The organism is Enterobacter cloacae complex sp. SHL021 (assembly GCF_049237765.1).
Lineage (GTDB): Bacteria > Pseudomonadota > Gammaproteobacteria > Enterobacterales > Enterobacteriaceae > Enterobacter > Enterobacter cloacae.
In genome coordinates this window covers 57339-114284 of sequence record NZ_JBMKJG010000014.1, presented here as the reverse complement: position 1 = coordinate 114284, position 56946 = coordinate 57339, and the positions used below count along the sequence as shown (strand labels likewise).

The 56946-nt window shown below is 54.3% G+C and carries 55 protein-coding genes and 1 other RNA gene (2 of these 56 running past the window's edge); 25 read left to right on the top strand and 31 right to left on the bottom strand.

Going from position 1 to position 56946, the window contains the following annotated elements; translation table 11 throughout:
• A protein-coding gene (gene acrR / locus ACOTZF_RS15590; RefSeq protein WP_129317919.1) for a multidrug efflux transporter transcriptional repressor AcrR crosses the window boundary here: on the bottom strand, positions 1-456 show its 5' portion. It extends 198 nt beyond the left edge of the window; the window shows 456 of its 654 coding nt (coding positions 1-456); its start codon is at positions 454-456; its stop codon lies off the left edge, out of view.
• 141 nt (positions 457-597) lie between these two features.
• Here acrR and acrA point away from each other — a divergent pair, with 141 nt between their 5' ends.
• The 6 genes from acrA to ACOTZF_RS15560 all read left to right on the top strand — a co-directional run bounded on the left by acrA (position 598) and on the right by ACOTZF_RS15560 (position 7437).
• Entirely contained in the window at positions 598-1791 is a 1194-nt protein-coding gene (gene acrA, locus ACOTZF_RS15585; protein WP_023620093.1) for a multidrug efflux RND transporter periplasmic adaptor subunit AcrA, read from the top strand.
• Positions 1792-1813: 22 nt separating this feature from the next.
• On the top strand, positions 1814-4960 hold the full coding sequence (gene acrB / locus ACOTZF_RS15580; RefSeq protein WP_013095890.1) for a multidrug efflux RND transporter permease subunit AcrB: 3147 nt from the start codon (positions 1814-1816) through the stop codon (positions 4958-4960).
• A 512-nt stretch (positions 4961-5472) separates the two neighbouring features.
• Positions 5473-5847 carry an Hha toxicity modulator TomB gene (gene tomB / locus ACOTZF_RS15575; protein ID WP_008499288.1) on the top strand — a complete coding sequence of 125 codons (375 nt, stop codon included), beginning with the start codon at positions 5473-5475 and terminating at the stop codon, positions 5845-5847.
• A gap of 27 nt (positions 5848-5874) precedes the next feature.
• Positions 5875-6093 carry an HHA domain-containing protein gene (locus ACOTZF_RS15570; RefSeq protein ID WP_013095889.1) on the top strand — a complete coding sequence of 73 codons (219 nt, stop codon included), beginning with the start codon at positions 5875-5877 and terminating at the stop codon, positions 6091-6093.
• Positions 6094-6302: 209 nt separating this feature from the next.
• On the top strand, positions 6303-6854 hold the full coding sequence (maa, locus tag ACOTZF_RS15565) for a maltose O-acetyltransferase (protein WP_013095888.1): 552 nt from the start codon (positions 6303-6305) through the stop codon (positions 6852-6854).
• Between the two features lie 115 nt (positions 6855-6969).
• Positions 6970-7437 (top strand): YlaC family protein, encoded by a 468-nt coding sequence (locus ACOTZF_RS15560; protein ID WP_013095887.1) that lies wholly within the window; start codon positions 6970-6972, stop codon positions 7435-7437.
• Here ACOTZF_RS15560 and ACOTZF_RS15555 read toward each other — a convergent pair.
• The gene (locus ACOTZF_RS15555) at positions 7409-8869 is read right to left on the bottom strand and encodes a PLP-dependent aminotransferase family protein (RefSeq protein ID WP_048970693.1); all 1461 of its coding nucleotides are present in this window, start codon (positions 8867-8869) and stop codon (positions 7409-7411) included. The two genes, ACOTZF_RS15560 and ACOTZF_RS15555, sit on opposite strands and share 29 nt — an antisense overlap.
• A gap of 101 nt (positions 8870-8970) precedes the next feature.
• On the opposite strand from ACOTZF_RS15555, the gene ACOTZF_RS15550 reads away from it, so the two are divergent.
• On the top strand, positions 8971-9681 hold the full coding sequence (locus ACOTZF_RS15550; RefSeq protein WP_129252901.1) for a GNAT family N-acetyltransferase: 711 nt from the start codon (positions 8971-8973) through the stop codon (positions 9679-9681).
• Here ACOTZF_RS15550 and ykgO read toward each other — a convergent pair.
• Positions 9678-9818 carry a type B 50S ribosomal protein L36 gene (gene ykgO, locus ACOTZF_RS15545; protein ID WP_003859006.1) on the bottom strand — a complete coding sequence of 47 codons (141 nt, stop codon included), beginning with the start codon at positions 9816-9818 and terminating at the stop codon, positions 9678-9680. The genes ACOTZF_RS15550 and ykgO overlap by 4 nt on opposite strands.
• A gap of 2 nt (positions 9819-9820) precedes the next feature.
• Positions 9821-10081 (bottom strand): type B 50S ribosomal protein L31, encoded by a 261-nt coding sequence (locus ACOTZF_RS15540; RefSeq protein WP_006176933.1) that lies wholly within the window; start codon positions 10079-10081, stop codon positions 9821-9823.
• 231 nt (positions 10082-10312) lie between these two features.
• On the opposite strand from ACOTZF_RS15540, the gene ACOTZF_RS15535 reads away from it, so the two are divergent.
• Positions 10313-11890 carry an EAL domain-containing protein gene (locus ACOTZF_RS15535; protein ID WP_421636117.1) on the top strand — a complete coding sequence of 526 codons (1578 nt, stop codon included), beginning with the start codon at positions 10313-10315 and terminating at the stop codon, positions 11888-11890.
• On the opposite strand, the gene ACOTZF_RS15530 is transcribed toward ACOTZF_RS15535, so the two are convergent.
• The gene (locus ACOTZF_RS15530; protein ID WP_014830896.1) at positions 11871-12146 is read right to left on the bottom strand and encodes a metal/formaldehyde-sensitive transcriptional repressor; all 276 of its coding nucleotides are present in this window, start codon (positions 12144-12146) and stop codon (positions 11871-11873) included. The genes ACOTZF_RS15535 and ACOTZF_RS15530 overlap by 20 nt on opposite strands.
• 134 nt (positions 12147-12280) lie before the next feature.
• Here ACOTZF_RS15530 and ACOTZF_RS15525 point away from each other — a divergent pair, with 134 nt between their 5' ends.
• Positions 12281-13096: a nickel/cobalt efflux protein RcnA gene (locus ACOTZF_RS15525; RefSeq protein ID WP_040021522.1), complete on the top strand. Its 816-nt coding sequence runs from the start codon at positions 12281-12283 to the stop codon at positions 13094-13096.
• Between the two features lie 33 nt (positions 13097-13129).
• Here ACOTZF_RS15525 and ACOTZF_RS15520 read toward each other — a convergent pair whose 3' ends face one another.
• From ACOTZF_RS15520 to ACOTZF_RS15510, 3 genes are all read right to left on the bottom strand, one after another.
• On the bottom strand, positions 13130-16222 hold the full coding sequence (locus ACOTZF_RS15520) for a beta-galactosidase (RefSeq protein ID WP_129317918.1): 3093 nt from the start codon (positions 16220-16222) through the stop codon (positions 13130-13132).
• A 103-nt stretch (positions 16223-16325) separates the two neighbouring features.
• On the bottom strand, positions 16326-17396 hold the full coding sequence (locus tag ACOTZF_RS15515) for a LacI family DNA-binding transcriptional regulator (RefSeq protein WP_020686140.1): 1071 nt from the start codon (positions 17394-17396) through the stop codon (positions 16326-16328).
• A 77-nt stretch (positions 17397-17473) separates the two neighbouring features.
• Entirely contained in the window at positions 17474-18085 is a 612-nt protein-coding gene (locus tag ACOTZF_RS15510; protein WP_038982777.1) for a YczE/YyaS/YitT family protein, read from the bottom strand.
• 85 nt (positions 18086-18170) lie between these two features.
• Between ACOTZF_RS15510 and ACOTZF_RS15505 the strand changes: the two genes are divergently transcribed.
• Positions 18171-19592, top strand: coding sequence for a PLP-dependent aminotransferase family protein (locus tag ACOTZF_RS15505; protein WP_038982775.1), 1422 nt, complete (start codon positions 18171-18173; stop codon positions 19590-19592).
• Between the two features lie 78 nt (positions 19593-19670).
• On the opposite strand, the gene ACOTZF_RS15500 is transcribed toward ACOTZF_RS15505, so the two are convergent.
• The 3 genes from ACOTZF_RS15500 to ffs all read right to left on the bottom strand — a co-directional run bounded on the left by ACOTZF_RS15500 (position 19671) and on the right by ffs (position 20496).
• Complete coding sequence (locus tag ACOTZF_RS15500; RefSeq protein WP_013095877.1) at positions 19671-19886, bottom strand: hypothetical protein; 216 nt, start codon at positions 19884-19886, stop codon at positions 19671-19673.
• On the bottom strand, positions 19883-20134 hold the full coding sequence (locus ACOTZF_RS15495) for a hypothetical protein (protein WP_020686138.1): 252 nt from the start codon (positions 20132-20134) through the stop codon (positions 19883-19885). The genes ACOTZF_RS15500 and ACOTZF_RS15495 overlap by 4 nt, the downstream gene beginning before the upstream one ends.
• A gap of 265 nt (positions 20135-20399) precedes the next feature.
• Positions 20400-20496, bottom strand: an RNA gene (gene ffs / locus ACOTZF_RS15490) — signal recognition particle sRNA small type.
• Between the two features lie 169 nt (positions 20497-20665).
• Between ffs and ACOTZF_RS15485 the strand changes: the two genes are divergently transcribed.
• Positions 20666-20977 (top strand): MGMT family protein, encoded by a 312-nt coding sequence (locus tag ACOTZF_RS15485; protein ID WP_038982772.1) that lies wholly within the window; start codon positions 20666-20668, stop codon positions 20975-20977.
• 29 nt (positions 20978-21006) lie between these two features.
• Here the strand turns inward: ACOTZF_RS15485 and ACOTZF_RS15480 are convergent, their stop codons facing one another.
• Positions 21007-21534 carry a YbaY family lipoprotein gene (locus tag ACOTZF_RS15480; RefSeq protein ID WP_013095874.1) on the bottom strand — a complete coding sequence of 176 codons (528 nt, stop codon included), beginning with the start codon at positions 21532-21534 and terminating at the stop codon, positions 21007-21009.
• A 203-nt stretch (positions 21535-21737) separates the two neighbouring features.
• Between ACOTZF_RS15480 and tesB the strand changes: the two genes are divergently transcribed.
• Positions 21738-22598: an acyl-CoA thioesterase II gene (tesB, locus tag ACOTZF_RS15475; protein WP_013095873.1), complete on the top strand. Its 861-nt coding sequence runs from the start codon at positions 21738-21740 to the stop codon at positions 22596-22598.
• A 598-nt stretch (positions 22599-23196) separates the two neighbouring features.
• Here tesB and amtB read toward each other — a convergent pair.
• From amtB to ACOTZF_RS15450, 5 genes are all read right to left on the bottom strand, one after another.
• Positions 23197-24483, bottom strand: coding sequence for an ammonium transporter AmtB (amtB, locus tag ACOTZF_RS15470; RefSeq protein ID WP_013095872.1), 1287 nt, complete (start codon positions 24481-24483; stop codon positions 23197-23199).
• Positions 24484-24518: 35 nt separating this feature from the next.
• The gene (gene glnK, locus ACOTZF_RS15465) at positions 24519-24857 is read right to left on the bottom strand and encodes a P-II family nitrogen regulator (protein WP_008503304.1); all 339 of its coding nucleotides are present in this window, start codon (positions 24855-24857) and stop codon (positions 24519-24521) included.
• A gap of 222 nt (positions 24858-25079) precedes the next feature.
• Entirely contained in the window at positions 25080-26861 is a 1782-nt protein-coding gene (locus tag ACOTZF_RS15460; RefSeq protein ID WP_013095870.1) for a SmdB family multidrug efflux ABC transporter permease/ATP-binding protein, read from the bottom strand.
• Complete coding sequence (locus ACOTZF_RS15455; RefSeq protein ID WP_023621395.1) at positions 26854-28626, bottom strand: SmdA family multidrug ABC transporter permease/ATP-binding protein; 1773 nt, start codon at positions 28624-28626, stop codon at positions 26854-26856. The genes ACOTZF_RS15460 and ACOTZF_RS15455 overlap by 8 nt, the downstream gene beginning before the upstream one ends.
• 30 nt (positions 28627-28656) lie before the next feature.
• Positions 28657-29115: an Lrp/AsnC family transcriptional regulator gene (locus ACOTZF_RS15450; RefSeq protein ID WP_061772130.1), complete on the bottom strand. Its 459-nt coding sequence runs from the start codon at positions 29113-29115 to the stop codon at positions 28657-28659.
• Between the two features lie 115 nt (positions 29116-29230).
• On the opposite strand from ACOTZF_RS15450, the gene ACOTZF_RS15445 reads away from it, so the two are divergent.
• Positions 29231-30277 carry a PLP-dependent cysteine synthase family protein gene (locus ACOTZF_RS15445; protein ID WP_029883398.1) on the top strand — a complete coding sequence of 349 codons (1047 nt, stop codon included), beginning with the start codon at positions 29231-29233 and terminating at the stop codon, positions 30275-30277.
• 41 nt (positions 30278-30318) lie between these two features.
• Here ACOTZF_RS15445 and cof read toward each other — a convergent pair whose 3' ends face one another.
• Positions 30319-31137, bottom strand: a complete 819-nt coding sequence (gene cof, locus ACOTZF_RS15440; protein ID WP_038418803.1) for an HMP-PP phosphatase — start codon at positions 31135-31137, stop codon at positions 30319-30321.
• A 101-nt stretch (positions 31138-31238) separates the two neighbouring features.
• Between cof and ACOTZF_RS15435 the strand changes: the two genes are divergently transcribed.
• Both ACOTZF_RS15435 and queC read left to right on the top strand, forming a co-directional pair.
• Entirely contained in the window at positions 31239-32939 is a 1701-nt protein-coding gene (locus ACOTZF_RS15435) for an SgrR family transcriptional regulator (RefSeq protein ID WP_129252895.1), read from the top strand.
• Between the two features lie 66 nt (positions 32940-33005).
• Positions 33006-33701 carry a 7-cyano-7-deazaguanine synthase QueC gene (queC, locus tag ACOTZF_RS15430; RefSeq protein ID WP_023621392.1) on the top strand — a complete coding sequence of 232 codons (696 nt, stop codon included), beginning with the start codon at positions 33006-33008 and terminating at the stop codon, positions 33699-33701.
• A 2-nt stretch (positions 33702-33703) separates the two neighbouring features.
• Here the strand turns inward: queC and ACOTZF_RS15425 are convergent, their stop codons facing one another.
• The 11 genes from ACOTZF_RS15425 to bolA form a co-directional block, all read right to left on the bottom strand.
• Positions 33704-34033, bottom strand: a complete 330-nt coding sequence (locus tag ACOTZF_RS15425; protein WP_013095863.1) for an addiction module antidote protein — start codon at positions 34031-34033, stop codon at positions 33704-33706.
• Positions 34020-34373: a type II toxin-antitoxin system RelE/ParE family toxin gene (locus tag ACOTZF_RS15420; protein WP_020686128.1), complete on the bottom strand. Its 354-nt coding sequence runs from the start codon at positions 34371-34373 to the stop codon at positions 34020-34022. The genes ACOTZF_RS15425 and ACOTZF_RS15420 overlap by 14 nt, the downstream gene beginning before the upstream one ends.
• 47 nt (positions 34374-34420) lie before the next feature.
• A complete protein-coding gene (locus ACOTZF_RS15415; protein WP_014830880.1) occupies positions 34421-34819 on the bottom strand; it encodes a YbgC/FadM family acyl-CoA thioesterase in 399 nt (132 codons plus the stop codon).
• A 99-nt stretch (positions 34820-34918) separates the two neighbouring features.
• Positions 34919-35299, bottom strand: a complete 381-nt coding sequence (locus ACOTZF_RS15410) for a helix-hairpin-helix domain-containing protein (protein ID WP_038985353.1) — start codon at positions 35297-35299, stop codon at positions 34919-34921.
• A 148-nt stretch (positions 35300-35447) separates the two neighbouring features.
• The gene (gene ppiD / locus ACOTZF_RS15405) at positions 35448-37319 is read right to left on the bottom strand and encodes a peptidylprolyl isomerase (RefSeq protein ID WP_038418799.1); all 1872 of its coding nucleotides are present in this window, start codon (positions 37317-37319) and stop codon (positions 35448-35450) included.
• A gap of 212 nt (positions 37320-37531) precedes the next feature.
• Positions 37532-37804 (bottom strand): nucleoid-associated protein HU-beta, encoded by a 273-nt coding sequence (gene hupB, locus ACOTZF_RS15400; protein WP_002444653.1) that lies wholly within the window; start codon positions 37802-37804, stop codon positions 37532-37534.
• Between the two features lie 210 nt (positions 37805-38014).
• Positions 38015-40369: an endopeptidase La gene (gene lon / locus ACOTZF_RS15395; RefSeq protein ID WP_013095859.1), complete on the bottom strand. Its 2355-nt coding sequence runs from the start codon at positions 40367-40369 to the stop codon at positions 38015-38017.
• A 184-nt stretch (positions 40370-40553) separates the two neighbouring features.
• Positions 40554-41828 (bottom strand): ATP-dependent protease ATP-binding subunit ClpX, encoded by a 1275-nt coding sequence (gene clpX, locus ACOTZF_RS15390; RefSeq protein WP_013095858.1) that lies wholly within the window; start codon positions 41826-41828, stop codon positions 40554-40556.
• A 127-nt stretch (positions 41829-41955) separates the two neighbouring features.
• A complete protein-coding gene (clpP, locus tag ACOTZF_RS15385; protein ID WP_013095857.1) occupies positions 41956-42579 on the bottom strand; it encodes an ATP-dependent Clp endopeptidase proteolytic subunit ClpP in 624 nt (207 codons plus the stop codon).
• A gap of 258 nt (positions 42580-42837) precedes the next feature.
• Positions 42838-44136: a trigger factor gene (tig, locus tag ACOTZF_RS15380; protein WP_013095856.1), complete on the bottom strand. Its 1299-nt coding sequence runs from the start codon at positions 44134-44136 to the stop codon at positions 42838-42840.
• Positions 44137-44466: 330 nt separating this feature from the next.
• Positions 44467-44784: a transcriptional regulator BolA gene (bolA, locus tag ACOTZF_RS15375; protein ID WP_013095855.1), complete on the bottom strand. Its 318-nt coding sequence runs from the start codon at positions 44782-44784 to the stop codon at positions 44467-44469.
• A gap of 305 nt (positions 44785-45089) precedes the next feature.
• Between bolA and ACOTZF_RS15370 the strand changes: the two genes are divergently transcribed.
• The 8 genes from ACOTZF_RS15370 to ACOTZF_RS15335 all read left to right on the top strand — a co-directional run bounded on the left by ACOTZF_RS15370 (position 45090) and on the right by ACOTZF_RS15335 (position 53964).
• A complete protein-coding gene (locus tag ACOTZF_RS15370; RefSeq protein ID WP_013095854.1) occupies positions 45090-45668 on the top strand; it encodes a lipoprotein in 579 nt (192 codons plus the stop codon).
• A 45-nt stretch (positions 45669-45713) separates the two neighbouring features.
• Positions 45714-47189: a muropeptide MFS transporter AmpG gene (gene ampG, locus ACOTZF_RS15365; RefSeq protein WP_038985373.1), complete on the top strand. Its 1476-nt coding sequence runs from the start codon at positions 45714-45716 to the stop codon at positions 47187-47189.
• Positions 47190-47668: 479 nt separating this feature from the next.
• The gene (gene cyoA / locus ACOTZF_RS15360) at positions 47669-48616 is read left to right on the top strand and encodes a cytochrome o ubiquinol oxidase subunit II (protein WP_013095851.1); all 948 of its coding nucleotides are present in this window, start codon (positions 47669-47671) and stop codon (positions 48614-48616) included.
• 16 nt (positions 48617-48632) lie between these two features.
• Positions 48633-50624: a cytochrome o ubiquinol oxidase subunit I gene (gene cyoB, locus ACOTZF_RS15355; RefSeq protein WP_013095850.1), complete on the top strand. Its 1992-nt coding sequence runs from the start codon at positions 48633-48635 to the stop codon at positions 50622-50624.
• Entirely contained in the window at positions 50614-51228 is a 615-nt protein-coding gene (locus ACOTZF_RS15350; protein WP_003859057.1) for a cytochrome o ubiquinol oxidase subunit III, read from the top strand. Before cyoB ends, ACOTZF_RS15350 begins: the two co-directional genes overlap by 11 nt.
• Positions 51228-51554, top strand: a complete 327-nt coding sequence (locus ACOTZF_RS15345; RefSeq protein ID WP_006176899.1) for a cytochrome o ubiquinol oxidase subunit IV — start codon at positions 51228-51230, stop codon at positions 51552-51554. Before ACOTZF_RS15350 ends, ACOTZF_RS15345 begins: the two co-directional genes overlap by 1 nt.
• 11 nt (positions 51555-51565) lie before the next feature.
• Complete coding sequence (gene cyoE, locus ACOTZF_RS15340; protein WP_013095848.1) at positions 51566-52453, top strand: heme o synthase; 888 nt, start codon at positions 51566-51568, stop codon at positions 52451-52453.
• A gap of 149 nt (positions 52454-52602) precedes the next feature.
• A complete protein-coding gene (locus tag ACOTZF_RS15335) occupies positions 52603-53964 on the top strand; it encodes an MFS transporter (protein WP_129318131.1) in 1362 nt (453 codons plus the stop codon).
• Between the two features lie 32 nt (positions 53965-53996).
• On the opposite strand, the gene ACOTZF_RS15330 is transcribed toward ACOTZF_RS15335, so the two are convergent.
• Positions 53997-54488, bottom strand: coding sequence for a YajQ family cyclic di-GMP-binding protein (locus ACOTZF_RS15330; RefSeq protein WP_008503327.1), 492 nt, complete (start codon positions 54486-54488; stop codon positions 53997-53999).
• A 128-nt stretch (positions 54489-54616) separates the two neighbouring features.
• Between ACOTZF_RS15330 and panE the strand changes: the two genes are divergently transcribed.
• Both panE and yajL read left to right on the top strand, forming a co-directional pair.
• Positions 54617-55528 (top strand): 2-dehydropantoate 2-reductase, encoded by a 912-nt coding sequence (gene panE / locus ACOTZF_RS15325; protein WP_102752433.1) that lies wholly within the window; start codon positions 54617-54619, stop codon positions 55526-55528.
• Complete coding sequence (yajL, locus tag ACOTZF_RS15320) at positions 55491-56084, top strand: protein deglycase YajL (protein WP_013095845.1); 594 nt, start codon at positions 55491-55493, stop codon at positions 56082-56084. Before panE ends, yajL begins: the two co-directional genes overlap by 38 nt.
• Positions 56085-56215: 131 nt before the next feature.
• On the opposite strand, the gene thiI is transcribed toward yajL, so the two are convergent.
• Positions 56216-56946 carry the 3' portion of a tRNA uracil 4-sulfurtransferase ThiI gene (gene thiI / locus ACOTZF_RS15315; RefSeq protein ID WP_013095844.1) on the bottom strand. 718 nt of this gene lie beyond the right edge of the window, so only the last 731 of its 1449 coding nucleotides appear in the window; the start codon falls outside the window, past its right edge — the gene reads right to left on this strand; the stop codon is at positions 56216-56218.

The window sequence follows — 56946 nt, the reverse complement described above, 5'->3', positions numbered from 1 at the left end:
TTTAGCCTGCATGCACTGGTTCAGGTTCTGTTCAATGCGGTCATAGCTTTCCAGGCTAAGGCTGCGCTGCGCCTGCTGCACAACAGCCATCTCTCCCACAAACTCACATTTATGGAAAATAATTTCCATCATTAACCGACGGCGCTCTTCAACTACCGTCGCTTCAAGGATATATACTAATATTTCTCTTAATACTGAGAGTGGATCGTCAGGGAATTTTGCCCGATACTCACTCTCGAGATCGCTAATGCTGGACTCTGAAAGCTCCCAGATTTCACTGAACAGATCTGACTTGTCTTTAAAATGCCAGTAAATCGCTCCCCGCGTAACGCCAGCGGCCTGAGCAATCTGTGCCAGCGAGGTTGACGAAACACCTTGCTGAGAAAATAAGCGGATTGCCACATTCAGAATGTGTTGTCGGGTTTCAAGCGCTTGTTGTTTGGTTTTTCGTGCCATAAGTGGGTGAATTTACAGGCGTCAGATTTACATACATTTGTGAATGTATGTACCATAGCATGACGATAATATAAACGCAGCAATGGGTTTTTGGACTCAGGACCATTGATCAATTTGAAATCGGACACTCGAGGTTTACATATGAACAAAAACAGAGGGTTAACGCCTCTGGCGGTCGTTCTGATGCTCTCAGGCAGCTTAGCGCTTACAGGATGTGACGACAAACAGGCTCAACAAGGAGCGCAGCAGATGCCAGAAGTTGGCGTTGTGACGCTCAAATCCGAACCTCTTCAGATCACCACCGAATTGCCTGGCCGCACAAGTGCTTATCGCATTGCAGAAGTTCGTCCTCAGGTGAGCGGCATTATCCTGAAACGTAACTTTACCGAAGGCGGCGATGTGCAAGCCGGTGAGTCTCTTTATCAGATTGATCCCGCAACGTATCAGGCGTCGTATGAAAGCGCGAAAGGCGACCTGGCGAAAGCGGAAGCGGCGGCCAAAATCTCTCAGCTGACGTTGAATCGTTACAAAAAACTGCTCGGTACGCAGTACATCAGCCAACAGGACTACGACACAGCCCTGGCGGATGCACAGCAGGCTAACGCGGCCGTTGTGGCAGCAAAAGCAGCTGTCGAAACCGCGCGCATCAACCTGGCCTATACCAAAGTGACCTCCCCTATCAGCGGTCGTATTGGTAAGTCCTCCGTGACCGAAGGGGCGCTGGTACAAAACGGTCAGGCCACAGCGATGGCAACCGTGCAGCAGCTTGATCCGATCTACGTTGACGTGACGCAGTCCAGCAACGATTTCCTGCGACTGAAACAAGAGCTGGCAAACGGCACCCTGAAGCAGGAGAACGGTAAAGCCAAAGTGGAGCTGGTCACTAACGACGGCATCAAATATCCACAGGCGGGCACGCTGGAATTCTCTGATGTGACGGTCGACCAGACCACCGGTTCCATCACCTTACGTGCGATCTTCCCGAACCCTGACCACACCCTGTTGCCAGGTATGTTCGTTCGCGCACGTCTGGAAGAAGGCACTAACCCAACCGCACTTCTGGTTCCACAGCAGGGTGTGACCCGTACGCCACGCGGCGATGCGAGCGCACTGGTTGTTGGCGCTGGTGACAAAGTCGAAATGCGCAATATCACTGCTACGCAGGCGATTGGCGATAAATGGCTGGTGACGGACGGTCTGAAAGATGGCGATCGCGTGATTGTTACTGGTTTGCAAAAAGTTCGTCCTGGCGCGCAGGTTAAAGCACAGGAAGTGAAGTCTGACGATAAACAACAAGCTTCGGCCGCTGGCCAGTCAGAACAAACCAAGTCTTAACTTAAACAGGAGCCGTTAAGACATGCCTAATTTCTTTATCGATCGCCCCATATTCGCATGGGTGATCGCCATTATTATCATGCTGGCCGGGGGACTTGCGATCCTGAAGCTGCCTGTTGCGCAATATCCGACCATTGCGCCACCGGCGGTGACGATCTCCGCAACCTACCCGGGGGCGGATGCGAAAACGGTGCAGGATACCGTTACGCAGGTTATCGAACAGAACATGAACGGTATCGATAACCTGATGTACATGTCCTCAAACAGTGACTCCACCGGTACGGTTCAGATCACCCTGACCTTCGAGTCTGGTACTGATGCTGACATCGCGCAGGTTCAGGTGCAGAACAAACTGCAGCTGGCGATGCCGCTGCTGCCGCAGGAAGTACAACAGCAGGGTGTGAGCGTCGAGAAATCGTCCAGTAGCTTCCTGATGGTTGTTGGCGTTATCAACACCAACGGCACCATGACGCAGGAGGATATTTCCGACTACGTGGGCGCCAACATGAAGGACGCCATCAGCCGTACTTCAGGTGTGGGTGACGTTCAGCTGTTTGGTTCCCAGTACGCGATGCGTATCTGGATGGACCCGAACAAACTGAACAACTTCCAGCTGACGCCGGTTGACGTCATCAACGCCATTAAAGCTCAGAACGCCCAGGTTGCAGCCGGTCAGTTAGGCGGTACGCCGCCGGTGAAAGGCCAGCAGCTTAACGCGTCTATCATCGCGCAAACCCGTCTGACCTCCGCCGATGAATTCAGCAAAATTCTGCTGAAAGTGAATCAGGACGGTTCGCAGGTTCGCCTGCGTGACGTGGCAAAAGTGGAGTTGGGTGGCGAAAACTACGACATCATTGCGAAGTTTAACGGTAAACCGGCTTCCGGTCTGGGTATCAAACTGGCGACCGGTGCTAACGCCCTGGACACCGCAACGGCTATCCGTGCAGAACTGAAGAAGATGGAACCGTTCTTCCCGTCAGGTCTGAAGATCGTTTATCCGTATGACACCACGCCATTCGTTAAAATTTCGATTCACGAAGTGGTTAAAACCCTGGTAGAAGCGATCATCCTGGTCTTCCTGGTGATGTATCTGTTCCTGCAGAACTTCCGCGCGACGCTGATTCCAACCATCGCCGTACCGGTCGTCTTGCTCGGAACCTTCGCCATACTGGCAATATTTGGCTACTCGATAAACACCCTGACGATGTTCGGGATGGTGCTCGCCATCGGCTTGCTGGTGGATGACGCCATCGTGGTGGTAGAAAACGTCGAGCGCGTCATGGCGGAAGAAGGTCTGCCGCCGAAGGAAGCAACCCGTAAATCCATGGGCCAGATCCAGGGCGCGCTGGTCGGTATCGCGATGGTGCTGTCCGCCGTATTTATTCCGATGGCCTTCTTCGGGGGCTCTACCGGTGCGATTTACCGTCAGTTCTCCATCACTATCGTTTCTGCGATGGCGCTGTCGGTGCTGGTGGCGTTGATCCTGACGCCTGCGCTGTGTGCAACCATGCTGAAACCGATTCAGAAAGGCGGTCACGGCGAGCACAAAGGGTTCTTCGGCTGGTTTAACCGCATGTTTGATAAGAGTACGCACCACTATACCGACAGCGTAGGGAACATTCTGCGCAGCACCGGTCGTTATCTGCTGCTCTATATCATCATCGTGGTGGGCATGGCCTATCTGTTCGTTCGTCTGCCAAGCTCGTTCCTGCCAGATGAAGACCAGGGCGTATTCCTGACGATGGCGCAGCTTCCGGCGGGTGCATCGCAAGAACGTACCCAGAAAGTGCTGGATGAAGTGACGGACTACTACCTCACCAAAGAAAAAGCGAACGTTGAATCCGTGTTCGCGGTTAACGGCTTTGGCTTTGCGGGTCGTGGCCAAAACACCGGTATCGCCTTCGTTTCACTGAAAGACTGGTCCGAACGTCCGGGCGAAGAGAACAAGGTTGAAGCGATCACCGGCCGTGCAATGGGCACCTTCTCGCAGATTAAAGATGCGATGGTCTTCGCCTTTAACCTGCCAGCGATCGTTGAACTGGGTACGGCGACCGGTTTCGACTTCCAGCTGATTGACCAGGGCGGTCTGGGCCACGAGAAACTGACTCAGGCGCGTAACCAGCTGTTTGGCGAAGTGGCTAAACACCCTGACCTGCTGGTCGGCGTGCGTCCTAACGGCCTGGAAGATACGCCGCAGTACAAGATCGACATCGACCAGGAGAAAGCGCAGGCGCTGGGTGTATCCATCAGCGACATCAATACCACACTGGGCGCAGCCTGGGGCGGTAGCTACGTTAACGACTTCATCGACCGCGGTCGTGTGAAGAAAGTGTACGTGATGTCTGAAGCGCAATACCGTATGTTGCCGAACGATATCAACAACTGGTACGTTCGCGGCAGCGATGGCCAGATGGTGCCGTTCTCAGCCTTCTCGACGTCGCGCTGGGAATACGGTTCACCGCGTCTGGAACGTTATAACGGGCTGCCATCCATGGAAATTCTGGGGCAAGCCGCGCCGGGTCGAAGCACCGGTGAAGCCATGAACCTGATGGAAGAGTTAGCCAGCAAACTGCCTGCGGGTATTGGCTATGACTGGACCGGTATGTCCTATCAGGAACGTCTGTCCGGTAACCAGGCCCCTGCTCTGTACGCCATTTCACTGATTGTGGTGTTCCTGTGTCTGGCGGCACTGTATGAGAGCTGGTCAATTCCGTTCTCCGTTATGCTGGTCGTGCCATTGGGGGTTATCGGTGCGCTGCTGGCTGCAACGTTCCGTGGGCTGACCAACGACGTGTACTTCCAGGTAGGCCTGCTGACAACCATTGGCTTGTCGGCGAAGAACGCGATACTTATCGTCGAATTCGCCAAAGATCTGATGGAGAAAGAAGGTAAAGGCCTGATCGAAGCCACGCTTGAAGCTGTTCGTATGCGTCTGCGCCCTATTCTGATGACCTCACTGGCATTTATCCTCGGGGTACTGCCGCTGGTTATCAGCTCTGGTGCGGGTTCCGGTGCACAGAACGCGGTAGGTACCGGGGTAATGGGCGGTATGATCACCGCGACCGTACTGGCTATCTTCTTCGTACCGGTGTTCTTTGTGGTGGTTCGCCGCCGCTTCAGCCGGAAGAATGAAGATATTGAACACAGTCATTCGGTAGAACCTCACTGATACCGGTTTCACATGATAAAAAGGCCGCATTAGCGGCCTTTTTCATTTCTGAAAAAAATCATAAAATACGCTTATTGTCGTTTTATTTATTTTATGCCATGTTTAAAAGGCATATCATAATTAGCAGAAAACTTAATGGGCGAACTCAGGATTGTTTTAATTCCATTTCGCCGCTTAACTTATTAGGAATATTCCTAATAACAAGTCCATACAAAGAAAATTCTGAATCCGGACTTTTTCCGCGTGTTTACGCTAAATCAATGAAACGTAAGGAAGCGAAAAAAAACCAGCGTTAATTTGGATAAAAGTGTTCATCTTAGGATGTACTATTGCGTAAACGCTCGCAGACTCTGATTTTAATTGTAATTTTTCGTAATAGCGCGGTGAAATCCTGATCAGAGTGGCTTATAGTTAGAGTGAACAGGAGCACAGCACCCGTAGAGCTAAGTAGGTTGTATCCATCCCGACAATGATGTTCGGTGAGTAAGAAATCACTCAGAAGGGGATGCGCTATGGACGAGTACTCGCCAAAAAGGCATGATATCGCGCAGTTGAAATTTCTCTGCGAATCCTTGTACCATGACTGCCTTGCCAATCTTGATGAAAGTAATCATGGCTGGGTGAACGATCCAACATCGGCCATCAATTTGCAATTGAATGAGTTGATAGAGCATATCGCGACCTTCGCACTTAATTATAAAATTAAGTACAATGAAGATAATAAACTGATTGAGCAAATTGACGAATACCTGGATGACACCTTTATGTTGTTCAGCAGCTACGGCATTAACGCGCAGGATTTGCAGAAATGGCGTAAATCTGGAAACCGGCTATTCCGCTGTTTCGTCAACGTGAGCAGAGCTAACCCGGTTAGCCTTTCCTGTTAAAATTATTACAATGACTAAGGTGAATTTATGTCTGATAAACCACTCACAAAAACCGATTATTTGATGCGCTTACGACGTTGTCAGTCAATTGACACACTCGAACGCGTGATTGAAAAAAATAAATACGAGCTTTCTGATAATGAACTGACCGTATTTTATTCAGCCGCTGACCATCGCCTTGCCGAGCTGACCATGAATAAACTGTATGACAAAATCCCGCCTTCCGTGTGGAAATTTGTCCGTTAGTTGTTGAAGTGTGTCTGTAGAGGTTCTACGCCACTCTCTTAGTTGTTTATACCTTTCGAATTACGATCCCGGTGTTAAAGCCAGGTCTCCGTGTAAAACGTGATCATTAGCAACAATGTTGTGACTTTAGTCACACGCGCTTTTCGGGAACGTTCCCTTCCTGGCTTATCCCGATTACCCTGCGGTAATCGAACCCAGAGAGGCATCCTATGAGCGTAGAAAAACAGAAAATGATTGCGGGTGAACATTACCGTCCTGGTGATGAAACATTACGGGCCGACCGACTGCGCGCCCGCCATCTGGTTCACCGCTATAACCACTCCGCCCCCGATGAGAAAACAGAACGCCAGAAGATTCTGGCGGAACTGCTGGGGCAAAGTGAAGGGGCTTATATTGAGCCAGCTTTCCGTTGTGACTATGGCTATAACATTTTCCTGGGCAAAGAATTTTACGCTAACTTCGACTGCGTGATGCTCGATGTCTGCCCTATTCATATTGGTGATAACTGTATGCTCGCGCCTGGCGTGCATATTTATACGGCCACCCACCCGCTGGATGCCGAAGAACGCAACAGCGGAGTGGAATACGGTAAACCCGTGCGCATTGGCAATAATGTCTGGATCGGCGGACGAGCGGTGATTAACCCGGGCGTCACGGTGGGGGATAATGTGGTGATTGCCTCCGGCGCTGTGGTGACAAAAGATGTTCCGGCCAATGCCGTCGTCGGGGGTAATCCGGCGAAAATTATCAAAATGCTGTGAGGGTGTGGGGAGTCAACTGTTATGGTCTTTCAGCACATAACTGTTACTTTTTTCAGTCAAATGGCTCCCCTAAAATAGGCAGATCCCCTGTATTCAACAATCATGAAGGCAAAAAATGACCGAAATACAGCGCCTGCTTACCGCCACCATCGACGATCTCAACATCCGCGAAAAGCGCGATAATCGCCCGCGCTTTAGCATTAGCTTTATTCGCAAACATCCAGGCCTGTTTGTCGCAATGTATGCCGCCTGGCTGGCAACGCTGATTGTCATGCTGAAATCCGAAACGCTGGTGGACTCCGTCTGGCTGCTTGTGGTGCTGTTTGTGGTATTTAACGCGTTTTTCTTTTTTGACGTGCATCCGCGCTATCGTTATGAAGATATCGACGTGCTCGATTTCCGGGTCTGCTACAACGGCGAGTGGTACAACACCCGTTTTGTCCCGCCGGAGCTGATCGACAGCATTCTGCACTCCCCTGCAGTAGAAACCGAACAAAAAGAGAAACTGCAAAAAATGGTCTCAACCAAAGGCCAGCTCTCTTTCTATGATGTCTTTACCCTTTCCCGCCCTGCTGTTGCGTGATCAGTATTTGTATGCGTCGGATAGCCGACGCATACAGTGAAGCGGATGTGTTTCCGTAGCCTAATACCAGACCGCTCTGCCCCTGTTTTGTATCAAGGTAATACCCGCTCAATGCCGCTGGAGCCAGCTGATACGCCCTGGCCTGTTCCACCAGTTGCCTGTCGTCGATTCCGTCAATCGCCACCGTCAGATGCATGCCCCCTTCCCCCGCCAGAATCCGGTGTGGTACATGAAGCTCCGCATTCAGAGCCTCACGCAGCTGCCGGTAGCGTTTACGATAGAGACGACGCATGGCTGCCAAATGGCGGGCATAGTGACCCTCTTCAATGAACAGCGCCAGGGTACGCTGCTCGGCGCGATGCCCGCCGCGCAATAACGAACCGATGGCCGGGCGTGCCGCTTTCGCCAGCGCTGGGGGGAAAACCATAAACCCCATTCTGAGCGACGGGAATAACGTTTTGCTGAATGTTCCCAGATAAACAACGGGCGCATGGTTAATCATTCCCAGCATCGCCGGTACCGGCTCACCGCTATAACGAAACTCACTGTCGTAATCATCCTCGATAATCCAGGCGTTATGTTGTCGCGCCACATCCAGTAACGCCAGACGCCGCCGCGCGCTGAGGACACTTCCGTAGGGAAACTGATGTGAAGGTGAAGTAAAAATAAGCGAAGGGGACGGCGCCTCTGTTCCTTCCCAGCACATGCCCTCTCCATCAACCGGTATTCCCGTTATGGCTAAACCCGCTTTCACAAAGGCGCTTTTTGCGCCGGCATAGCCGGGATCTTCCACCCAGGCAACATCGCCCGGCTCACTCAATAGCAGGGTGCAGAGGTTCACACCTTCCAGTGCGCCTTCGGTGATCACAATCTGGCTGGCGTCGCAGTCAATCCCGCGGGAAAGCGCAAGGTGGCGGGCAATGGCCGCCCGCAAAGCAGGTTCCCCGGCGGGATCGCCGTAGCCCAACAGGGCACTTCCCTCCTCCCGCAACACGCGATCGTACAGGCGCCGCCAGAGCGGCAAGGGAAAATAGTTGATGGCCGGTGTCCCCGGCGTAAAGGCCAGAACCGGCGTGCTACGCGGTACAGGGGCAGGCAGTGCGCTAACCCGCCCGGCAAGCGCAACCGCAGGTGCCGGTAAATCCTGCGCGAGCTGACGGGCCGCCAGCGGTGCCACCCGCGTTCCCTGGCGGCTACGCAACAGATACCCTTCGAGGGTGAGCTGTTCCAGTGCCCCATTAACGGTGTTTCGGGAAAGGGAGAGATGCCCGGCCAGCGTTCTGGAACCAGACAGGCGACTACCGGACTGTAACCTGCCGGACAATATGTACTCCCGCAATGAAAGATAAAGCGTGCGCTGCAGCGTCTCTTGTCCGCGGTTTTTCAGCGCCGTATTCAGCAAGGTATACAGTTCATCGCCTGGAATATTCATCGCCCCTCCTCGTGGTACCACCAAAACATAGCCTGTTGGTACTTTTTAAGGAACCACTACTTCACTAGTCTGGAACTCTTTACAACGTCACGGAGATGAAGATGAATACTTTCAATCAGTTTGGGCAGCCGGTGGGCGAACCGCTAATCGACTGGCAGCCCCGTCAGCACCCTTCCCGGGTGGTCCTTCAGGGCCGCTACTGCTGGCTTGAGCCGCTGCAGGTGGAGCATGCCGGTGCGCTGTTTGCCGCTTATTCGCTCGCCGGGGATACCCGAAGCTGGACATGGCTTCTGCGTGAACCCGATGCCACGGCAGGAGAATTTGCCGCATGGGTGGCAAGCGTGAGTGAATTATCAGACCCGATACACTTTACCGTCTTCGATAATCAGACCCGCTCCCCGGTGGGAACCCTGGCCCTGATGCGTATCGACCCTAAAAATGGCGTTGTGGAGGTGGGACACGTTCATTTCTCCCCGCTGTTGAGCCGCACGCCAATGTCTACCGAAGCGCAGTTTCTGCTGATGCAATACGTGTTCGATACTCTGGGCTACCGGCGTTATGAGTGGAAGTGCAACAGCCTGAACGAGCCTTCCCGCAAGGCTGCGCTGCGTCTGGGCTTTTTGTTTGAGGGGCGTTTTCGCCAGGCGCTGGTCATCAAAGGCCATAACCGGGATACGGACTGGTTTTCGATTATCGACAAAGAGTGGCCAGCGCTGGCGAGCGCCTTTGAAAGCTGGCTTGCCACCGACAATTTTACTGCCGATGGCAAACAGAAAAGATCCCTGGAAAGCTGGCGTGAAACGGGCGTCTAGCGTCTTTTTTTACGTCCCTGCACCGCTTTAAAGCGCGGGTTTGATTTGCAAATCACATACAGGCGTCCCTTACGTTTGACTATCTGGCAATCCGGGTGACGCTGTTTCGCACTCCGCAACGAGTTAAGTACCTGCATGATCACCCCCGCTTCGCATTAAGAAAGCCGCCAAAACGTTTACGGAAGCGCGCCGCGCTGCCATCCGTCGAGAAGGTTTTCTGTTTGCCGGTATAAAACGGATGCGATTTTGAAGAGACCTCGATGGTGATGTAAGGATAGGTTTCACCGTCGAGTTCAATTTCGCGGTCAGTCTTGATGGTTGAACCAACTTTAAAGTATTCATTGGCACTGGTGTCGTGAAACACCACGGTGCGATAGGCTGGATGGATATTGGGTTTCATCGTGAATCACTCATGTTTTGTTATAACATAACAAAATAATATCCAGGCTCTGCGGTAAAAACAACCCCCGAAAGTGCATCACATTTCCGACGATATTTTTTGATTTCGCTGCTGCGGAACGAAAACCATGACGCTCACGTGCTATAACTATATCATTTCGCGGTAAAAACTTTCTCCTCTGGCAAGCGTCTCAGTGCCCTGGAGTGGGCATATGAGGAAGGACACAGCAGCATGAAAACCCGACATCTGGTCAGCCTGGTGACTGGCATACTGATCTTTTCTGTGCTGATACCGATTTGCCTCAGTATCTGGCTGGCGCATCGCCAGGCGGAAGAAAAATTTGTCGATGCGCTGGACAGCTATGCCTCACGCGTGCTGTTGCGTACGGACAGGGTTGTTGGGCAGGCCAAGGAAGCACTCACGCAGCTGCAGACCTTTAAAGGCCCTCCCTGTAGCCATTTGCATTTACGGGAAATGCGCCGGATCGCCTTCTCGTGGCTCTATGTTCAGGAAGTGATCTACACCGATAACCTTAAACCGCTGTGCTCGTCGCTGGAACAGGTCAGCAAAGCAACTGCGTTCCCGCCGCCCATGCGCATTACGGAAGATGGCTATAGCGCGTGGCTTACGAGGCCAAATGAACTCGGTTTCAACCGCAACATGGCCGTGCTGGGGCAAGGACATTATCTTGTACTGGTCGATCCCGCCTCGCTGGTGGATGTGATCCCCTTCGCCGATATTTCTATCGATGCCGCCCTGGTAGCGAACGCAACACATCTCGTGTTCTCCAGCAGCAGCAAACTGGATCCGCACATCCGCGACATGATTAAAGATCAGGAGATGGTCAGTGTTGAGTACAACGGTGCAATGTACGTCATGAAGCCCGTACCGGAGCTGGGAATAAACGTTGTTGCATGGGCTGCGCTGAAACCGCTGGCGGAAACCTGGCACCGGCAACTCCTTTTCTGGCTGCCGTTTGGCATGCTGATAAGCCTGCTTGCCGCCCTGTTTGTTCTGCGGATATTGCGTCGCATCCAGTCACCGCGTAACCGCCTGCTTGATGCCATCAATAACCGCGAATTCGAGGTTTACTACCAGCCTATTGTGGCGCTCTGTAGCGGGAAAATAGTGGGCGCAGAGGCGCTAACGCGCTGGCCTCAGCCTGACGGGAGTAGCCTGTCGCCTGAGAGTTTCGTCCCGCTGGCGGAACAAACGGGGCTTATCTCGCGCCTCACGCATCTGGTGATCGAAAAAGTGTTCGAGGATATGGGCAACTGGCTGCATCTCCATGCCGATCAGCATATCTCCGTCAACCTCGCGCCTGCAGATTTAACCTCCGGCAAGCTGCCACCGCTTCTGAGCCAGCTACTCAATAAATGGCAAGTCCGCCCGGAACAGATAGCGCTTGAATTAACCGAACGCGGCTTTGCCGATCCCAAAATCAGCGCACCGGCCATCGCCGCTTTTCGCCGTTCGGGCCACGCTATTTACATCGATGATTTTGGCACGGGCTATTCCAGCCTGAGCTATCTGCAGGATCTGGACGTCGACACGCTGAAAATTGATAAGTCGTTCGTGGATGCGCTGGAGTACAAAAACGTAACGCCACACATTATAGAAATGGCGAAATCACTGAAGCTGGCGATGGTTGCTGAGGGCGTGGAAACCGCAGGGCAGCTCGCCTGGCTGCACCGTCACGGCGTGCAATACGGGCAAGGCTGGTACTACAGTAAGGCGCTGCCAAAAGCGGAATTTATGGCATGGGCAGAAAATAACCTTAACGCCCCTTCTACTTCAGATAAGATTTGATCACCTGTAAAACCACGCCAAGATCGGCCTCACGCTGATCTTCCTCAGGCTCTTTGACGACGTGATCGGTTAAATGGCCTTCGATCACCTGCAGCATCATGCCATTCACCGCACCGCGGATCGCGGCCAGCTGCTGTAATACCTCAGCACACTCATGCTCGTCGTTACTGAGCATTTTTTCCAGCGCGGTGCTCTGTCCCTGAATTTTCTTCAGGCGAGTCAATAACATCTTCTTGTGACGAACCGTATGTGACATCTCTGCATCCTTCTTCTTCTGGCGGATAAAGCATAACACGCCCTACTCCCCCTGAGTATATTTCTACTGGGGGGTAGTATTCAACTACTGGGGGGGAGTACTATCTGCGCACCTTTTCCAGAGCGGATTTTGTAATGAACGATTTTGCTTCTCTTCTGCAACAGGGCAACGCATGGCTATTCATTCCCAGCGCGATCCTGCTCGGTGCCCTGCATGGTCTTGAGCCGGGCCACTCTAAAACAATGATGGCAGCCTTTATTGTGGCGATCCGTGGCACGCTGAAACAGGCGGTATTGTTGGGGCTGGCGGCCACGCTTTCCCATACCGCGGTAGTCTGGATCATTGCCATGGCGGGATTATGGTTTGGTCGCGGCTGGGATGCGCAAACCTCTGAACCCTGGTTCCAGCTTATCTCTGGGGTATTGATCGTTTTGATCGCGCTGTGGATGGCGTGGCGTACCTGGAAGGAGAATCAGCCGCACGATCATCATCACCACCATGACCATGACCATGACCATGACCGCCATCATGATCATCACCACCATGAACATCAACTGGTTGCAGAGGAGTGGCAAGACGCCCACCAGCGCGCCCATGCGCAGGATATCAATCGTCGTTTTAACGGACAAAACGTCACCACCGGGCAAATTGCGATGTTTGGGCTGACCGGCGGGTTGATCCCCTGCCCGGCGTCAATCACCGTCCTGCTGATCTGCCTGCAGCTCAAGCACTTTGCCCTGGGCGCCACGCTGGTATTTAGCTTCAGTATTGGTCTGGCGTTAACGCTGGTGGCATCGGGCGCGATTGCCGCATTAAGCCTTAAACATGCCACAAAACGCTGGCCGGGGTTCAGCGAGTTTTCACGCAAAGCACCGTGGTTCTCTGCGGCACTGATTATCCTGGTGGGGGGTTACATGATCCTGCACGGGTTAGGCGGTATCCTGGCCTGAACCAGGCGGCCAACGCGTGGCCGCCACCTAAGGTCAGTTGAGGTTCTGACGCCAGCTAAAGCGATAGCGAAGCTGACGATTTTGCAGGATAAATTCCGGCGAGACGCTGGGGCTCCAGGAGTCATCTCCACCCACGCCCATATGGAACGCATCAAGATTGAGCCAATACCCCGGCTCGTCACGCAGCAGATGGTGATGGGTTGTCTCACGCAGCTGTTGCTGGCTGTAGCGGCTCACGGAGAAATGGAACTGCCCGTTCAACTGATGCGTCCCCAGCACCAGTTCACGGGTATCGCACCGCAAGCCGTTTTCCGTCGGGAAGATGTACGGCGTATGCATTGCCTGCAGCGGCAACGTCCAGCGTCCCTGCTGTGCTGCCAGCTTTCTGTCCGGGTAGTTTTCATGCGGCCCCAGCCCCAGCCAGTGAACGGCTTCCGGCGGCCGGGCAAGATGCATGCTCAGGCCAATACGCGCAGGCTCCGGAATATCAGACGCAACCTCTACCTCAACCTCACCGTGCAGCACACCCTGATCATCCACTCGCCAGACTTTACGGCTCAGGAACAGCGCTTTGCCGAGATGTTCCCAGGCATGCAGCGTCGTGACTACCGCCTCGCGGGCATGCTGCTCTCCTTCACAACGCAGCAACCGCGGGGTGACGTCGTACATCCCCGCCGCCTTCCAGCGCTCCACCCATGCATTTGGATCGATACGCGTGGCCTCGCTGACCCCGATATCATTGTCCAGCGGCGCGCGGGTAAAGTTATCCGTCAGCGGCGAGAGCAGCGTTTCAACGCCATTGTTCAGCCACTGCGTCAGGTGTCCTGAGGTACGGTCAACTATCCATCGCTGCTGCTGGTGCGTCAGGGTCAGCATCTCATCGGTTTGCGTCAGTACCGGCGGCACACCCACCGGTGCGGGCGGGGCGATAAACAACGGTGCCGGGAGTGGCCATTGATCCCACGCGCAGCGATGGTTTTCCGGTGACCACGGCGTCGCCTTCAGCTGGTACACCTCTACATTCAGCCAGACCTCGCCCGGCTCCGCCGTCAGCGCGGGCAGCGAGATGTCCAGACGCTGAGTCTCCTGAGGCGCGATGGAGAGCGTAACCTCCCCCTTAGCCAGCACCGTTCCGTCACGGGTCACCGACCATCTGAGCAGCTCGTTATCCGTATGACGGAACAGGTAATCGCTTTGCACGTCCACCACCAGCGGAGAAGTGCTTACCCGCGTAAAGGTAAAGAACTGCTGCGCGCGCTGAGCCTCATACAGTGCCGGGTGCGGCGTGCGATCGGGGAACACCAGCCCGTTAAGGCAGAACTGTCGGTCATTGGGTGTATCACCAAAATCGCCGCCGTAGGCCCAGAACGGGGTGCCATTTTCATCTTTCTTCGTCAGCGCCTGGTCGACCCAGTCCCAGACAAATCCTCCCTGCAGACGTGGATGGCTACGAAACGCCTGCCAGTATCTGGCGAAGCCGCCAAAGCTGTTGCCCATTGCGTGGGCGTATTCGCAGAGGATCAGCGGTCGGGTTTCATCCGGCAACCCGATCCATTTTTTAATGGACCATTTCGGCACCGCCGGGAACGGCTGATCCTGATCAACACGGGCATACATCGGACAAATAATATCGGTCGCCGCCGTGTTCGCCCCACCGCCTTCATATTGAACCGGGCGCGTCGGATCGGCGGTTTTTAGCCAGCGATACAGCGCGTCGTGGTTTGCACCGTGACCAGACTCATTGCCCAGCGACCAGATGATAATGGACGGATGATTACGATCGCGTTGCACCATGCGGGTCACGCGCTCGCTCATGGCGGGCAGCCAGCGGGGATCGTCAGCGAGACGACTCATCGGCACCATGCCGTGGGTTTCGATATTGGCCTCGTCAACCACATACAGGCCGTAGCGATCGCAAAGCCGGTACCACAGAGGATGGTTCGGGTAGTGCGAGCAGCGCACGGCGTTGAAGTTGTGCTGCTTCATGATTTCGATATCGCGACGCATCGTCGCTTCGTCCATCACCTGGCCGTTTTCCGGGTGATGTTCATGCCGGTTGACCCCGCGGATCAGTAGTGGCTTGCCGTTGAGCTTCAGCAGGCCATTGCTGATTTCAACGCGGCGGAAGCCCACATCACAGGCTTCAATCTCCAGCACCTCACCCTGCGGGTCCAGCAGTGCGATCGTCAGCCGATAAAGCGCTGGGGTCTCAGCACTCCATAAGGCGGGTGATGCAACCGGGATCGCCACCGTCAACCGCTCGGCCCAGTTGCCGCGTTCATCCACAATGGCCGAGCCTGGCTGCCGGGTGGCGCTGGCACAGCGTTCACCGTTGCGCCAGAGCGTTATTGCCACCTCGCACTCCGTAAAGTGAGCGCCCGCCAGGGCGACATCCACCTTCAGCACGGCGCGATCCAGCTCCGCATTGAGGTCGGTGGCCACATGATAATCCGCGATGTACGTCTCCGGCTTATGCAGCAGCGACACATCGCGGAAAATCCCGCTCATGCGCCACATGTCCTGATCTTCCAGATAGCTTCCATCGCACCAGCGCAAAACCATCACGGCCAGGCGGTTCTGGCCAGCACGCAATACGCCCGAGAGATCGAATTCGGCCGGCAGACGGCTGTCCTGGGAATACCCCACCCACTGACCGTTGCACCAGAGATGAAACGCCGAGTTCACGCCATCAAAGATAATGCGGGTTTGCCCGCCCTCGAGCCACGCGTCCTCCACTTCAAATGTGAGCGAGTAACAACCGACCGGATTCTCTGCCGGAACAAAGGGCGGATTGACGGGAATGGGATAGGTGACGTTGGTGTAAACAGGTGTATCAAACCCCTGCATCTGCCAGTTTGACGGCACCGGCATCGCAACGGCATCCGGGCAATCTTCGCCTGTCCATGCCTGCGGAACCTGCTCAGGTGCAGAAAAGAAGCTAAATCGCCACTCCCCATTCAGGGAACGTCGGCTGATGGATGCCGCGTCCTCTCTGGCGGCGTGTTCATTACGCCAGCTGTGAAATGGCGCATGCGCCTCCAGCCGGTTCCACTGGGTGACGCCGGGATTTTCCCAGTCCCGACGGGCCAGAAGTGCGCTGAGAGTCAGTGAGACAGTATTGGACATGTTTTCCTCTTTGCGAAGCGCTCACAATTTTACTCAACATGCCCTGGCAAACTGCCGCGGTAAAGCGTGGGATCGCCGTGTAGCGAGTCAGATCACAAAAGTGTTACTGGCGAGCAAGTTGCTCTGCCAGCAGGGCCAGGCTTCTGAGCTGCTGCGCAAGATCCTCACGATCGGCCTGCTGCGGGGTGCGACGGGCACTGGATTGTCGGCTAATCAACGTGACGGGCAACTGAACCTGCCAGCAGGCTTCATGGCGGGCGGGAGCCAGCAGCCACTCCACACTTTGTTCACCTGCCTCGCGAAATGCCTGACGGATGGTGGTAAGCGGAGGTGAAAACCAGGCGCTGTCGGCGGTATCGTCAAATCCCACAATCGATATCTGGCCCGGGATCGTCACCCCTTTTTCCGCGCAGGCCCGCATCACCCCCAGCGCCATTTGATCGTTAGCCACCAGAATGGCATCCGGTAACGTTGCAGCAGACAACAGCGCATGCCCCTTCTCATAACCGCAGGCTGCGCTCCAGTCGCCGTAGGCCACCGCCGCCGCCTCAAGGCCAGCTTCCGCCAGCGCGGCTTTCCATGCCGCCAGACGGGCACGAGCGGAAACAGAGCTTTCCGGCCCACTCAGCAATGCAATACGCTGATGCCCGAGCGACAGCAAATGTTCAACGCCCAGACGAGCGCCCTGTTCAGCATTGAACACCAGGCTGTTGACCGCTGCCGACGGAGAGACATCCAGAAACAGCACCGGCACGGGCGACGCCAGTGCCTTGAGTTGTTCGGCGTGGGGATCGTCAAGCGGCACGTTCACCAGCAGGGCTTCCACGCGCTGCGCCAGCAGCTCCTGAAGCGCGGCCTGGCACTGTTGCGGATGTTCCACCATTGAGATCAGTACGCTCGCCCCCTTTTCTACCGCCCGGGATTTGACCGCAGAGACAATTTGCGAAGGCGCATGCAGCGCCAGATCGGTAGTGATCAGTCCCAGCGTACGGGTGCGCTTGCCCGCCAGCTGCTGCGCGCCACGGTTAGGAACATAGTGCAGCTCCGCCATGGCCTGCTGCACCTTTTCCCGTGTCCGGGCAGAAACATGCTCCGCGTCGTTAATCACACGGGAAACGGTTTGATAAGACACCCCCGCAAGGAGGGCAACATCATAGAGGGTAATGGCTTTCATGCATTCCGGCCTGGTGTTAACAGAGCCGTCTATTGTGGCACAGCGCGGCCATTAATACCTGTGAGCGCTTCGCAAAATTAAACAACCCGCTCTGGCTGAGGAACGTTATCCGTACGCGGCTTCTGACGGAACCACGGCAAACAGAGCTGGATAAGCGGGCCGATGGTCAGGGCATACAGTACCGTCCCGACGCCAAACGTTCCGCCAAGGACGCAGCCAATCAGCAGAACACTCACTTCAATTGAGGTTCGAACGCTGCGGATTGACCACCCCAGCCGGGCGTGAATGCCGGTCATCAGTCCATCGCGTGGGCCCGCCCCGAACCCGGCACCGATATACATACCGGTTGCTATCGCGTTCAGCACAATGCCCCCAACCAGCAGAGCAATCCGAATGGGGAGAAGATCCAGCTCGGGGATAAGGGCCATCGAGGCATCCGCCGCCAGGCCAATACAGACTACGTTACTGAGCGTTCCCAGCCCAGGCGTCTGACGCAGCGGGATCCACAGCAGCAGCACCGTAGCGCCGGTCAAAATAATCACCGTACCGATGGTCATCCCCAGCTGTAATCCCACCCCAAGGTGAAACACATCCCACGGGTCAACCCCCAGATCCGAACGAATAAACATCGCGGTTGAAAGCCCATACAGGCCTAAACCTACGTACAGTTGCAGCAGACGACGTACCATTTTAGCTTCTCCAGTGAACCAGGCTTTCATCTTGTTCGAAAATGGCACTATGATTAATGTCCAGTTTTCAAATAGTGGACTGCATATGTCATCACGCCGTTTCGGAAGTCAGTCGCTGGTTCGCCTTTTGGGCCACTGGCAACAAACCCCGTCCCGAACCCCGCTCTGGCGACAGCTGGCCGACGCGTTGCGCCTGCTGATCCTCGACGGCAGGCTGGCGTTGAGCACGCGCCTGCCCGGTGAACGTGAACTGGCCACGGCGTTAGATGTAAGCCGGACGACCATCAGCAGCGCGCTGGCCCATCTGCGAGAAGAAGGGTATCTGGAGAGCCGCCACGGCAGCGGTTCACGCGTGATCCTGCCCGATACCCGTGCCATACCGACGCTTTCAGCGGCAAGCGCAGCGCTGGATCTCTCCACTGCCGCCCTGAATGCCGGGCCAGAGATCCACCAGGCTTACACCTGGGCGCTCACCGCGATCACCCAGCACCTCGCGCTGACCGGTTACGATCAGCTCGGCCTGGCGGCTCTGCGCGACGCCATTGCCGCTCGCTATACCGCACGCGGGCTGCCGACCCGCGCAGACGAAGTGATGGTGGTTAATGGTGCCGTCAGCGGTTTTGCACTGGTACTGCGGATGATGGCCGGCCCGGGCGATCGCGTCGTGGTCGATCATCCCACCTATCCGCTGGCGATTGCAGCCATCCAGGGAGCATCGTGTCGGCCGGTGGGCGTGTCGCTGCCGGAAAGCGGCTGGGATACGGATGGCTTTGCCGCCACACTTGCGCAGACAGCACCGCGCCTGGCGTACCTGATGCCGGATTTTCACAATCCAACAGGGCGATGCATGGATATCGCCACCCGTCAGGCAATAACCGACATTGCCGCTCGCACCCGTACCACGCTGGTGGTCGATGAAACGATGGTCGATCTCTGGTTTGAAGCACCGCCCCCGCCGCCGCTGGCGTCGTTTAATTCGCAGGCTACGGTGATCACCCTGGGTTCGGCGGGAAAAAGTTTCTGGGGTGGGCTGCGCCTCGGCTGGATCCGCGCCTCGTCGCGCACCATTGCCACACTTGCCCAGACGCGGGATACGCTGGATTTAGGCTCGCCGCTGCTGGAACAGCTGGCCACGCTGTGGCTCATCAACAATAGCGAGACATTTCTGCCTGCGCGCCGGAAAATACTGAAGGAGCGACGCGACCGCTGCGGTGAACTGCTGCGCGAACATTTTCCCCAGTGGCGGTTTCAGGAGGCGGAAGGCGGGCTATCCTACTGGATCGAGCTGCCGGGCATGCTGGCGACACAGCTCGCCGCACGTGCAGAAATGCTGGGGATTAATCTGGGAACCGGCACACGCTTTGGTTTATCGGGTGCGTTTGACCGCTACTTACGCATGCCCTTCTCGCTTGAGTCGGCAGAGCTTGAGCAGGCGTTGCTACGAATCAAACCGGTTTGGCTCGCATTAAATAAAACCGCGCCGTCTGTAAAACGCAGTCTTGTTTAATATAAAAGTTTGAAGTGGATCATAAAATAAAAACTGCTGACTGTCATACGGCAGTCAGCAGTTTTCACCAGTCAGGAATCAGTGCTGAGGAGGAATAGGAAAACCTTTCAGTGAAATAACAAAACTTTCACCGTCTTTCTTTATTTTTGCGCCGGTATCACACCAGTCAGACGCAATACGAAAGAACTCATCACTTCCTACATTCCAGCCAAGACGGACATGCTTCACGTAGCCTGAACGCAACAGATCGCAGGCTTCTTTGTAGTCACTGGCGGTCGATAGTTGTTGTTTCATTTTCTCTTCTTCAGAAGTTTACGTAGAGCTTTGATTTCTTTAGGAGTAAAAGGCGTTACACTCTCTTCTTCCGTATGCTGATTATCAATATCCTCTTCCGATACTCCCACCTCGTCTGCGGCTTCAAATGCCAGCAGCAGCAACTTCTCTGTGGTCACGCTTAAGTTCTCGTTATTCACTTCCGCATAGTGGCGAAGTCTTTCTTTTAGCGCTTCGTCAATCTTAACGTTTAATACCGCAGTAGCCATGATTGTCACTTCCCTTCGGAATAAGTGCTTTATTTAATACACGATGTTAACAATGTAATCCAGATATATATTTTTAACTTATGACAGAAAAAAGACGCCCAGAAATAAAATGACAGTCTATTATTACAGGTTTATGACAGTAATATTTCAGCGCGATGAAATATATATTACACAACGAATTAAACCCTGTTAATTCTGTGGAATAGCCATGCCGGAAGGAAGTAAAAAACGGGGAGATATTGCCAGAAGCATAAATGGGTGGGGGCCCTGCCAGCTACATCCCGGCACACACGTCGTCTGCCCTGGCTGCTTCCTTCCGGACCTGACCTGGTGAACAGAGTAGCGTTGCGGGAGAACCAACAGAGCCCCCATTGTGAGCGTTGTTACCCAACGCGCTGGCGCATTATCCCTGTGCTAACGGTCAATTGCAAGCTGCCAGCAACCGGATGGTGGTTTCTTGCGCAAACAGGCACAGCAATCGGCGCAATCTTCGTTTAACATGACACTTCACTCATCCCCACAGGTGTACTGATGGACGAACACGACTCCTTTTCACAGCGAGTGTGGCAAATTGTGGCCTCCATTCCGGAAGGCTACGTGACAACCTATGGTGACGTCGCACGTCTTGCCGGCTCCCCCCGCGCGGCGCGTCAGGTGGGTGGCGTGCTAAAACGACTCCCTGAAGGCAGTACATTACCCTGGCATCGGGTTGTGAATCGTCATGGTGCCATCTCGCTCACCGGGCCGGATTTGCAGCGCCAGAGACAGGCATTACTTTCAGAAGGGATACAGGTGTCCGGGTCAGGGCAGATTGATTTGCAGAAGTATCGCTGGGTGTATTGACCCCCTCCCCCGAAGGAGAGGGGAACACATTACAGCTGAGTCGGTGGGGTAGGTACAGACGGTTGGTTCGTCTGTGGTGCGATCGGCACTTCGGTTTGCTGCACCGGCACCAGGTTCAGGTCGATTTTCGTACCACCGTTGTTGATGGCTTCCTGAACCGTATCGGTAATAAACACCAGCTTACCGTTGATGGTTACCGCAGCGCTCAGAAGGATACGGGCGTTCGGCTGTACGTCTGCCGGGTTATACGGCAGCACGAAGCTAAACGGTGCCTGCTTACCTTCGGTACGAACGGCACGCTGGGCCACCACTTTCGACGGCGCGTCGGCCAGAGAAGCATCAGACAGCGTGACCGTTAATACCGCATCCGGTGGTAAAGCGACTCGCTGTTTGATCCAGATAGTACCGGAAACATTAGGTTGCTGAATGGATTGCTGTGAGAGTGTATTAATCCCATTTGGATCTGCTGCTGGCACCGGCACCTGGGCGCTCTTACCTGCACAGGCGGACAACGCCACCGCAATAGCTACACCACTTAGCATGGGCACGAGTTTCATTGAAGTCTCCTTATCATCAATGCACCAGCGGGATCGATCCCATCCGATGTCGTTTCAAACACATATCGTATTCAAGTGTGGCACAGATCACTGATTAATGCCTAAATTCTCCCTGATATTCAGATAATTCTACCCGTCGGACCACTTTCATTTCTGCGTTATACTCTGCCTATCTTTCGCCACGGCGTTTATTGAGGACAACTATGAGTCAGGCACTGAACAATCTGCTGACATTACTGAATCTGGAAAAAATTGAGGAAGGGCTCTTTCGCGGACAGAGCGAAGATTTGGGCTTGCGTCAGGTCTTCGGCGGGCAGGTCGTCGGACAGGCACTGTACGCTGCCAAGGAGACCGTCCCGGCAGACCGTCTGGTGCACTCCTTTCACAGCTATTTTCTGCGTCCTGGCGATAGCGCAAAACCCATTGTGTACGACGTGGAAGTGCTGCGTGACGGCAACAGCTTTAGCGCGCGCCGCGTGGCAGCCATTCAGAATGGCAAGCCCATCTTTTACATGACCGCCTCTTTCCAGGCACCTGAACCGGGTTATGAGCACCAGAAAACGATGCCAGCGGCACCGTCGCCGGACGATCTCAAATCGGAGACCGATATCGCCCGCGCGCTGGCCCACTTGCTGCCACCGCAGGTCAAAGAGAAGTTCCTTTGTGATAAACCTCTGGAGATCCGCCCGGTCGAATTCCATAACCCGATGAAAGGCCATACGGCCGAGCCGAAACGCCAGGTCTGGATCCGCGCCAACGGCACCGTACCAGAGGATTTCCGCGTGCATCAGTATCTGCTGGGCTATGCGTCAGATTTTAACTTCCTGCCGGTTGCACTGCAGCCGCACGGCGTGGGGTTCCTTGAAAAAGGGATGCAGGTTGCGACGATCGATCACTCGATGTGGTTCCATCGTCCATTTAACATGAATGACTGGCTGCTCTACAGCGTGGAAAGCACCTCGGCGTCCAGCGCTCGCGGGTTTGTACGTGGAGAGTTTTATACGCAGGACGGCGTGCTGGTCGCCTCGACGGTGCAGGAAGGGGTGATGCGTAATCGCGGGTGATGTTGCCCTCACCCACAGGGCTGAGGGATACCCATAAATAATGCCTGCACAGACGGACCCCTCTCCCTTTGGGAGAGGGCTGGGGTGAGGGGGAACATACGGCTGTGGAGGTCATTCCGTTCACTTTATGTTCCCTGCTACTCTGTAACGGCATGACCCGTGAACGTGCCAGGGCGGCTCAATCGCCACCGCCCTGGCGACCCGGGCTCCCGGCGGTAAATCGCCGCTTCGCGGTGCCCTCGGCTTATTCCTTCCGGCTTATCGGGGACGGGCGGATGTAACGTCCCTGTAAAGCCGCCCTCTCGGCGCATCCATGCGCCTCGCCCCGGCCTGCAGGAAACGCCTCAGCGATTTACAGCCGGACCAGGGCATCGCTGTAAGCCATTCATTTTCCTGAAACAACATTCGTCGCTTTCGGTAAAAAATTACTGGGCTCCCTCAGCCCACGGGGAGAGGGAATAAACACTAAAAACGGCAATCAGGGATTGCCGTTTTGCTTTTACCTTGTGCGGCCTGATGCCCTCATCCTGGCCCTCTCCCACGGGGAGAGGGAATAAACACAAAAAACGGCAATCGGAGATTGCCGTTTTCCTGTTTATTATGCGTTGTACGCATTCTCGCCGTGGCTGTTGACGTCGAGACCTTCGCGCTCCTGCTCTTCCGGTACGCGCAGACCCACAGTCATGTCCGCCAGTTTGTAGCCAATGAAGGCCACCACAGCAGACCACACAACGGTAATGGCGATACTTTCCAGCTGCACCAGCACCTGGTGAACCATGTCAACGCCCTCAGCGTAACCCACTCCGCCCAGCGATTTCGCGGCGAAGATACCGGTCATGATACAACCGACGATACCGCACACGCCGTGCACACCAAAGACATCGCAAGGGTCATCCACGCGCAGAAGACGTTTCAGCGCTGTCACACCCCACAGACCCGCCAGACCTGACACCAGACCGACAAGCAGCGCACCACCGACACCGACGTAACCACATGCTGGGGTGATCCCCACCAGACCGGCAATGGCACCCGAGCACGCGCCCAGCAGAGAAGGTTTACCGCGTACCGCCCACTCACCAAACACCCATGAGAGGATTGCACCCGCCGTGGCCACCACGGTATTCACGAAGGCCAGCGCAGCAATTTCGTTAGCAGCGCTCGCAGAGCCGGCGTTGAAGCCGAACCAGCCAAAATAGAGGATTGCTGTACCGGTAAAGACCATCGGCAGATTGTGTGGTTTGAACGCTTCTTTGCCAAAGCCCACGCGTTTGCCAATCAGGTATGCACCCACCAGACCCGCTACCGCGGCGTTGATGTGAACAACAGTACCGCCTGCGAAATCCAGCGCGCCGTGCGACGCCAGCAGACCGCCACCCCAGACCATGTGTGCAATCGGCACATAGGAGAGCGTCAGCCAGACCACCACAAAGATCAGAACGGCAGAGAAGCGAATACGCTCAGCCAGCGCCCCCACAATCAGCCCCACGGTGATACAGGCGAACGATCCCTGGAACGCAACGTGGATGTACTGATAGAAACTGCCCATTACCGCGGTCAGTTCAATATTTTTTAACATGGCCCAGTTGAAGTTGCCGAAGAAGGCGTTACCTTCACCGAAGGCCAGAGAGTAGCCGTAGACCACCCACAGCACGCAAACCAGCGCGAACGTCACGGCAACCTGCGTCAGCATGGAGAGAACGTTTTTGCCACGGATCAGGCCGCCGTAAAACAGCGCGATGCCCGGAATAGACATGAACAGCACCAGCGCGGTGCTGATCATCATAAAGGCGTTATCGGCTTTGTCTGCCACCGCAGGTGCAGCCATTGCCAGGCCCGGCAGCAGTGCCAGCGAACCCAGACCCGTTTTGATTGTTGCTATCTTCATTTTCTCGATCCCTATCACTGTGTGCCAGGAGTTACTTACAGTGCCGCTTCGTCAGATTCGCCGGTACGGATGCGAATGACGCGCTGCAGTTCGGCAACGAAAATTTTGCCGTCGCCAATTTTGCCGGTATAGGCCGCTTTGCTGATCACATCGATGACTTCATCAAGCTGGTCATCAGCAATCGCGACATCAATTTTTACTTTTGGCAGGAAGTTAACGCTGTATTCCGCCCCGCGATAAAGCTCGGCATGACCCTTCTGACGACCGAAGCCTTTCACTTCGGTGACAGTCAGTCCCTGAATACCCATTGAAGACAACGCTTCACGCACGTCTTCGAGTTTGAATGGTTTGATTACCACCGTAACCAGCTTCATAGATCCCCTCCAGTCAGAATTCGGTAATGGCCGCAGCTAACACGCAGGAGACATTGCAAGGGGTGTGCCAGAAATGAAAACGGAAGGGAAAAGCGGCGCAATGCGCGTTAAAAGACCATTCATGGTCAACAGGTGAAAAAAAACGCACCATGGCAGTGCATGGCGCGTTTCGGTTTTGCACCAACAGCGGTGACTGTTAGCACGTTGCCTGTTTTTGGTGCATCAGGCGCTAAGCGACTCTTCCTCACGGACGCTGGCCGCCAGCTCTTCACCCGCCAGTTGCAGTTGATACATCTGCCAGTAGCGGCCTTTCGCCTCCAGGAGCGCCCGGTGTGTACCGCGTTCAACGGCCTGTCCGCGATGCAGCACCAGAATGGTATCTGCGTCGACAATCGTTGAAAGACGGTGCGCGATAACCACCAGCGTCGTGTGGTCGCGCACGGCGGCCAGTGCCTGCTGGATAGCCTGTTCGGTACCGGAGTCGATGCTGGCCGTCGCTTCATCCAGAATCAGCACCTGTGGCGTTTCAATCAGCACACGAGCCAGCGCCAGAAGCTGTTTTTGCCCGACAGATAGGTTATTCCCCTGCTCGCCCAGCCGGGTGTTGATTCCGTCGCTGAATCCGCGTGCCAGCTCAGCGAGCTGCACTTTTTCCAGCACGGCCCAGACCTGCTCCTCGGTATAATCACGCCCCAGGGTCACGTTGGCGTAAAAGGTATCGGCCAGCACGACCGGGTCTTGCTGCACCATCGCTACGCCTTTACGCAATACGCTGTGGCTGAGCGACGCCAGCGGACGTCCATCCAGACGAATTTCGCCTTTCGTTAACGGGTAGTAGCCCATCAACAGGCTTGCAAGCGTACTCTTGCCGCTGCCGGTATGCCCCACCAGCGCCACAAAGCCGCGCGACGGCACATCAAGATTGATGTCCTGCAACACCAGCCTGTCTTCACGGTAGGCAAACGAGACATGGTCAAACGTAATCGCCCCGCTTTGCAGCGGTGCTGTATCCTCACCATAGGTCTGACGCGGTCTGTCCATCAGTTCAAAGACGCGCTCGCCAGCAACCACCGCCTGCTGCAACATGGATTGTTGGGTTGTGAGTTCAATCAGCGGCTCGTTCAGGCGTCCCAGATAGCTGATAAAAGCATACAGAACCCCCACTTCAATCGTTCCGCCCGGACTCAGGCCAAAGAGCATCAGCAGGCCGCAAAGCACCAGTGCCGAGAAGAGGCTCAGCAACGGACGCAGCAGGAAACCATCAAGGCGCAGCGTCTGCATACGCGCCATATAGTGCGAACGGCTGGCTTCGCCCATGCGTTCGCCAAAGCGAGCCTGCTGGCGGAACTGCTGGATGACGCTCATGCCGTTGATCACTTCGTTGAAGCCATCGTTAATATCGGCCAGGTAGGTCCGCACCCGACGTACAATGGGCGTGCTGTAGCGCTGATAGATCACCATCACAATCAGCACCGCCGGGAAAATCGCGATCGCCACCAGCGCCATGCGCCAGTCAAGGCTGAACATCGCCACCAGCATGGCGCCAATCAACGCGGCACTGCGCAGCACGGTCGCCACGACCGTCACATACAGATCGCGGATCACCTCGGTATCGTTGGTCACCCGCGAAATCACCTGCCCGACCGGCTGGATATCAAACTCGCTCAGCGGCTGGCGCAGCGCAGCATCCATAACGTCGGTACGCAGCTTCTGAACCACACCCACCGCCGCCCGGTTAAAGAGTAGCGACTGCGCATAGTGCAGGCCAGCCGCTGCCAGCTGTAGCCCCACATAGGCCACGCCTAACCCCGCCACCAGCCCCAGCGGCAAATAGCTTTTCGCAACCATATTGTCGATGAAATAACTGATGAGCAGCGGACCGCTCACTTCTGCAATCGCCGCAATCCACAGCAGCACGACGGCAAGAGCAAGGGGTTTTCGCCATGGCGAACCGTAGGCCAGCAGGCGTTTTAGCGTCGGCCACTGCGTTTTTGATTTACGCATTAGCGTCCTCCTCTTCCTGTTCCGGGGCATCGTCGAGTGCCGCTTCAAGCTGCTGATAGCGATACATATCGCGATACCAGCCCGGTTGCTCCGCAAGCTGGTCATGCTGCCCGCGCTGGGCAATGTGCCCGTGCTGCAACACCAGAATTTCACTGGCTTCCGTCAGCGCTGACAAACGGTGGGCACTGATGATCACCGTCCGTCCGTCGCTCCACTGGCGAAGGTTATGCAGGATTTGGTGCTCGGTTCGACCATCCACAGCAGAAAGCGCATCATCCAGGATCAGGATTTCAGCATTGAGCAGCAGCGCACGGGCAATGGAAATTCGCTGTTTTTGCCCGCCAGAGAGCATAACGCCACGTTCACCCACCTCCGTTTCATACCCCTGCGGCAGACGCAAAATATCGTCATGTACGCTGGCTAAGCGCGCGACATGCTCAATCTCTTCCTGCGTGGCCGACGGACAGCCAAGGGCTATGTTGTTCGCCACAGTGTCAGAAAAGAGAAACGGCGTCTGGCTGACCACAGCCAGTCGGCGACGCCAGTCGTCTAGTTGCAGTGTCGTGAGAGGAAGATTGTGGAAACGAATGTCCCCCTGCGTGACATCAAAGTGACGCTGGAGCAGCGAAAGAACGGTACTTTTGCCGGATCCCGTCGGGCCACAGATCCCGAGCATTTGCCCCGGTTGCAGCGTAAAGCTGACGTTTTCCAGCACCGGATGTTCCGTCTGCGGATAAACAAACGTACGGATGTCGACGTTCATTACCCCACGCCCTTCCGGTACCGGTTCGGTACCGTCGTTGACCACTGGCGCTTCAGACAACATGGCGCGAATGCGGCTATAGGCGGCACTGCCGCGCTCCACGATATTAAACATCCAGGCCAGCGCCAGCATCGGCCAAATCATCAGCCCCAGATACATGGCAAAACTGGTTAACTGTCCCAGGGTCAAGGTGCCCTGCACCACCATCCAGCTCCCGCCACCGACGGCCAACAGGTTGGCCATGCCAATGGCGATATAGATGGTCGGATCAAAGCGCGCATCAATACGCGCAACGCGCATGTTTTTTGCGCCGGTGTCTGCAGCATCGGCCGCAAACAGGGCAGATTGCCGATCCTCCAGACCAAAGGCTTTGATCATGCGGATGCTGGTCATACTCTCCTGCGTGCGATCGTTTAGTGACGAAAACGCCGCCTGCGCCAGCTTGAAACGCTCGTGCAGTTGTTCGCCATAACGGTTGATCGCCAGCGCCATCAGCGGCATCGGCAGCAATGCCAGCAGGGTAAGTTGCCAGCTGATCTGAGTGGACATCACAATCAGAACCGCGCAGCCCATCACCAGCGAATCCACCAGCGTTAATACCCCTTCCCCGGCCGCGAACACCACGCGATCGACGTCGTTGGTGGCGCGGGCGATGAGATCCCCGGTGCGATGGCGCAGGTAAAACTCGGGGTGCTGGCGGCTCAGCTGGCGGTAAAAATCCTCGCGCAGCTCAACGGCCAGCTGATAGGACGCGCCAAACAGCAGCACGCGCCAGACGTAACGCAGCAAATAGACGATGACGGCCGTCAGCACCAGCGTGCCAACCCACATCAACACCCGTGCGGTGGTGTAATGCTGTTCCGTAACGCCATCCACGACGTAGCCCACCACCTTCGGCGGGATCAGCTGCAAAATGGCAATGATGATAAGCAGGAGAACTGCGCCGAGGTAGCGCTGCCACTCCCGACGAAAGTACCAGCTTAGTTGGGCAAATAATCGCACGCGGTTTGTTCCTGAAGGTATTTTATGGAGTTATTCAATGGGTAACGCTGTGGTGTATTTAATCTGTTCCATGGCGAAGCTTGAGGTGACGTCCGACAAGCCCGGTACGCTATTCACCAGACGCTTGTAGAAATCATCATAGCGCTTCATGTCTGCCACCTGGACACGCATCAGATAATCGTACTCCCCGGCCATACGCCAGAAGCCGAGGACCTCCGGCATGTCAGAGACCTGGTTTACGAAGCGGCAATACCATTCGCTGCTGTGATGCTGCGTTTTTATCAGGACAAAGGCCGTCAGGCCCAGCCCCAGTTTTTCGGGATCTAATAACGCGACACGCCCCAGCAGAACGCCGTCATCTTCCAGCTTCTTGAGGCGCTTCCAGCACGGTGTGGTGGTCAGATTAACGGCATCTGCCAGCGCCTGCAAAGAGAGGGTGCAGTCACTTTGCAGCAATGAAAGCAGCTTGCGGTCAATTTTATCTAGCATACCCACCTCACAGAGAAAATTTTTCTCCCTTCATTCTATTTTAAAGGCCAGATAGCAACAATTTTTTCTGTGCTTTTCGCTATGCTGGGCACAAAATGACAAACGGATAATTACGATGAATAGCAACTGGGTTAAACATGCCATCAGCGAAATCAATGCCGACTACCAGCGCTCGGCCGACACCCATTTAATCCGCCTCGCCCTACCGGGGTTTGCGGGGATTCAGCTGTATCTGAAAGATGAAAGCACCCATCCTACGGGGAGCCTGAAGCATCGTCTGGCGCGTTCGCTGTTCCTGTATGGCTTGTGTAACGGCTGGATTAAAGAAGGCACGACAATTATTGAATCGTCATCCGGTTCAACCGCCGTCTCCGAAGCCTATTTCGCCCGTCTGCTGGGCCTGCCGTTTATCGCTGTCATGCCCTCCTGCACCGCGAAACGCAAAATCGAACAGATCGAATTTTATGGCGGACGCTGCCACTTTGTAGAAAGCGCCTGCGAAATTTACGCCGCCTCGGAAATGCTGGCCCGTGAGCTGAACGGCCACTATATGGACCAGTTCACCTTCGCCGAGCGTGCAACCGACTGGCGTGGCAATAACAATATAGCGGACAGTATTTTCCGCCAGATGACTCATGAGCCTCATCCGGTTCCGTCATATATCGTCATGAGCGCCGGTACGGGCGGAACCTCGGCCACCATTGGCCGCTATATCCGCTGTCAGGGCTACGATACGCAACTGATGGTGGTGGATCCGCAAAACTCGGTCTTCCTCGACTACTGGCAAAGCCGCAATGCCGACCTGCGCAGTCCGGTGGGCAGTAAAATTGAAGGGATTGGCCGCCCGCGCGTTGAGCCGTCGTTCATTCCTGATGTGGTGGATGAAATGCTCCGCGTACCTGATGCCGCCAGCGTCGCGACGGCGCACTGGCTGGAGACGCAGCTGGGCCGCAAGGTGGGTGCCTCTACCGGTACCAATATGTGGGGTGCGCTGCAGCTGGCAGCACGCATGCGTGAAGAGGGCCGCACGGGCTCTATCGTCACGCTGCTGTGCGACAGCGGGGAGCGCTACCTGGAAACCTATTACAACGCGGAGTGGGTGCAGGCAAACATCGGCGATATTGCGCCGTGGAAAGCGCAAATTGCACAGCTGGTGAAATAAAAAAAAGCCAGACCGAAGTCTGGCTTGCTGGAAGGGTCTCACTATTCGGGGGAATATGGGAGTGTGTTGTTGTCCAGCCAATGTGTTAAAAAATGGGACACCGCTTCATTACGACAGTGTCCGATAACCGGCAGATGAGGAAGCGCAGAGATCAGCTGCGGCATAGCATTCCCCATAATCAAACCGCGCCCGACGCTGCCCAGCATCTCGCGGTCGTTCATGGCGTCACCAAACGCCATACACTCCTGCAACGTCAAGCCCAGGTGGTCGCTCAAAACCGCCAGGGCAGAACCTTTGTTACACCCCACCGGCAACACTTCCAGACAATCCACCGCCGAAAAGGTCAGATGGGCCCGGTCGCCTAACGCCTCATTCAACTGAATACGTAAGCGGCAGAGATCGTCGTGATCGCCACAAAAGCAGATCTTGGTCACCGCGTGGGCAGGGATGCGGCGCAGATCCATCAGCTGATAGCGAAAACCGCTGTAGACATGCGCATGGAGAAGTTGAGGGATTTCACGCCCGGTAAACCAGCCGTTATCGTTAAAGACATGAACGCTGGCCTGGGTATCCCAGGTACTGTGCAGCACGATATCCGCCACTTCCGGGTTGAGATCCTGACGGTGCAGCACCTCCCCTTCGACCGAATGAATTCGTGTTCCGTTGCCGGTAATCAGAAATGCATCCAGGGAAAATGCGCCCAGCAGATGGCGCATCTCCAGCACATGACGGCCAGTGGCAAACGTCAGGGTTACATCACGCTCACGCAGGCGCTTAAGGGTGTTCAGGGTTTTCTCCCCTAAACGGTGATCCGGCATTAACAACGTGCCGTCCATATCAAATGCAGCGAGCCGAGCCATCATAACTCCCGAAATGTGATGCGATTAACTTGTGCATCAGTATTGCGTGAGATATACGGAAGTAATAGTGAATAGATGAGAATTATTGTTCCGGGTTTATTATGCGCCAGCTCAACCGCCTCAAACAGTATCAACGCCTGTGGCAGCCCTCCGAAGGGGCACCGCAGCAGGTCACCATTGCGGAGCTCGCCAGCCGCTGTTTTTGCAGCGAGCGGCATGTTCGCACCCTGCTGCGTCAGGCGCAGGAGGCTGGCTGGCTGAACTGGCATGGACAGTCTGGTCGCGGCAAGCGCGGCGAGCTCAGGTTTTACGTCAGCCCGGAATCACTGCGCAATACGATGATGGAAGAAGCGCTGAAGCATGGCCAGCAGCATAACGCCCTGGAGCTAGCCCAGCTTGCGCCGGAAGAGTTGCGGGAGTTGCTGCATCCCTTTTTGGGCGGACAGTGGCAAAACGATACGCCGACGCTGCGCATTCCCTATTACCGCTCGCTGGATGCGCTGCAGCCTGGCTTTTTACCCGGCCGGGCGGAGCAGCACCTGGCAGGCCAGATTTTCTCCGGGCTGACGCGCTTTAACGGCAACAGCAGCGAACCGACGGGCGATCTTGCCCATCACTGGGAGGTCACGGATGGCGGCCTGCGCTGGCATTTTTATATCCGCTCGACCCTGCACTGGCATAACGGCGACAAAATTGAGACAGCGCAGTTACAGCGGAGCCTGAAGGCCCTGCTTATGCTGCCAGCCCTGCGCAAACTGTTCCAGAGCGTATTAGATATCGAGGTCACTCACCCGCAGTGCCTGACGTTTACCCTGCATCAACCGGACTACTGGTTGCCCCATCGTCTGGCGACCTACTGTAGCCGTCTGGCCCACCCTGACCAGCCCATGACGGGCAGCGGCCCTTTCAGGCTGAGCGTGTTTGATTCCGAGCTGGTGCGTCTGGAAAGCCACGAGCAGTACCATCTTAGCCACCCGCTGATCAAGGCGATTGAATACTGGATCACGCCGACGCTATTTGATTACGGACTGGGGACCAGTTGTCGTCATCCGGTGCAGATTGCCATTGGCGAGCCTGATGAACTGGAGAGCCTGCGGCTGGTAAGTAACAGCACCAGCCTGGGCTTCTGTTATCTCACCCTGAAACAGCGCGACCGGATGAGTGAACTGCAGGCTAGACGGCTAATCAATATCATCCATCTCTCAACGCTACTGCATACGCTCCCGCTGAACGAAGGGTTGATTACCCCAACAGAAGAGCTGCTTCCTGGCCTGCCTATTCCCCGGTGGCCGGATTTAACGCACGTTCCTTTACCGGCAGCGTTAACCCTCGTTTACCATTTGCCCGTTGAGTTACACACCATGGCAAACCAGCTAAAACAGTACCTTGCGCAGCAGGGCTGCGAACTGACCGTTATCTTTCACGATGCGAAGACATGGGACGGATGTCCGCAGCTTGCCGATGCGGACATGATGATGGGGGACAGGCTGATTGGCGAAGCGCCGGAGTACACACTTGAACAGTGGCTTCGGTGCGATACCCTCTGGCCGCATCTGCTAAGCGCGCCGCAAGTTGCGCATCTGCAGGCCACGCTGGATGCCGTTCAGACTCAGGCCGATGAGCAGGCAAGACACGCTGGCCTGAAAGCCATCTTTACCCGGCTGATGGATAATGCGGTGCTGACGCCGCTGTTTAACTACCAGTATCAAATTAGCGCGCCACCGGGAGTAAACGGAATACGACTGAATACCCGTGGCTGGTTTGATTTCACAGAAGCCTGGCTTCCAGCCCCCCGGTCGTGAAGAAGCTGGTCGTCGCCGAAGTCAGACGGTAACATAATGTTTTTACCGTAACTGTCGAGATGATTTATGAAACGTGCCGTCGTCGTGTTCAGCGGAGGACAAGATTCCACTACCTGCCTGGTTCAGGCGCTTCACCAGTACGATGAAGTGCATTGTGTCACTTTCGATTATGGCCAGCGCCATCGCGCTGAAATCGACGTTGCCCGCGAACTGGCGCTGAAACTGGGCGCACGCGCGCATAAGGTGCTGGACGTCACGCTGTTAAACGAACTGGCCGTCAGCAGCCTCACCCGCGACAGTATTCCTGTTCCTGATTACACACCTGACGCCAGCGGTATTCCCAATACCTTTGTGCCAGGGCGTAATATTCTTTTTCTGACCCTGACGGCCATCTACGCCTACCAGGTGCAAGCCGAAGCGGTGATCACCGGCGTTTGCGAAACCGACTTCTCCGGTTACCCGGACTGCCGCGACGAGTTTGTAAAAGCGCTTAATCATGCGGTAAATCTGGGGATGGCCAAGGAGACGCGCTTTGAAACGCCGCTAATGTGGCTTGATAAAGCGGAAACCTGGGCACTGGCGGACTACTGGGGCAAGTTGGATTTGGTTCGCAGCGAAACCCTGACCTGCTACAACGGCATTAAGGGCGACGGATGCGGCCAATGCGCCGCCTGTAACCTACGTGCCAATGGCTTGAATCACTACCTGGCAGATAAAGCCGGTGTGATGGCCGCGATGCAGAAAAAAACCGGGCTGAAATAGGGTTATTTGACCGTGCTGTCGAACAGTTTTACACCGGCAGCACGCGTGACTTTCATTAGCGTCGTCAGTGTTGGATTGCCATTATCAGACAAGGTTCGGTATAGCTGCTGGCGGGAAAGACCTGCTTTGGCAGCAATTTCACCTATGCCGCCGCGGGATTCGATGACCTGGCGGAGTGCAATGAGATAGGCAGGGATCCCCTGATCCTCATAAATTTCTTCCAGTGCTATTTGCAGGTAAAGTTGAGCGTAGGAAGGGTTTTCACGAAGCATTTTTACAACCGCATCGTGATGGTTAACAGAACTTGAATAGTGTCGTTTAGAAGTGCTCATCTGTTTTTCCTTTAGATAGATGATCTTTCAAGAAATCTACCGCCTGTTTAACATCTTGTTTTTGACTCTTCTTGTCACCACCGATGAGTAACAACAAGACCCTCTGATGCTCTACGGCAAAATAGATCCTGTAACCGGGACCACTATCAATTCGCATCTCCCAAACACCTTCTCTAAGGTATTTGTAATCACCAAAATTATGCTTTATTGCACGGTTAATACGCATAAGGATCCGTAAAACGGTCTCCGGATCCTTTCTACGCATCCTGGTTATCCACTCCTCAAACGGCACTTTGCCGTCACGGGTCCGATAACGCTCAACAACATAGTCCCTGTCCATTATTCTATCCCTGGAAAAACACTTTGTCTTTTATAAAAGACAAAAAATCACACGATCATCAACTCCAGCTTTTCCCGCAACTCCCCTTCCAGCGGCAGTGCTTTCTGCGTTTTCAGATCGATACAAACGAAGGTGATCAGCGCATCGGCTACCACCTGCCCTTCCGGATCCAGCGTCACGACCTGACTGAGCACGCCGCTCTTCCCGTTTAGCTGTTGCACCTGGCTGGTCACTGTAAGCACATCCCCCAGTACGGCCGGGCGACGGTAGTTAATATTGATGTTGACAACCACGAACGCGATGTTGTGCGCGGTCAGCCATTGGAAGCTTTCGCTGTTTTCCAGCCCGTCCCAGCGCGCCTCTTCAAGAAATTCGAGATAGCGGGCGTTATTCACGTGCTGGTAAACATCAAGATGAAAACCGCGTACTTTGATTTTTGTCTGCATAGCGCAATAGCCTTTACTGTTGTTATAGGATAAGAGGTCAAGACTGGTATGACCTCTTTATCCTGGCAAACTTTTGCTGCTGTGCAAGTAAAACTGAGATTACAACGTCAGGTGTGAGAGGTTGCGCTCAACCAGTGAACTGCCCATCCCCGGAACCTGCCTGAGGTCGTCAACCGTTTTAAACGGGCCGTACTCTTCACGGTAGCTGACGATAGCCTGCGCTTTTTTAAGCCCTACGCCGTTCATCACGCGGGCGAGATCTTCAGCCGAGGCCGTATTGATGCTGACGCGTGTACCGTCGTCCTCTGTGCTTTTGCCAGGTTCAGCGGCTTTAGTTTGGGCAGATGCTTGTGCAGCGGGGTCCGTTTTGCTCTGTACAGACTGCGTTTTGGCTGCGGGGGACACCGCCAGTGCGCCTGCGCTCATTCCGGTAGTGGCAATAGCCAGTGTGATTAGCAGTGCTTTGATTCCACATTTCATGCTGTTATCTCCTTGTTTGTTGACAGCCATGTCACCATAGCCGTCAGCCAAAAGAGGCTCAAACATGCGTTTGCAGAAATGGAAAAGGCCGCGAAAGCGGCCTTCAGGGTTTGCAGAGCGTTACGAAAATCTGCGAGCAGATACGTAATTATTGCTGCTGAGTGATGGCATCGCCCAGCTTGATTTTGGCTTCTTTACGCAGGTTGCTCATCATCGCTTCGAAAGCAATCTGGGCATTGTTCTGGGTGATACCCTGAACCATTGCTTTCTTTTGCGCTTCTGGCATGGTGCCGGCTTTCACTTCATCCAGCGCCAGCAGAACGACGTTCCCCTGCATGTCGGTTGTTGTCCCGAAGCTCGGTTTGTCTTTCGCTGGCAGGCTCAGACCAAACACAGCCTGGCTGATTGGGTCCTGACCGGTACGGCTCAGCGTTTTCGCGTCACCGAAGCTCAGACCCGCCGCTTTCAGGGCGTCTTCTTTACCGGCTTTCAGGTCAGCCAGGATCTTCTCAGCATCCAGTTTTGCCTGCTGTTCCGCTTTGCTATGTTTAACCTGCGCCACAACCTGATCTTTCACTTCCGCCAGCGGTTTTACCGCTTCAGGCTTGTGCTCGCTCACGCGCAGAACAAACGCACGGTCACCGTCAACGGTAATGATATCGGAGTTGCTGCCCGGCGTACCGTTCTCACCCACGAGACCACCGTTGAAGATGGCATCCGAAACCGGTTTGAAGTTCAGCTCTTCCGGCAGGTTGTCACGGCCAAACCAGCCGGTCTCAACCGCTTTCACGCCAGCAGCCTGCTCTGCACCGGCCAGAGATTCGTTGTCGTTGCTCGCCGCATCGCTCACTTTCTGCTGCAGGGCATAGTACGCATCAAGCGCTTTTTCCTGCTTCACTTTGGCGGCGATATCATCACGCACCTCAGCCAGAGGTTTGGTTTTAGCGGCTTCGATATCATCCAGACGCGCAACCAGGAAACCAACGGACGATTTAATCACACCCGACAGCTGGCCCTTGTCTTTCAGACCGGCATTTTTCAGCTCATCCGGCGTAGTCGCCGCTTCCAGCCAGCCCATATCGCCGCCATTTTTGGCAGAGATGATGTCGGTGGATTTTGCTTTCGCAACGGTGGCGAAATCTGCGCCTTTGTTCAGCTCATCCAGCACCGCTTTGGCATCGGCTTCGGTTTTGGTCTGAATCACGCTGTAGCGGTTACGCTGCGGCTGAGTGAACTGATCCTGATGCTGATCGTAGTAAGACTGGATTTCTGCATCAGTCGCGGTTTCCTGCAACGCAGCAGCATCCAGCTTGATATAGCTCACGCGGAACTGCTCAGGTGCAACAAAGCTGTTTTTATTCTGCTCGTACCAGGCGTTAACCTCTGCGTCGCTCACCTGCTGCTTAGCCGCGAGCGCATTCACATCAATGGTCGCCTGACGCACAACACGCTGCTGTGCCACCAGGGCTGCCAGTTCGTCAGTTTCACCTTTGAGCATGAAATCAGTACCAACCACCGCATTGATGAGCTGTTGCGTCGTCAGCTGGTTACGCAGCGCCTGCGCGTATTGATCGGCCGTCATGCCCATCTGATTCACAATGCTGTTATAGCGAGCGTTGTCGAACTTGCCGTTAGACTGGAAAGCCTGAGTCGAGAAGATGGCTTTTTTAACCTGCTCATCGCTGATACCCAGCCCCAGTTTTTTGGCATATTGATCGAGGAGCGCTTCGTCAATCAGGCGATTCAGCGTCTGCTGGCGCAGGGTTTTCATGTATCCTTCGTTCGCAGCCAGCTCAGAGAATTGGTCGCCCAGCTGTTGCTGCATACGGTTACGTTCACCGGCAAACGCGTTCTCGAACTGACCGCGGCTGATTTCCTGGCCGTTCACTTTTGCGGCATAGTTTGCGCCACCGCCGATAAGGTAACTGCTCACGCCGGTCAATATGAACGACACGATAATGATACCGAAAATAATCTTGAGCACGAGACTGTTAGCAGCCGTGCGTAAGCTGTCCATCATGGTGTAACAACACTCCGCTGTAGGTGACTGGTTACCTGACGCTAACGGAAAATCCTGACCGTCGCGCGTAAAGGCGTATTGTGACAAGAAAACGGGGCGATTGTCAGCCCACAACTCGCATAAACTCGCACAAATCAGGTCTGGACAAATAAAAAAGGCACATCAAATGATGCGCCCTTGTACTTTTCGGCTTCCCTGAAACGGGAAAGCAATCAGTTTACTGCGTCTTTCAGCGCTTTACCTGCACGGAAACCCGGCACTTTAGCGGCAGCAATGGTGATCTCTTTACCGGTCTGAGGGTTGCGGCCAGTACGGGCAGCACGCTCTTTAACAGCAAAAGTACCGAAGCCTACCAGTGCAACGTCGTCCCCAGCCTGCAGAGATTCAGTAACAGAAGCAATTAATGCATCTAACGCACGTCCAGCTGCAGCTTTAGAAATATCAGCACCAGCAGCAATTTTGTCAATCAGTTGAGATTTATTCACTGTTCTCTTCCTCTCTTTATAATTTATATCGCGCCTGAATCCTTCACAACGCGACCGCGCAGCAGTTATATCAGGCCTGCCATGACCTTACAACACCCGTTGTTGATGGCTGACCTAATCAGCAATCTAAATTAGCTATACAAAAAAAGGCTGGCAAGTGCGAAATGACTTACCAGCCTTGTTTTTATTGACGCTCTTTGCGCGAGGTCACTATTTTGCGGTCACAACCTGCATTCCGGAGGGTTCATTCTGCAATGCGAGAGTAAGAACCTCCTCAATTCGCTTAACAGGATGGATCTGCAGATCGGCAATCACGTTGTCCGGAATCTCTTCCAGATCGCGTTTATTTTCGTAAGGAATCAATACGGTTTTGATCCCACCACGATGTGCCGCCAGCAGTTTTTCTTTTAACCCACCAATTGGCAGAACCTGACCACGCAGGGTAATTTCACCGGTCATTGCGACATCAGCACGCACCGGGTTCCCTGTGAGACAGGAGACCAGCGCGGTACACATCGCGATACCGGCGCTTGGGCCATCTTTCGGCGTTGCCCCTTCCGGGACGTGAACGTGGATGTCACGTTTTTCGTAGAAATCCGGGTTGATCCCCAGTTTCTCCGCACGTGCGCGAACCACAGTCAAGGCCGCCTGGATGGACTCCTGCATGACTTCACCCAAAGAACCGGTGTAGGTCAGCTTACCTTTACCTGGCACACAGGCGGTTTCGATGGTCAGCAGATCGCCGCCCACTTCCGTCCATGCCAGACCGGTGACCTGACCCACGCGGTTTTCGTTGTCCGCACGGCCATAGTCGAAACGCTGAACGCCCAGATAGGCATGCAGATTGTCGCCGTTAATGGTGATGTGCTTCAGGCTCTTATCCAGCAGCAGCTGTTTCACCGCTTTACGGCACAGTTTCGAGATTTCACGCTCAAGGCTACGCACGCCCGCTTCGCGAGTGTAGTAGCGAATGATGCCGATAATCGCGCTGTCCTCGACGGTCAGTTCGTTGGCTTTCAGTGCGTTACGCTCAATCTGTTTCGGCAGCAGATGCTGCTTCGCAATATTCAGCTTCTCGTCTTCGGTATAACCAGACAGACGGATCACTTCCATACGATCCAGCAGCGGAGCCGGAATGTTCATGGAGTTGGAGGTCGCCACGAACATCACATCGCTCAGATCGTAGTCCACTTCCAGGTAGTGATCGCTGAACGCCACGTTCTGTTCTGGATCAAGCACTTCCAGCAGAGCCGAGGCCGGATCGCCACGCATATCCGACGACATTTTGTCGATCTCATCGAGCAGGAACAGTGGGTTTTTAACCCCTACTTTCGCCATCTTCTGGATCAATTTACCCGGCATAGAACCGATGTAGGTACGACGGTGGCCGCGGATTTCCGCTTCGTCGCGTACGCCACCCAGCGCCATACGGATATATTTACGTCCGGTCGCTTTCGCAATGGACTGGCCCAGAGAGGTTTTACCTACCCCTGGCGGTCCAACCAGACAGAGGATTGGGCCTTTCAGTTTGTTTACACGGCTTTGTACCGCAAGGTACTCAAGGATGCGGTCTTTAACACGCTCCAGGCCGTAGTGGTCGGTATCCAGGATCTCCTGCGCCTGACGCAGGTCTTTTTTGACCTTGCTGCGGGCATTCCACGGCACCTGAACCATCCACTCGATGTAGCCACGCACCACCGTCGCTTCAGCCGACATCGGAGACATCATTTTCAGCTTCTGCAGTTCAGCTTCCGCTTTCTCTTTGGCCTCTTTCGGCATTTTTGCCGCGTCGATCTTACGCTTCAGCGCTTCGTTTTCGTCCGGCGCGTCGTCCATCTCGCCGAGTTCTTTCTGAATGGCTTTCATTTGCTCATTCAGATAGTACTCACGTTGCGATTTTTCCATCTGCTTTTTAACGCGGTTGCGAATACGCTTCTCAACCTGCAGCAGATCGATTTCAGACTCCATCATCGCCATCAGATATTCCAGACGTTCGTTAACGTCGGACATCTCCAGCACGGACTGTTTGTCCGCCAGCTTCAGCGGCATATGCGCTGCGATGGTGTCCGCCAGACGTGCGGGATCGTCGATGCTGTTCAGCGACGTCAGCACTTCTGGTGGGATTTTCTTGTTCAGCTTGATATAGCCTTCAAACTGGCTAATCGCGGTGCGCACCAGCACTTCCTGCTCGCGCTCATCAAGCTGAGGCGAATCAAGGTACTCTGCCTTGGCAGAGAAATGCTCGCCATTGTCAGACAAGGTGGTAATACGCGCACGCTGCAGGCCTTCTACCAGCACCTTAACGGTGCCGTCAGGCAGCTTCAGCATCTGCAAAATAGAGGCCACGGTCCCGACGGTGAAAAGATCGTTTACACCCGGCTCATCCGTCGAAGCTTCCTTCTGCGCAACCAACATGATTTTTTTATCATGATCCATGGCGGCTTCGAGGCAACGGATAGATTTTTCCCGCCCTACAAATAAGGGTATGACCATGTGCGGATAAACCACCACATCGCGCAACGGCAATACGGGGATTTCAATGCGTTCAGAACGCTCAGGATTCATAGAGCTCTCTCTTAGTTTAGTGTCCGCCAGGTAAACTGGTCATGTAACTGTGCTTCACACAACCATTAACATGTAATCCAGTATATGGGGATGTTTCCCACACATTCAACGCCATGAATACGGAAAAAGTAAAGGGGAGATAAAATCCCCCCTTTTTGATTAACTGCTTGTATGATTTGGTGAATTATTCGCCAGATGCCTGCTGCGCTTCCGGTTTCCCGTAAATCAGCAGCGGCTTGCTTTGACCACCGATAACGGACTCGTCGATAACCACTTTTTCGACATCTTCCATGGAAGGCAGGTCGTACATGGTATCAAGCAGCGCCGCTTCAACGATGGAACGCAGACCACGGGCACCGGTTTTACGGATCATCGCTTTCTTCGCAATCGCATCCAGCGCTTCATCACGAAATTCCAGCTCAACACCTTCCAGGTTAAACAGCGCCTGATACTGCTTGGTCAGCGCGTTTTTCGGCTCTTTCAGGATCTGGATCAGGGCTTCTTCACTCAGTTCATTCAGCGTAGCCACAACCGGCAGACGCCCAATGAATTCTGGGATCAGACCAAACTTGATCAGATCTTCTGGTTCAACCTGAGACAGCAGTTCGCCTTCGTTCGCTTTCTCGGATTTGGCCTTCACCGTTGCGCCAAAACCAATGCCGGAGCCGGTTTCAACACGGTGGGAGATAACTTTATCCAGACCGGCGAAAGCACCGCCACAGATGAACAGGATCTTGGAGGTATCAACCTGCAGGAACTCCTGCTGCGGATGTTTACGGCCACCCTGCGGGGGCACTGCGGCAACGGTCCCTTCGATCAGCTTCAGCAATGCCTGCTGTACACCTTCCCCTGATACGTCACGGGTGATAGACGGGTTGTCTGATTTACGGGAGATCTTGTCGATCTCATCGATATAGACGATCCCGCGCTGGGCTTTCTGTACGTCGTAATCGCACTTCTGCAACAGTTTCTGGATGATGTTTTCCACATCTTCACCCACGTAACCGGCTTCGGTCAGGGTGGTGGCATCCGCCATGGTGAACGGCACATCCAGCAGGCGCGCGAGCGTTTCAGCCAATAGCGTTTTACCGGAACCGGTTGGGCCGATCAGCAGAATGTTACTTTTACCCAGCTCTACGCCATTGCTGGTATCACCGTTACGCAGGCGTTTGTAGTGGTTATATACCGCTACCGCCAGCACTTTCTTAGCCTGCTCCTGACCGATGACATAGTCATCAAGATGATGACGAATTTCATGCGGTGTCGGCAGCGCGCTACGCTCACGGTGAGGCGCTACTTCTTTAATCTCTTCGCGAATGATGTCATTACATAAATCAACACATTCGTCGCAGATATACACGGACGGCCCGGCAATCAGTTTACGCACTTCATGCTGGCTTTTGCCGCAAAAAGAGCAGTACAGCAGTTTGCCCGAACCATCTTTGCGTTTATCTGTCATGAGTCCAAACCTCTTTTTAAGTTCTTTGTGCCGCACATGACGACGCAAATGCCATTTTCAGACGCAAGCTGCTCTCAAGCAGAGTGCCGCTTTACCTTAGTATAGCGGCACACTCGCGTCGCGGGCATCAATTACGATGGGTCAAAATGGAGTCGACTAAGCCGTACTCAACTGCCTCTGAAGCAGAGAGGAAGCGATCGCGCTCGGTATCGCGCTCGATCTGCTCAAGAGATTGACCCGTATGCTGCGCCATAAGTTCATTCATGCGCGCTTTTACTTTCAGAATTTCGCGGGCGTGGATTTCGATATCCGTCGCCTGCCCCTGGTAACCACCCAGCGGCTGGTGAATCATCACGCGGGAATTCGGCAGGCAGAAACGTTTGCCTTTTGCCCCTGCGGTTAACAGGAAGGCACCCATAGATGCTGCCTGACCCATACAGATAGTGCTCACATCAGGCTTGATGAATTGCATGGTGTCATAAATGGACATACCTGCCGTAATCACGCCGCCTGGGGAGTTAATGTACAGGTAAATGTCTTTTTCCGGGTTTTCCGCTTCCAGAAACAGCATCTGCGCCACGATCAGGTTCGCCATGTGGTCTTCCACCTGGCCGGTCAGAAAGATAACGCGTTCCTTGAGCAGACGGGAATAGATATCAAAAGAACGCTCACCACGTGAGGTCTGTTCAATAACCATTGGCACCAGAGCCATATGGGGTGCAAAGTTATCTCGTTCGCCACTGTATGACATTTCCGTCTCCTGGATCAAAATTGAAAACACCTGCTGTACTGATTGTAACCTTACGGACGGATTATCAGCCAGTCTCATTCATCTGATTACACACTTATGGGGTTTACATTGCCCTATTTCAAGCATAACAACCTTTTGTTGTTACGCTAACACCGAAAGGGCGTTTTAGCACCCTTCCTGGGCTATTGGTGCGATAAAAAAAACCCGTTGCCGGAAGGCAACGGGTTTTTGTTCAAACTTTAAACCTTCGGGGCGAAATTACGCCTGCTGGTTCATCAGTTCGTTGAAAGAGGTCGCTTTTTCGGTCACTTTCGCTTTCGCCAGTACCGCTTCAACAGCCTGCTCTTCCAGGGCAACATTGCGCATGTTGTCCATCAGCTCTTTGTTCTTACCGTAGAACTCGATAACTTCTGATGGATCTTCGTATGCAGAAGCCATCTCTTCGATCAGGCCTTTCACACGCTCTTCGTCAGCTTTCAGCTCGTGAGTACGAATCACTTCGCCCAGCAGCAGACCAACAACAACGCGGCGTTTTGCCTGCTCTTCGAACAGCTCGCGTGGCAGTTCCATCGCTTGCTGCTGGTTGCCACCGAAACGCTGTGCAGCCTGACGACGCAGTACGTCGATTTCGCTGTCGATCAGCGCAGCTGGAACGTCGATTTCGTTCGCCTTCACCAGACCTTCGATAGCCTGAGATTTCACACGGTTACGCACAGCACCGTTCAGCTCGCGTTCCATGTTTTTACGTACTTCAGTACGCAGACCGGCAACAGAACCATCTTCCACGCCGAAACGCTTGATGAATTCTTCAGTCAGTTCTGGCAGCTCGCGCTCTTCCACTTTCTTCAGGTTGATGACGAACTTCGCTGCTTTACCTTTCAGGTTTTCAGCGTGGTACTCTTCAGGGAAGGTCACGTCGATGGTGAACTCTTCGCCCGCTTTGTGGCCTTTGATACCGTCTTCGAAGCCCGGGATCATACGACCCTGACCCATTGCCAGTACGAAGTCAGTCGCTTTGCCGCCTTCGAACTCTTCGCCGTCTACAGAACCGGTGAAGTCGATGGTGACGCGGTCTTCAGCGTCAACAGCGCCTTCTTTCTCTTTCCAGTTAGCCTGCTGCTTACGCAGGGTATCCAGCATGCCGTCAACATCTTCGTCGGTCACGGAAACAATCGGTTTTTCAACTTCGATAGATTCCAGACCTTTCAGTTCTACTTCCGGATACACTTCGAACTCTACAGAGTAGGTGAAGTCTTCGCCCAGTTTGTATTCGCCTGGAACGTAGTTCGGCGCACCGGCCGGATTGATCTTTTCTTTGATGATCGCATCGATAAAGTTGCGGCTCATCAGTTCACCCAGCACATCCTGACGCACGGAAGCGCCATAACGCTGAGCAACAACATTCATTGGTACTTTGCCCTTACGGAAGCCGTCAATACGTACTTTTTTTGCTACGTTGACCAGCTCGCTTTTCACAGCAGTTTCGATGCTGTCAGCAGCGATAGTAATCGTTACACGGCGGCCAAGGCCTTGAGTGGTTTCAACTGAAACTTGCATCTTGTTACCTCAAAAAAATCACAGTGCTCGGTCAACTCTGAATCTGTCTGTTTTACCGGGATGCTCTCTTAGTGCAGATTCACATTCCCTGTCGCCAGAATCATCCCGAAGACATTCAATAAGACGCGGCATTATAGCGGCATCACTTAGGTGAGTCGAGAACGGTTGGGGCATGTTGCTGCGGCTTTTTTCACACTTTAAGGCTATTTTTAGCCTTAAAATCGCACCATCCGCTCAAAACTCAGACAAAACAAAACGGCCCGAAGGCCGTTTTGAGGAAATCTGTAAGCAACATACTGGAAAAACTCCAGCGGTTGCAAATCCGATTTATCAGGCGATGGTGCCTGCACCGCGACAAGGCGGGGATGCAAAAACCGTATCCTGCAAGCCTTCCCACTCCTTAATGGTGTAGGTATGCAATGCCAGCGCATGTACGGTTGTGGAGAGTTCTTCCGTCAAGGTGCTGTAGATCAAGCGGTGTCGGTTCAGGAAACGTTCTCCCGTGAAGCGATCGCTAACCAGAACCACTTTGAAGTGGCTTTCAGAACCTGCCGGCACGTTATGACGATAGCTTTCGTCGACGACTTCGAGGAACACAGGGTTGAACGCTGCCCTTAATTTATCTTCTATCTGCTCACGTATCATCATGAAATTACTCCTCCGACAACGCCAGGATGTCACCCATCCCTTTAAATGTTAGCCGCTTTTACCGGTTCCATTACAACAAGACAACAAATATTTAGCTTTCGTCTTATTTTCTCATTCAAACGAATGAAGTTCACTGTGAGGCTCATACGTTTTGTCACACACAGGTTGAGAAAAAGGGCGAACTGGTCAGTTTTCAGACAAGGCGATGAATTTACATGCGTTGACCACTTCCCCTGGCCGTTAGCGATGTTATGATGGCGGCAATTTTTCTCTCTATATGCTTACGATTCGTTGAGAACCCGAAAATGTTAAAAAAACTCTTCTTTCCGTTGGTAGCCCTCTTTATGCTGGCAGGCTGCGCTACCCCGCCAACAACTATTGATGTCTCACCAAAAATCACGCTGCCTCAGCAGGATCCAAGCCTGATGGGCGTGACCGTGAGCATTAACGGTGCCGATCAGCGTCAGGATCAGGCCCTGGCGAAAGTGACCCGCGACAACCAGCTGGTGACGTTGACCGCTTCCCGTGACCTGCGTTTCCTGCTGCAGGAAGTGCTGGAGAAACAGATGACCTCTCGTGGTTACATGATTGGCCCAAGCGGCGCGGTTGATCTGCAGATCATCGTTAACAACCTGTACGCTGACGTTTCCCAGGGTAACGTGCGCTACAACATCTCCACCAAAGCGGACATCGCCATCATCGCTACCGCGAAGAACGGCAACAAGATGACCAAAAATTATCGCGCCAGCTACTCCGTAGAAGGTGCTTTCCAGGCCTCTAACCAGAACATTGCTAACGCCGTAAACAGCGTGCTGACCGATACCATCGCCGATATGGCGCAGGACACCAGCATTCACGACTTTATCAAGCAAAACGCGCGTTAATCCTGCTGACTGACCCGGTGTTTTACCGGGTCAGTTTTTAAGAACATGTCCAGTCATTACTTACGCATTTTCCAGCAACCCAAATCAGCCATTCTGCTGATCCTTGGCTTTGCCTCCGGTTTACCCCTCGCGCTCACTTCCGGCACGTTGCAGGCCTGGATGACGGTTGAGAATATCGATCTCAAAACCATTGGCTTCTTCTCCCTCGTCGGCCAGGCGTATGTCTTTAAGTTCCTGTGGTCACCGGTGATGGATCGCTACACCCCGCCGTTCCTGGGCCGTCGTCGTGGCTGGCTGGTGATGACGCAGGTCCTGCTGTTGCTGGCCATTGCCGCCATGGGATTCCTTGAGCCGTCGACACAGCTTCGCTGGATGGCGGCGCTTGCGGTGGTGATCGCCTTCTGTTCCGCGTCACAGGATATCGTGTTTGATGCCTGGAAAACGGACGTGTTACCCGCAGAAGAGCGTGGAGCCGGTGCAGCCATCAGCGTGCTGGGCTATCGCCTCGGCATGTTGGTATCTGGTGGGCTGGCGCTGTGGCTGGCTGACCGCTATCTGGGCTGGCAGGGCATGTACTGGCTGATGGCCGCCCTGCTGATCCCGTGCATTATTGCCACCCTCCTCGCCCCTGAACCGAGCGACGTGATTCCGGTCCCCCGTTCTCTGGAGCAGGCCGTTGCCGAACCGCTGCGTGATTTCTTTGGCCGCAACAATGCCTGGCTGATCCTGCTGCTCATCGTCCTTTATAAGCTGGGTGATGCCTTCGCGATGAGCCTGACCACCACGTTCCTGATCCGCGGCGTCGGGTTCGATGCCGGTGAAGTGGGAGTGGTTAACAAAACCCTCGGGCTCTTTGCCACTATCGTCGGCGCACTTTACGGCGGGGTGTTGATGCAGCGCCTGACCTTGTTCCGGGCGTTGCTGATCTTCGGCATTCTGCAGGGGGCGTCTAACGCGGGTTACTGGCTGCTGTCGATTACCGATAAACATATGATTAGCATGGCGGCAGCAGTGTTCTTTGAGAACCTGTGTGGCGGAATGGGTACCGCGGCGTTTGTCGCCCTGCTGATGACGCTCTGCAACAAGTCGTTTTCTGCAACGCAGTTCGCCCTGCTCTCGGCGCTTTCTGCCGTGGGCCGCGTATATGTGGGGCCGATTGCCGGTTGGTTTGTTGAAGCGCACGGTTGGCCAACGTTTTATCTCTTCTCCGTGGTTGCAGCCGTGCCAGGCATTTTATTGTTGCTGGTCTGCCGCCAGACGCTGGAATATACCCAGCGAACAGAACACTTTATGCCGCGAACGGAATATCAGCGCGCCTACCGTTTTGCGCTACGCCTGTTAATGGTGGGATGTCTGGCGCTGGGGTTATGGCTCGTGGTGCTTATCATCAATGCCACTACCCCCCTGGTGCTTCCTCTTGAAGCCCTTCTCCTTGATGTCGGCGCCCTGCTGGCGGTCGTCGGGATCCTGCTCGGTGGGCTGCTCGATTTTCTGGCTCTGCGTAAAACGCAGACAACCTGAAGATAAAAGCGAAAGGTTATTTCCCGTTGTAATCACCGGCTGAAATTATAACGGTGAAATAACCGACAAACGCTAAAAAAAATATTTGTTGTTTTGTGCGGGATAGGATTCGGAAATTATTGGAGCCATTTCTTTCAGGCTATTTTTCATTAAACGATTCAGCTTGGGAAAGATTGAATTTTCGTTTTTTAATTGTCTTTTTATTGATAATTAATTGTTAATTTTTTGTTTATTTTTAACAATGGTTATACCAATTGCCCCTTTTAGGGTATGCTTGGGGGTCCTTTCGTTATAAAGCCCATGCCATGCGGCTTCGGTCATAAAAACCGACATAATTTGCAACACTTGTGACACGTGCGGCAGAACCCGGTAACACCTTCCTGACACAGGCCTAATGATGTTTACAGTAATGTAACCTTCCCGTAAAATGCCCCCACACTTTAAACGCCACCAGACTCCCGTGGAATTGAGGTCGTTAAATGAGACTCAGGAAATACAATAAAAGTTTGGGATGGTTGTCATTATTCGCAGGCACTGTATTACTCAGTGGCTGCGATTCTGCACTACTTGACCCCAAAGGACAGATTGGACTGGAACAACGTTCACTGATACTGACGGCATTTGGCCTGATGTTGATTGTGGTTATTCCAGCCATTTTGATGGCTGTTGGTTTCGCCTGGAAGTATCGTGCGAGCAATAAAGATGCGAAGTATAGCCCTAACTGGTCACACTCCAATAAAGTGGAAGCTGTGGTCTGGACGGTTCCTATTCTGATCATCCTGTTCCTCGCTGTGCTGACCTGGAAAACCACTCACGCACTTGAGCCAAGCAAACCGCTGGTTCACGATGAAAAACCAATTACCATTGAAGTGGTCTCCATGGACTGGAAATGGTTCTTCATCTATCCAGAGCAGGGCATTGCTACCGTGAATGAAATCGCCTTCCCGGCGAACACTCCGGTTCAGTTCAAAGTGACCTCCAACTCCGTAATGAACTCCTTCTTCATCCCACGTCTGGGTAGCCAGATTTACGCGATGGCTGGTATGCAGACCAACCTGCACCTGATCGCGAATGAAGCAGGCACCTATGATGGTATCTCCGCCAGCTATAGCGGCCCGGGCTTCTCAGGTATGAAGTTCAAAGCTATTGCGACGCCGGACCGTGCCGCTTTCGACCAGTGGGTTGCAAAAGCGAAGCAGTCTCCAAACACCATGTCTGACATGGCGGCGTTCGAAAAAGTGGCTGCACCTAGCGAATACAACAAGGTGGAGTACTTCTCTAACGTGAAACCTGATTTGTTCAAAGACGTTATTGGCAAATTTATGGATCACGGCAAGAGCATGGACATGACCCAGCCTGAAGGCGAGCATAGCGCGCACGAAGGTATGGAAGGCATGGACATGAGCCACGCGGAAACCGCTCACTAAGGGGCCGAGGAAGAAAATGTTCGGAAAATTGACACTGGATGCAGTGCCCTACCATGAACCGATTATCATGGTTACGGTGGCTGCCATTATCATCGGTGGCGCGGCCTTACTGGCCTTGATCACTTACTTCGGTAAGTGGAGCTACCTGTGGAACGAGTGGCTGACTTCGGTTGACCACAAAAAACTCGGTATCATGTACTGCATCGTCGGTATCGTCATGTTAATTCGTGGCTTTGCGGATGCGATCATGATGCGTAGCCAGCAGGCACTCGCGTCTGCGGGTGAAGCCGGCTTCCTGCCACCGCACCACTACGACCAGATCTTTACCGCTCACGGCGTTATCATGATCTTCTTCGTGGCGATGCCGCTGGTTATCGGTCTGATGAACGTTGTCGTTCCGCTGCAAATTGGCGCGCGCGACGTTGCGTTCCCGTTCCTGAACAACCTGAGCTTCTGGTTTACGGTTGTCGGCGTTATCCTGGTTAACCTGTCACTGGGCGTGGGCGAATTCGCTCAGACCGGCTGGCTGGCTTACCCACCGCTGTCAGGAATTGAGTACAGTCCGGGCGTTGGCGTTGACTACTGGATTTGGGCGCTTCAGCTCTCCGGTGTCGGTACCACCCTGACCGGTATCAACTTCTTCGTGACCATCCTGAAGATGCGTGCACCTGGTATGACCATGTTCAAGATGCCGGTATTTACCTGGGCATCTCTGTGCGCCAACGTACTGATTATCGCATCCTTCCCAATTCTGACCGTCACCATCGCGCTGCTGACCCTGGACCGCTACCTGGGCACCCATTTCTTCACGAATGACATGGGTGGCAACATGATGATGTACATCAACCTGATTTGGGCCTGGGGTCACCCGGAAGTGTACATTCTGGTTCTGCCTGTCTTCGGTGTGTTCTCCGAAATCGCAGCAACCTTCTCGCGTAAACGTCTGTTTGGTTACACCTCTCTGGTGTGGGCAACCGTCTGTATTACCGTTCTGTCGTTCATCGTTTGGCTGCACCACTTCTTTACTATGGGTGCGGGCGCGAACGTAAACGCCTTCTTCGGTATTACCACCATGATTATCGCCATCCCTACCGGGGTGAAGATCTTCAACTGGCTGTTCACCATGTACCAGGGCCGTATCGTGTTCCACTCAGCGATGCTGTGGACCATCGGCTTCATCGTCACCTTCTCCGTAGGTGGGATGACCGGCGTACTGCTGGCGGTACCGGGTGCTGACTTCGTTCTGCACAACAGTCTGTTCCTGATTGCGCACTTCCATAACGTTATCATCGGTGGTGTGGTCTTCGGCTGCTTCGCTGGCGTAACCTACTGGTGGCCAAAAGCGTTCGGCTTCACGCTGAACGAGAAATGGGGTAAACGCGCGTTCTGGTTCTGGATCATTGGCTTCTTCGTAGCATTTATGCCGCTGTACGTGCTGGGCTTCATGGGTATGACCCGTCGTCTGAGCCAGCAGATCGATCCGCAGTTCCACCCAATGCTGATGGTTGCAGCGGGCGGTGCCGCGCTGATTGCCTGCGGTATCCTGTGCCAGCTGATTCAGTACTATGTGTCCATTCGTGACCGTAACCTGAACCGCGACCTGACCGGTGACCCATGGGGTGGCCGTACGCTGGAGTGGGCGACCTCTTCTCCACCTCCGTTCTATAACTTTGCCGTAGTGCCGCACATTCACGAACGTGATGCATTCTGGGAAATGAAAGAAAAAGGTGAAGCGTACAAGCAACCTGACCATTACGAAGAGATCCATATGCCGAAAAACAGCGCAGCGGGCATCGTGATTGCCGCTTTCGCAACGGTATTTGGTTTCGCAATGATCTGGCACATCTGGTGGATGGCGATTGTTGGCTTCGCTGGCATCGTAATCAGCTGGATTGTGAAGAGCTTTGACGAGGACGTGGACTACTACGTACCAGTCCGTGAAGTTGAAAAGCTGGAAAATCAGCATTTCGACGAGATTTCTAAAGCGGGGCTGAAAAATGGCAACTGATACTCTGGCGCACTCGACTGCCCACGCGCATGAACATGCGCACCACGATACAGGACCGACGAAAGTCTTCGGTTTCTGGATCTATCTGATGAGCGACTGCATTCTGTTCTGCTGTCTGTTCGCAACCTATGCCGTTCTGGTGAACGGCACAGCGGGCGGCCCGACCGGCAAGGACATTTTTGAACTGCCGTTCGTTCTGGTTGAAACCGCACTGCTGTTATTCAGCTCCATCACCTACGGCATGGCGGCTATCGCCATGTACAAAAACAACAAGAGCCAGGTTGTCTCCTGGCTGGCGTTGACCTGGTTGTTTGGTGCTGGATTCATCGGGATGGAAATCTATGAATTCCATCACCTGATTATGGAAGGCTTCGGGCCGGATCGCAGTGGCTTCCTGTCTGCGTTCTTCGCACTGGTCGGTACCCACGGTCTGCACGTGACCTCCGGTCTGATCTGGATGGCGGTTCTGATGTTCCAGATCTCCCGTCGCGGCCTGACCAGCACTAACCGTACCCGTATCATGTGCCTGAGCCTGTTCTGGCACTTCCTGGACGTGGTGTGGATCTGTGTGTTCTCTGTTGTCTATCTGATGGGGGCGATGTAATGAGTCATTCAAACGATCATGGCGCTTCCCACGGTAGCGTAAAAACCTACATGACAGGTTTTATCCTGTCGATCATCCTGACGGTGATCCCGTTCTGGATGGTGATGAGCGGTTCTGCGTCTAAGCCGGTTATTCTGGGTGCAATCCTGGTGACCGCGGTGATTCAGATTCTGGTGCATCTGGTTTGCTTCCTGCACATGAACACCAAGTCCGATGAAGGCTGGAACATGACGGCTTTCATCTTTACCGTGATTATCATCGCTATCCTGGTAGTCGGTTCCATCTGGATTATGTGGAACCTTAACTACAACATGATGGTTCACTAAGAGCGGCGAGTATGTTTAAGCAATACCTGCAAGTAACGAAACCAGGCATCATCTTTGGCAACCTGATCTCCGTGATCGGAGGGTTCCTGCTGGCCTCCAAAGGCAGCATTGATTACACCCTCTTTATCTACACGCTGGTCGGTGTGTCACTGGTTGTTGCGTCCGGTTGTGTATTTAACAACTACATCGACATGGATATCGACAAGAAGATGGAAAGGACCAAAAATCGGGTGCTGGTGAAAGGCCTGATCGCCCCTTCCGTCTCGCTGGTGTACGCCACCTTGCTGGGTATTGCTGGCTTTATGCTGCTGTGGTTTGGTGCTAACCCGCTGGCCTGCTGGCTGGGGGTGATGGGGTTCGTGGTGTATGTGGGCGTTTACAGCCTGTATATGAAGCGTCACTCCGTCTACGGCACGCTGATTGGTTCTCTCTCCGGCGCTGCGCCGCCGGTGATTGGCTACTGCGCCGTCACGAACGAGTTCGACAGCGGTGCGCTGATCCTGCTGGCTATCTTTAGCCTGTGGCAGATGCCGCACTCCTATGCCATCGCGATTTTCCGCTTTAAGGATTATCAGGCAGCGAACATTCCGGTTCTGCCGGTCGTGAAAGGTATTTCCGTTGCCAAGAACCACATCACGCTGTACATCATCGCCTTTGCCGTGGCAACGCTGATGCTCTCGCTGGGGGGTTACGCCGGGTATAAATATCTGGCGGTGGCCGCAGCGGTAAGCGTCTGGTGGCTCGGTATGGCCCTGCGCGGTTACAAAGTGGAAGATGACAAAGTCTGGGCTCGCAAACTGTTTGTGTTCTCGATTGTTGCCATCACCTCGCTGTCCGTGATGATGTCCGTGGACTTTATGGTGCCGGATTCGCATAACCTGCTGACTTACGTCTGGTAAGCCACAACAGGTGAATAAAGGGGTGCTTCGGCACCCTTTTTTATTCACTGAATCTATCAATAACGCATGTAATATTTGTTAAATAACCCTTTATTTACCCCGCCCCTTCCCCGCACTACACTATGGCCTGCTTTTGAATTGAGGTGGCAATGAACGATTATAAAATGACACCGGGCGAGCTGCGTGCGACCTGGGGTTTAGGGACTGTTTTCTCGCTACGGATGCTTGGCATGTTTATGGTCCTGCCTGTTCTGACCACATACGGCATGGCATTGCAGGGCGCCAGCGAAGCGCTGATTGGCCTGGCGATTGGTATTTATGGTCTGGCTCAGGCGGTATTCCAGATCCCGTTTGGTCTGCTCTCTGACCGCGTCGGCCGCAAGCCGCTCATTGTCGGTGGTTTGCTGGTTTTTGTGCTCGGTAGCATCATCGCCGCCCTCTCCCACTCCATCTGGGGAATTATTCTTGGCCGCGCCCTGCAGGGCTCCGGAGCGATTGCCGCCGCCGTGATGGCGCTGCTGTCGGATTTAACCCGTGAACAGAACCGTACCAAAGCGATGGCATTTATTGGCGTGAGCTTTGGCGTCACGTTTGCGATTGCGATGGTGCTCGGTCCCATTATTACCCACACGCTTGGCCTGCACGCCCTGTTCTGGATGATTGCCGTGCTGGCGACCATCGGTATTGCCTTAACGCTGTGGGTGGTACCGGACAGCAAAAACCACGTCCTCAACCGTGAATCCGGGATGGTCAAAGGCTGCTTTAGCAAGGTACTGGTTGAGCCGCGCCTGTTGAAGCTTAACTTCGGCATTATGTGTCTGCACATTCTGCTGATGTCGACCTTTGTCGCCCTGCCCGGTCAGCTGGCTGCCGCAGGTTTCCCGGCGGCAGAACACTGGAAAATCTATCTGGTGACGATGGTGATTTCGTTCGTCTCGGTGGTACCGTTTATTATCTATGCCGAAGTGAAGCGCAAAATGAAGCGCGTTTTCATCGGCTGTGTGGCGGTATTGCTGATTGCCGAGATCGTGCTCTGGGGCGCTGGCCCCCACTTCTGGGAACTGGTTGCCGGTGTGCAGCTCTTCTTCCTGGCGTTTAACCTGATGGAAGCCCTGCTGCCGTCACTAATCAGCAAAGAATCCCCTGCCGGTTATAAAGGCACGGCGATGGGGATTTACTCCACCAGCCAGTTCATCGGCGTGGCCATTGGCGGTGCCCTCGGCGGCTGGGTCGACGGCCTGTTTGATTCCCAAACCATCTTCCTCGCAGGCGCACTGCTGGCGACGGTCTGGCTGCTGGTTGCCGGTACCATGAAAGAGCCGCGCTACGTCAGTAGCCTGCGGGTAGAAATTCCTGACGACGTTGAGATCAACGATGCGCTGAAACAGCGTCTTGCATCGACAGAGGGCGTGAGTGAAGTGCTTCTCGCGGCAGAAGAGCGCAGCGCGTATGTCAAAATAGACAGTAAGGTGACAAACCGCTTTGAAGTTGAACAGGCGCTGAAAGCCTGAAAAAAAGCCCGGTTAAACCGGGCTTTTTCGTTTTAATCGCGGAAGTTTTTAAACTGGAACGGTTGTCCCAGATCGCCGCCGCGCACCAGCGCCATGACGGACTGCAGATCATCACGGGATTTTCCGGTAACACGAATTTCTTCGCCCTGGATCTGCGCCTGAACCTTCAGCTTGCTGTCTTTGATGAGCTTAACGATTTTCTTCTGAACCGCGCTCTCAATGCCCTGCTTCAGTTTGGCTTCAACAAACCAGGTTTTACCGCTGTGCACGAACTCTTCCGGTACATCCAGCGAGGTCCCTTCAATGCCGCGTTTTAACAGCTTGGCACGCAGAATATCGAGCAGCTGGTTGACCTGGAAATCAGATTCGCTCAGCACCTTAATGGTCTTATTGGCATCGTTCAGCTCAAACGAGGCTTCAACGCCACGAAAATCGAAACGTGACTCAACTTCGCGGGTTGCGTTTTCTACGCCGTTGCGAACTTCCTGGATATCAACTTCGGAAACAATATCGAAAGATGGCATCTTTTCTTCTCCCTTCATTTTTGTTGCGTTGCATAATACCCGCTACGAGGCATAACTCAACAGAAGCTTAGCTGACGGCGCTATACTTAGGCCGTAACACCTGGCGCAGTTGCAGGTGAGGAGGAACAATGAAAATTACAGTGCTCGGATGCGGAGCCCTTGGTCAACTCTGGCTGACCGCCCTATGCAAGCACGGACACGAAGTTCAGGGCTGGCTGCGCGTACCTCAGCCCTATTGCAGTGTAAACCTGATTGGTGAAGACGGAAGTATCTTTAACGAATCCCTCACCGCGAACGATCCTGATTTCCTGGCGCATAGCGACCTGCTGCTGGTGACGCTCAAAGCGTGGCAAGTTTCAGATGCAGTAAAAGCGCTGGCCGCCCAGCTTCCCCCCACGTCGCCCGTTTTATTGCTGCATAACGGCATGGGGACGATTGATGAACTTAAAAGCATTGTGCAGCCGCTGCTGATGGCCACCACCACGCACGCCGCACGCCGTGACGGCAATATCATTGTGCATGTCGCCAGCGGCGTCACGCATATTGGACCTGCCCGGGACCAGGACGGCGACTACAGTTATCTGGCAGACACCCTGCAAACGGTGATTCCGGACGTGGCCTGGCACAACAACATCCGCCCTCAGCTGTGGCGTAAGCTGGCGGTTAACTGCGTGATCAATCCGCTGACGGCGCTGTGGGACTGCCCGAACGGGGAACTGAAGCACCATCCGCAGGAGGTTGCCACCCTATGTGCCGAGGTCGCCTCGGTGATCGAGCGTGAAGGCTTACACACATCGGCGGATGATTTACGCTATTATGTTGAGCAGGTTATTGATAGTACGGCAGAAAATATCTCATCCATGTTGCAGGATGTTCGGGCGCTACGCCACACGGAAATCGACTACATCACTGGCTATCTGCTAAAACGCGCCCGCGCACACGGTATCATTGTGCCGGAAAACGCCCGCCTGTATGACCTGGTAAAACGTAAGGAGAGTGAATATGAGCGCGTCGGCACTGGTTTGCCTCGCCCCTGGTAGCGAAGAGACAGAAGCGGTCACCACCATCGATATCATGGTGCGTGGCGGCATTCAGGTCACCACCGCCAGCGTCGCCAGCGATGGCAACCTGGCTATTACCTGCTCCCGAGGAGTGAAACTCCTCGCGGATGCGCCACTGGTACAGGTGGCCGACGGGGACTATGACATCATCGTGCTGCCCGGCGGCCTGAAAGGGGCGGAGTATTTTCGCGACAGCACTCTGTTAGTCGAAACCGTCAGACAGTTTCATCTGTCGGGACGTATCGTTGCTGCCATTTGTGCCGCCGCCGGTACCGTGCTGGTTCCGCATAATATCTTTCCCATCGGTAACATGACCGGTTTCCCGGGGCTGAAAGAGACCATCCCGGAAGAGCAGTGGGTGGATAAACGCGTCGTCTGGGATCCGCGCGTCAACCTGCTCACCAGCCAGGGGCCAGGTACCGCGATAGACTTTGGCTTAAAGATTGTTGACCTGCTGGTCGGGCGTGAGAAAGCCTACGAAGTCGCCTCAACGCTGGTGATGGCGGCGGGGATTTATAACTACTATGAAGAGTAGTGCAAAGAAAAGCCGGGTGGCGGTAGGTAAAAGCAAAACGGCAACCTCAGGTTGCCGTTTTTAATGTTTGCGCCCTCTCCCCGTGGGAGAGGGTCGGGGTGAGGCATCAAGCCACACCCCCCCGCAAAAAACTACGGGCGATACACCTTCACATTCGCAAAGCCCTGCTCGCGCAGATACAGCGCCTGCAGGCGGCTCATCACCCCACGCTCACACCACAGCAGGTATGTTTTGCTCTGGTCGAGGTCGCCAAATTTGGTGCTCAGCTTATAGAACGGCAGAGAAACTACTTCCACCCCTTCCACCTGTAGCGGCTTGTCGTCCTGCTCATCAACGGAGCGGATATCCAGAATCGCGTCGTTGGCACCGAAACCGCTCACGGTTTCAACTTCAACCACTTCCTGCTCGGTCTGCTGGGCAATCTCACGGATGTCGATGTTGGAGGCTTCTTCCACCACTTTATCCAGAATGCTGAAATCGAAGTGCTCTTCTTCCGCTTCGATCTTCGCTTTTACCGCTTTGACCGTCGGGCTCTTCGAAATCACGCCGCAGTACTCTGGCATGGTACGGGCAAAATCTTCAGTGCCGATTTCGCGCGCCAGATCGATGATGTGCTCTTTGTCGTGAGAGATCAGCGGACGCAGGATCAGGGTGTCAGAGACATTGTCGATGAGACGCAGGTTGGTCAGCGTCTGGCTGGAAACCTGACCCAGCGCTTCACCGGTGACCAGCGCCTGCACACCATAGCGTTCCGCTACTTTAGAGGCCGCACGCACCATCATACGCTTGAGGACCACGCCCATCTGACCGTCGTCCACTTTCTCCAGGATTTCGCCAACCACTGGCTCGAAGTTGATCGCCA

Excerpts from the sequence above, each read along its gene's own strand:
- acrA (WP_023620093.1), top strand. The coding sequence starts at position 598 with ATGAACAAAAACAGAGGGTTAACGCCTCTGGCGGTCGTTCTGATGCTC.
- acrB (WP_013095890.1), top strand. The coding sequence starts at position 1,814 with ATGCCTAATTTCTTTATCGATCGCCCCATATTCGCATGGGTGATCGCC.
- tomB (WP_008499288.1), top strand. The coding sequence starts at position 5,473 with ATGGACGAGTACTCGCCAAAAAGGCATGATATCGCGCAGTTGAAATTT.
- ACOTZF_RS15570 (WP_013095889.1), top strand. The coding sequence starts at position 5,875 with ATGTCTGATAAACCACTCACAAAAACCGATTATTTGATGCGCTTACGA.
- maa (WP_013095888.1), top strand. The coding sequence starts at position 6,303 with ATGAGCGTAGAAAAACAGAAAATGATTGCGGGTGAACATTACCGTCCT.
- ACOTZF_RS15560 (WP_013095887.1), top strand. The coding sequence starts at position 6,970 with ATGACCGAAATACAGCGCCTGCTTACCGCCACCATCGACGATCTCAAC.
- ACOTZF_RS15555 (WP_048970693.1), bottom strand. The coding sequence starts at position 8,869 with ATGAATATTCCAGGCGATGAACTGTATACCTTGCTGAATACGGCGCTG.
- ACOTZF_RS15550 (WP_129252901.1), top strand. The coding sequence starts at position 8,971 with ATGAATACTTTCAATCAGTTTGGGCAGCCGGTGGGCGAACCGCTAATC.
- ykgO (WP_003859006.1), bottom strand. The coding sequence starts at position 9,818 with ATGCAGGTACTTAACTCGTTGCGGAGTGCGAAACAGCGTCACCCGGAT.
- ACOTZF_RS15540 (WP_006176933.1), bottom strand. The coding sequence starts at position 10,081 with ATGAAACCCAATATCCATCCAGCCTATCGCACCGTGGTGTTTCACGAC.
- ACOTZF_RS15535 (WP_421636117.1), top strand. The coding sequence starts at position 10,313 with ATGAAAACCCGACATCTGGTCAGCCTGGTGACTGGCATACTGATCTTT.
- ACOTZF_RS15530 (WP_014830896.1), bottom strand. The coding sequence starts at position 12,146 with ATGTCACATACGGTTCGTCACAAGAAGATGTTATTGACTCGCCTGAAG.
- ACOTZF_RS15525 (WP_040021522.1), top strand. The coding sequence starts at position 12,281 with ATGAACGATTTTGCTTCTCTTCTGCAACAGGGCAACGCATGGCTATTC.
- ACOTZF_RS15520 (WP_129317918.1), bottom strand. The coding sequence starts at position 16,222 with ATGTCCAATACTGTCTCACTGACTCTCAGCGCACTTCTGGCCCGTCGG.
- ACOTZF_RS15515 (WP_020686140.1), bottom strand. The coding sequence starts at position 17,396 with ATGAAAGCCATTACCCTCTATGATGTTGCCCTCCTTGCGGGGGTGTCT.
- ACOTZF_RS15510 (WP_038982777.1), bottom strand. The coding sequence starts at position 18,085 with ATGGTACGTCGTCTGCTGCAACTGTACGTAGGTTTAGGCCTGTATGGG.
- ACOTZF_RS15505 (WP_038982775.1), top strand. The coding sequence starts at position 18,171 with ATGTCATCACGCCGTTTCGGAAGTCAGTCGCTGGTTCGCCTTTTGGGC.
- ACOTZF_RS15500 (WP_013095877.1), bottom strand. The coding sequence starts at position 19,886 with ATGAAACAACAACTATCGACCGCCAGTGACTACAAAGAAGCCTGCGAT.
- ACOTZF_RS15495 (WP_020686138.1), bottom strand. The coding sequence starts at position 20,134 with ATGGCTACTGCGGTATTAAACGTTAAGATTGACGAAGCGCTAAAAGAA.
- ACOTZF_RS15485 (WP_038982772.1), top strand. The coding sequence starts at position 20,666 with ATGGACGAACACGACTCCTTTTCACAGCGAGTGTGGCAAATTGTGGCC.
- ACOTZF_RS15480 (WP_013095874.1), bottom strand. The coding sequence starts at position 21,534 with ATGAAACTCGTGCCCATGCTAAGTGGTGTAGCTATTGCGGTGGCGTTG.
- tesB (WP_013095873.1), top strand. The coding sequence starts at position 21,738 with ATGAGTCAGGCACTGAACAATCTGCTGACATTACTGAATCTGGAAAAA.
- amtB (WP_013095872.1), bottom strand. The coding sequence starts at position 24,483 with ATGAAGATAGCAACAATCAAAACGGGTCTGGGTTCGCTGGCACTGCTG.
- glnK (WP_008503304.1), bottom strand. The coding sequence starts at position 24,857 with ATGAAGCTGGTTACGGTGGTAATCAAACCATTCAAACTCGAAGACGTG.
- ACOTZF_RS15460 (WP_013095870.1), bottom strand. The coding sequence starts at position 26,861 with ATGCGTAAATCAAAAACGCAGTGGCCGACGCTAAAACGCCTGCTGGCC.
- ACOTZF_RS15450 (WP_061772130.1), bottom strand. The coding sequence starts at position 29,115 with ATGCTAGATAAAATTGACCGCAAGCTGCTTTCATTGCTGCAAAGTGAC.
- ACOTZF_RS15445 (WP_029883398.1), top strand. The coding sequence starts at position 29,231 with ATGAATAGCAACTGGGTTAAACATGCCATCAGCGAAATCAATGCCGAC.
- cof (WP_038418803.1), bottom strand. The coding sequence starts at position 31,137 with ATGGCTCGGCTCGCTGCATTTGATATGGACGGCACGTTGTTAATGCCG.
- ACOTZF_RS15435 (WP_129252895.1), top strand. The coding sequence starts at position 31,239 with ATGCGCCAGCTCAACCGCCTCAAACAGTATCAACGCCTGTGGCAGCCC.
- queC (WP_023621392.1), top strand. The coding sequence starts at position 33,006 with ATGAAACGTGCCGTCGTCGTGTTCAGCGGAGGACAAGATTCCACTACC.
- ACOTZF_RS15425 (WP_013095863.1), bottom strand. The coding sequence starts at position 34,033 with ATGAGCACTTCTAAACGACACTATTCAAGTTCTGTTAACCATCACGAT.
- ACOTZF_RS15420 (WP_020686128.1), bottom strand. The coding sequence starts at position 34,373 with ATGGACAGGGACTATGTTGTTGAGCGTTATCGGACCCGTGACGGCAAA.
- ACOTZF_RS15415 (WP_014830880.1), bottom strand. The coding sequence starts at position 34,819 with ATGCAGACAAAAATCAAAGTACGCGGTTTTCATCTTGATGTTTACCAG.
- ACOTZF_RS15410 (WP_038985353.1), bottom strand. The coding sequence starts at position 35,299 with ATGAAATGTGGAATCAAAGCACTGCTAATCACACTGGCTATTGCCACT.
- ppiD (WP_038418799.1), bottom strand. The coding sequence starts at position 37,319 with ATGATGGACAGCTTACGCACGGCTGCTAACAGTCTCGTGCTCAAGATT.
- lon (WP_013095859.1), bottom strand. The coding sequence starts at position 40,369 with ATGAATCCTGAGCGTTCTGAACGCATTGAAATCCCCGTATTGCCGTTG.
- clpX (WP_013095858.1), bottom strand. The coding sequence starts at position 41,828 with ATGACAGATAAACGCAAAGATGGTTCGGGCAAACTGCTGTACTGCTCT.
- clpP (WP_013095857.1), bottom strand. The coding sequence starts at position 42,579 with ATGTCATACAGTGGCGAACGAGATAACTTTGCACCCCATATGGCTCTG.
- tig (WP_013095856.1), bottom strand. The coding sequence starts at position 44,136 with ATGCAAGTTTCAGTTGAAACCACTCAAGGCCTTGGCCGCCGTGTAACG.
- bolA (WP_013095855.1), bottom strand. The coding sequence starts at position 44,784 with ATGATGATACGTGAGCAGATAGAAGATAAATTAAGGGCAGCGTTCAAC.
- ACOTZF_RS15370 (WP_013095854.1), top strand. The coding sequence starts at position 45,090 with ATGTTAAAAAAACTCTTCTTTCCGTTGGTAGCCCTCTTTATGCTGGCA.
- ampG (WP_038985373.1), top strand. The coding sequence starts at position 45,714 with ATGTCCAGTCATTACTTACGCATTTTCCAGCAACCCAAATCAGCCATT.
- cyoA (WP_013095851.1), top strand. The coding sequence starts at position 47,669 with ATGAGACTCAGGAAATACAATAAAAGTTTGGGATGGTTGTCATTATTC.
- cyoB (WP_013095850.1), top strand. The coding sequence starts at position 48,633 with ATGTTCGGAAAATTGACACTGGATGCAGTGCCCTACCATGAACCGATT.
- ACOTZF_RS15350 (WP_003859057.1), top strand. The coding sequence starts at position 50,614 with ATGGCAACTGATACTCTGGCGCACTCGACTGCCCACGCGCATGAACAT.
- ACOTZF_RS15345 (WP_006176899.1), top strand. The coding sequence starts at position 51,228 with ATGAGTCATTCAAACGATCATGGCGCTTCCCACGGTAGCGTAAAAACC.
- cyoE (WP_013095848.1), top strand. The coding sequence starts at position 51,566 with ATGTTTAAGCAATACCTGCAAGTAACGAAACCAGGCATCATCTTTGGC.
- ACOTZF_RS15335 (WP_129318131.1), top strand. The coding sequence starts at position 52,603 with ATGAACGATTATAAAATGACACCGGGCGAGCTGCGTGCGACCTGGGGT.
- ACOTZF_RS15330 (WP_008503327.1), bottom strand. The coding sequence starts at position 54,488 with ATGCCATCTTTCGATATTGTTTCCGAAGTTGATATCCAGGAAGTTCGC.
- panE (WP_102752433.1), top strand. The coding sequence starts at position 54,617 with ATGAAAATTACAGTGCTCGGATGCGGAGCCCTTGGTCAACTCTGGCTG.
- yajL (WP_013095845.1), top strand. The coding sequence starts at position 55,491 with ATGAGCGCGTCGGCACTGGTTTGCCTCGCCCCTGGTAGCGAAGAGACA.